58 protein-coding genes and 4 tRNA genes (1 of these 62 running past the window's edge) are annotated in these 55,280 nt (G+C 50.5%); 53 read left to right on the top strand and 9 right to left on the bottom strand.

All coding sequences use genetic code 11. The features are described 5' to 3' along the window. The 15 genes from tnpC to ACN0R1_RS05280 form a co-directional block, all read left to right on the top strand. Window positions 1–757 (top strand): IS66 family transposase (tnpC, locus tag ACN0R1_RS05210; protein ID WP_417580638.1); only part of this gene is annotated, 757 nt, incomplete at its 5' end. Then, the gene (locus ACN0R1_RS05215) at window positions 706–1,185 is read left to right on the top strand and encodes a TonB-dependent receptor domain-containing protein (RefSeq protein ID WP_417580640.1); all 480 of its coding nucleotides are present in this window, start codon (window positions 706–708) and stop codon (window positions 1,183–1,185) included. The genes tnpC and ACN0R1_RS05215, both read left to right, overlap by 52 nt. 278 nt (window positions 1,186–1,463) lie before the next feature. Beyond that, on the top strand, window positions 1,464–2,657 hold the full coding sequence (locus ACN0R1_RS05220; RefSeq protein WP_417580642.1) for an efflux RND transporter periplasmic adaptor subunit: 1,194 nt from the start codon (window positions 1,464–1,466) through the stop codon (window positions 2,655–2,657). Continuing rightward, window positions 2,654–4,600, top strand: a complete 1,947-nt coding sequence (locus ACN0R1_RS05225; RefSeq protein WP_417580644.1) for a MacB family efflux pump subunit — start codon at window positions 2,654–2,656, stop codon at window positions 4,598–4,600. The genes ACN0R1_RS05220 and ACN0R1_RS05225 overlap by 4 nt, the downstream gene beginning before the upstream one ends. Before the next feature lie 136 nt (window positions 4,601–4,736). Further along, window positions 4,737–5,240, top strand: coding sequence for a DUF2271 domain-containing protein (locus ACN0R1_RS05230; protein WP_417580646.1), 504 nt, complete (start codon window positions 4,737–4,739; stop codon window positions 5,238–5,240). Further along, complete coding sequence (locus ACN0R1_RS05235; RefSeq protein ID WP_417580648.1) at window positions 5,237–6,058, top strand: DUF4198 domain-containing protein; 822 nt, start codon at window positions 5,237–5,239, stop codon at window positions 6,056–6,058. The genes ACN0R1_RS05230 and ACN0R1_RS05235 overlap by 4 nt, the downstream gene beginning before the upstream one ends. 14 nt (window positions 6,059–6,072) lie before the next feature. Continuing rightward, entirely contained in the window at window positions 6,073–6,378 is a 306-nt protein-coding gene (locus ACN0R1_RS05240) for a hypothetical protein (RefSeq protein WP_151054987.1), read from the top strand. Continuing rightward, window positions 6,378–6,845: a hypothetical protein gene (locus tag ACN0R1_RS05245; RefSeq protein WP_417580650.1), complete on the top strand. Its 468-nt coding sequence runs from the start codon at window positions 6,378–6,380 to the stop codon at window positions 6,843–6,845. The genes ACN0R1_RS05240 and ACN0R1_RS05245 overlap by 1 nt, the downstream gene beginning before the upstream one ends. A gap of 4 nt (window positions 6,846–6,849) precedes the next feature. Beyond that, window positions 6,850–7,731 (top strand): metal ABC transporter solute-binding protein, Zn/Mn family, encoded by an 882-nt coding sequence (locus ACN0R1_RS05250; protein WP_151054993.1) that lies wholly within the window; start codon window positions 6,850–6,852, stop codon window positions 7,729–7,731. Next, the gene (locus ACN0R1_RS05255; RefSeq protein ID WP_151054995.1) at window positions 7,728–8,441 is read left to right on the top strand and encodes a metal ABC transporter ATP-binding protein; all 714 of its coding nucleotides are present in this window, start codon (window positions 7,728–7,730) and stop codon (window positions 8,439–8,441) included. Before ACN0R1_RS05250 ends, ACN0R1_RS05255 begins: the two co-directional genes overlap by 4 nt. Then, window positions 8,441–9,319 carry a metal ABC transporter permease gene (locus ACN0R1_RS05260; RefSeq protein ID WP_417580652.1) on the top strand — a complete coding sequence of 293 codons (879 nt, stop codon included), beginning with the start codon at window positions 8,441–8,443 and terminating at the stop codon, window positions 9,317–9,319. Before ACN0R1_RS05255 ends, ACN0R1_RS05260 begins: the two co-directional genes overlap by 1 nt. Further along, on the top strand, window positions 9,316–10,083 hold the full coding sequence (locus ACN0R1_RS05265) for a hypothetical protein (RefSeq protein WP_417580654.1): 768 nt from the start codon (window positions 9,316–9,318) through the stop codon (window positions 10,081–10,083). Before ACN0R1_RS05260 ends, ACN0R1_RS05265 begins: the two co-directional genes overlap by 4 nt. An 8-nt stretch (window positions 10,084–10,091) precedes the next feature. Continuing rightward, on the top strand, window positions 10,092–10,715 hold the full coding sequence (locus tag ACN0R1_RS05270; protein ID WP_191905988.1) for a PepSY-associated TM helix domain-containing protein: 624 nt from the start codon (window positions 10,092–10,094) through the stop codon (window positions 10,713–10,715). Between the two features lie 2 nt (window positions 10,716–10,717). After that, window positions 10,718–12,589, top strand: a complete 1,872-nt coding sequence (locus ACN0R1_RS05275; protein WP_417580656.1) for a flavodoxin domain-containing protein — start codon at window positions 10,718–10,720, stop codon at window positions 12,587–12,589. Window positions 12,590–13,197: 608 nt separating this feature from the next. Then, window positions 13,198–14,292: a CobW family GTP-binding protein gene (locus tag ACN0R1_RS05280; protein WP_417580658.1), complete on the top strand. Its 1,095-nt coding sequence runs from the start codon at window positions 13,198–13,200 to the stop codon at window positions 14,290–14,292. A gap of 59 nt (window positions 14,293–14,351) precedes the next feature. On the opposite strand, the gene ACN0R1_RS05285 is transcribed toward ACN0R1_RS05280, so the two are convergent. The 5 genes from ACN0R1_RS05285 to folD form a co-directional block, all read right to left on the bottom strand. Next, window positions 14,352–15,314: an energy transducer TonB gene (locus ACN0R1_RS05285; protein WP_417580660.1), complete on the bottom strand. Its 963-nt coding sequence runs from the start codon at window positions 15,312–15,314 to the stop codon at window positions 14,352–14,354. Continuing rightward, window positions 15,311–15,727 (bottom strand): ExbD/TolR family protein, encoded by a 417-nt coding sequence (locus ACN0R1_RS05290; protein ID WP_417580662.1) that lies wholly within the window; start codon window positions 15,725–15,727, stop codon window positions 15,311–15,313. The genes ACN0R1_RS05285 and ACN0R1_RS05290 overlap by 4 nt, the downstream gene beginning before the upstream one ends. 2 nt (window positions 15,728–15,729) lie before the next feature. Then, a complete protein-coding gene (locus tag ACN0R1_RS05295; RefSeq protein ID WP_417580664.1) occupies window positions 15,730–16,131 on the bottom strand; it encodes an ExbD/TolR family protein in 402 nt (133 codons plus the stop codon). After that, the gene (locus tag ACN0R1_RS05300) at window positions 16,121–16,993 is read right to left on the bottom strand and encodes a MotA/TolQ/ExbB proton channel family protein (protein WP_417580666.1); all 873 of its coding nucleotides are present in this window, start codon (window positions 16,991–16,993) and stop codon (window positions 16,121–16,123) included. Before ACN0R1_RS05300 ends, ACN0R1_RS05295 begins: the two co-directional genes overlap by 11 nt. Window positions 16,994–17,160: 167 nt before the next feature. Beyond that, window positions 17,161–18,015 carry a bifunctional methylenetetrahydrofolate dehydrogenase/methenyltetrahydrofolate cyclohydrolase FolD gene (gene folD, locus ACN0R1_RS05305; protein WP_417580668.1) on the bottom strand — a complete coding sequence of 285 codons (855 nt, stop codon included), beginning with the start codon at window positions 18,013–18,015 and terminating at the stop codon, window positions 17,161–17,163. A gap of 227 nt (window positions 18,016–18,242) precedes the next feature. Here folD and ACN0R1_RS05310 point away from each other — a divergent pair. The 18 genes from ACN0R1_RS05310 to ACN0R1_RS05395 all read left to right on the top strand — a co-directional run bounded on the left by ACN0R1_RS05310 (window position 18,243) and on the right by ACN0R1_RS05395 (window position 35,277). Beyond that, a tRNA-Arg gene (locus ACN0R1_RS05310) sits at window positions 18,243–18,319 on the top strand. Window positions 18,320–18,351: 32 nt separating this feature from the next. After that, window positions 18,352–18,427, top strand: a tRNA-His gene (locus tag ACN0R1_RS05315). A 16-nt stretch (window positions 18,428–18,443) separates the two neighbouring features. After that, window positions 18,444–18,528 (top strand) — tRNA-Leu (locus tag ACN0R1_RS05320). Between the two features lie 22 nt (window positions 18,529–18,550). Then, window positions 18,551–18,626, top strand: a tRNA-His gene (locus ACN0R1_RS05325). Between the two features lie 248 nt (window positions 18,627–18,874). Further along, the gene (gene tig, locus ACN0R1_RS05330; RefSeq protein WP_417580670.1) at window positions 18,875–20,197 is read left to right on the top strand and encodes a trigger factor; all 1,323 of its coding nucleotides are present in this window, start codon (window positions 18,875–18,877) and stop codon (window positions 20,195–20,197) included. A gap of 114 nt (window positions 20,198–20,311) precedes the next feature. After that, window positions 20,312–20,947, top strand: a complete 636-nt coding sequence (gene clpP, locus ACN0R1_RS05335; protein WP_417580672.1) for an ATP-dependent Clp endopeptidase proteolytic subunit ClpP — start codon at window positions 20,312–20,314, stop codon at window positions 20,945–20,947. 83 nt (window positions 20,948–21,030) lie between these two features. Beyond that, entirely contained in the window at window positions 21,031–22,305 is a 1,275-nt protein-coding gene (clpX, locus tag ACN0R1_RS05340) for an ATP-dependent Clp protease ATP-binding subunit ClpX (RefSeq protein WP_151055028.1), read from the top strand. Between the two features lie 119 nt (window positions 22,306–22,424). Next, on the top strand, window positions 22,425–24,251 hold the full coding sequence (gene ggt / locus ACN0R1_RS05345; protein ID WP_417580674.1) for a gamma-glutamyltransferase: 1,827 nt from the start codon (window positions 22,425–22,427) through the stop codon (window positions 24,249–24,251). 98 nt (window positions 24,252–24,349) lie between these two features. Beyond that, window positions 24,350–25,189, top strand: a complete 840-nt coding sequence (locus tag ACN0R1_RS05350; RefSeq protein ID WP_417580676.1) for a sulfurtransferase — start codon at window positions 24,350–24,352, stop codon at window positions 25,187–25,189. Window positions 25,190–25,276: 87 nt separating this feature from the next. Then, on the top strand, window positions 25,277–26,200 hold the full coding sequence (locus tag ACN0R1_RS05355) for a cobyrinic acid a,c-diamide synthase (RefSeq protein WP_417580678.1): 924 nt from the start codon (window positions 25,277–25,279) through the stop codon (window positions 26,198–26,200). Further along, window positions 26,197–27,288, top strand: coding sequence for a toxic anion resistance protein (locus ACN0R1_RS05360; protein WP_417580680.1), 1,092 nt, complete (start codon window positions 26,197–26,199; stop codon window positions 27,286–27,288). The genes ACN0R1_RS05355 and ACN0R1_RS05360 overlap by 4 nt, the downstream gene beginning before the upstream one ends. Beyond that, the gene (locus ACN0R1_RS05365) at window positions 27,285–27,980 is read left to right on the top strand and encodes an aspartate/glutamate racemase family protein (protein ID WP_417580682.1); all 696 of its coding nucleotides are present in this window, start codon (window positions 27,285–27,287) and stop codon (window positions 27,978–27,980) included. Before ACN0R1_RS05360 ends, ACN0R1_RS05365 begins: the two co-directional genes overlap by 4 nt. A gap of 83 nt (window positions 27,981–28,063) precedes the next feature. Continuing rightward, window positions 28,064–29,293: an FAD-dependent oxidoreductase gene (locus ACN0R1_RS05370; protein ID WP_417580684.1), complete on the top strand. Its 1,230-nt coding sequence runs from the start codon at window positions 28,064–28,066 to the stop codon at window positions 29,291–29,293. A gap of 27 nt (window positions 29,294–29,320) precedes the next feature. Next, window positions 29,321–30,394, top strand: a complete 1,074-nt coding sequence (locus tag ACN0R1_RS05375) for a hypothetical protein (RefSeq protein ID WP_417580686.1) — start codon at window positions 29,321–29,323, stop codon at window positions 30,392–30,394. 56 nt (window positions 30,395–30,450) lie between these two features. Next, the gene (locus tag ACN0R1_RS05380; RefSeq protein WP_417580688.1) at window positions 30,451–31,023 is read left to right on the top strand and encodes a PH domain-containing protein; all 573 of its coding nucleotides are present in this window, start codon (window positions 30,451–30,453) and stop codon (window positions 31,021–31,023) included. A 108-nt stretch (window positions 31,024–31,131) separates the two neighbouring features. Further along, window positions 31,132–32,229: a carboxynorspermidine decarboxylase gene (locus tag ACN0R1_RS05385; protein ID WP_417580690.1), complete on the top strand. Its 1,098-nt coding sequence runs from the start codon at window positions 31,132–31,134 to the stop codon at window positions 32,227–32,229. Between the two features lie 43 nt (window positions 32,230–32,272). Next, a complete protein-coding gene (locus tag ACN0R1_RS05390; protein WP_417580692.1) occupies window positions 32,273–33,511 on the top strand; it encodes a saccharopine dehydrogenase family protein in 1,239 nt (412 codons plus the stop codon). Between the two features lie 140 nt (window positions 33,512–33,651). Next, the gene (locus ACN0R1_RS05395; RefSeq protein ID WP_417580694.1) at window positions 33,652–35,277 is read left to right on the top strand and encodes a methyl-accepting chemotaxis protein; all 1,626 of its coding nucleotides are present in this window, start codon (window positions 33,652–33,654) and stop codon (window positions 35,275–35,277) included. 22 nt (window positions 35,278–35,299) lie between these two features. Here the strand turns inward: ACN0R1_RS05395 and ACN0R1_RS05400 are convergent, their stop codons facing one another. Next, window positions 35,300–36,427, bottom strand: a complete 1,128-nt coding sequence (locus tag ACN0R1_RS05400) for a hypothetical protein (protein WP_417580696.1) — start codon at window positions 36,425–36,427, stop codon at window positions 35,300–35,302. 227 nt (window positions 36,428–36,654) lie between these two features. On the opposite strand from ACN0R1_RS05400, the gene ACN0R1_RS05405 reads away from it, so the two are divergent. The 7 genes from ACN0R1_RS05405 to ACN0R1_RS05435 all read left to right on the top strand — a co-directional run bounded on the left by ACN0R1_RS05405 (window position 36,655) and on the right by ACN0R1_RS05435 (window position 43,678). Next, window positions 36,655–39,711 carry an FAD-binding and (Fe-S)-binding domain-containing protein gene (locus ACN0R1_RS05405; RefSeq protein WP_417580698.1) on the top strand — a complete coding sequence of 1,019 codons (3,057 nt, stop codon included), beginning with the start codon at window positions 36,655–36,657 and terminating at the stop codon, window positions 39,709–39,711. Between the two features lie 80 nt (window positions 39,712–39,791). Further along, window positions 39,792–40,283: a ribonuclease E activity regulator RraA gene (gene rraA, locus ACN0R1_RS05410; RefSeq protein WP_417580700.1), complete on the top strand. Its 492-nt coding sequence runs from the start codon at window positions 39,792–39,794 to the stop codon at window positions 40,281–40,283. 29 nt (window positions 40,284–40,312) lie between these two features. Further along, a complete protein-coding gene (locus tag ACN0R1_RS05415) occupies window positions 40,313–40,903 on the top strand; it encodes a DNA-J related domain-containing protein (protein WP_417580702.1) in 591 nt (196 codons plus the stop codon). A 44-nt stretch (window positions 40,904–40,947) separates the two neighbouring features. After that, entirely contained in the window at window positions 40,948–41,337 is a 390-nt protein-coding gene (locus ACN0R1_RS05420) for a hypothetical protein (RefSeq protein ID WP_417580704.1), read from the top strand. A gap of 184 nt (window positions 41,338–41,521) precedes the next feature. Further along, window positions 41,522–41,920: a nucleoside diphosphate kinase regulator gene (gene rnk, locus ACN0R1_RS05425; protein ID WP_417580706.1), complete on the top strand. Its 399-nt coding sequence runs from the start codon at window positions 41,522–41,524 to the stop codon at window positions 41,918–41,920. Window positions 41,921–41,930: 10 nt separating this feature from the next. Continuing rightward, window positions 41,931–42,587: an HAD-IIIA family hydrolase gene (locus ACN0R1_RS05430; RefSeq protein WP_417580708.1), complete on the top strand. Its 657-nt coding sequence runs from the start codon at window positions 41,931–41,933 to the stop codon at window positions 42,585–42,587. A gap of 23 nt (window positions 42,588–42,610) precedes the next feature. Beyond that, complete coding sequence (locus ACN0R1_RS05435) at window positions 42,611–43,678, top strand: S49 family peptidase (protein WP_417580710.1); 1,068 nt, start codon at window positions 42,611–42,613, stop codon at window positions 43,676–43,678. A 55-nt stretch (window positions 43,679–43,733) separates the two neighbouring features. Here the strand turns inward: ACN0R1_RS05435 and ACN0R1_RS05440 are convergent, their stop codons facing one another. Continuing rightward, window positions 43,734–44,315, bottom strand: a complete 582-nt coding sequence (locus ACN0R1_RS05440; RefSeq protein WP_417580712.1) for a Maf family protein — start codon at window positions 44,313–44,315, stop codon at window positions 43,734–43,736. Between the two features lie 117 nt (window positions 44,316–44,432). On the opposite strand from ACN0R1_RS05440, the gene ACN0R1_RS05445 reads away from it, so the two are divergent. The 13 genes from ACN0R1_RS05445 (at window position 44,433) to ACN0R1_RS05505 (ending at window position 54,489) form a co-directional block, all read left to right on the top strand. Continuing rightward, a complete protein-coding gene (locus ACN0R1_RS05445) occupies window positions 44,433–44,957 on the top strand; it encodes a YceD family protein (protein WP_417580714.1) in 525 nt (174 codons plus the stop codon). Window positions 44,958–44,974: 17 nt separating this feature from the next. Then, window positions 44,975–45,157: a 50S ribosomal protein L32 gene (gene rpmF, locus ACN0R1_RS05450; protein ID WP_036521416.1), complete on the top strand. Its 183-nt coding sequence runs from the start codon at window positions 44,975–44,977 to the stop codon at window positions 45,155–45,157. A 2-nt stretch (window positions 45,158–45,159) separates the two neighbouring features. Further along, window positions 45,160–46,188, top strand: coding sequence for a phosphate acyltransferase PlsX (gene plsX / locus ACN0R1_RS05455; protein WP_417580716.1), 1,029 nt, complete (start codon window positions 45,160–45,162; stop codon window positions 46,186–46,188). 95 nt (window positions 46,189–46,283) lie between these two features. Next, complete coding sequence (fabD, locus tag ACN0R1_RS05460; protein ID WP_417580718.1) at window positions 46,284–47,219, top strand: ACP S-malonyltransferase; 936 nt, start codon at window positions 46,284–46,286, stop codon at window positions 47,217–47,219. 21 nt (window positions 47,220–47,240) lie between these two features. After that, window positions 47,241–47,984 (top strand): 3-oxoacyl-ACP reductase FabG, encoded by a 744-nt coding sequence (gene fabG / locus ACN0R1_RS05465; protein ID WP_417580720.1) that lies wholly within the window; start codon window positions 47,241–47,243, stop codon window positions 47,982–47,984. Between the two features lie 167 nt (window positions 47,985–48,151). Beyond that, on the top strand, window positions 48,152–48,385 hold the full coding sequence (acpP, locus tag ACN0R1_RS05470; RefSeq protein WP_010323864.1) for an acyl carrier protein: 234 nt from the start codon (window positions 48,152–48,154) through the stop codon (window positions 48,383–48,385). 96 nt (window positions 48,386–48,481) lie between these two features. Next, window positions 48,482–49,720 (top strand): beta-ketoacyl-ACP synthase II, encoded by a 1,239-nt coding sequence (gene fabF / locus ACN0R1_RS05475; protein ID WP_417580722.1) that lies wholly within the window; start codon window positions 48,482–48,484, stop codon window positions 49,718–49,720. Window positions 49,721–49,817: 97 nt separating this feature from the next. Next, the gene (pabC, locus tag ACN0R1_RS05480) at window positions 49,818–50,645 is read left to right on the top strand and encodes an aminodeoxychorismate lyase (protein WP_417580724.1); all 828 of its coding nucleotides are present in this window, start codon (window positions 49,818–49,820) and stop codon (window positions 50,643–50,645) included. Beyond that, window positions 50,645–51,694: an endolytic transglycosylase MltG gene (gene mltG / locus ACN0R1_RS05485; RefSeq protein ID WP_417580726.1), complete on the top strand. Its 1,050-nt coding sequence runs from the start codon at window positions 50,645–50,647 to the stop codon at window positions 51,692–51,694. The genes pabC and mltG overlap by 1 nt, the downstream gene beginning before the upstream one ends. Further along, on the top strand, window positions 51,691–52,323 hold the full coding sequence (tmk, locus tag ACN0R1_RS05490; protein WP_417580728.1) for a dTMP kinase: 633 nt from the start codon (window positions 51,691–51,693) through the stop codon (window positions 52,321–52,323). The genes mltG and tmk overlap by 4 nt, the downstream gene beginning before the upstream one ends. Next, complete coding sequence (locus tag ACN0R1_RS05495; RefSeq protein WP_417580730.1) at window positions 52,320–53,315, top strand: DNA polymerase III subunit delta'; 996 nt, start codon at window positions 52,320–52,322, stop codon at window positions 53,313–53,315. The genes tmk and ACN0R1_RS05495 overlap by 4 nt, the downstream gene beginning before the upstream one ends. An 11-nt stretch (window positions 53,316–53,326) precedes the next feature. After that, the gene (locus ACN0R1_RS05500; protein WP_407670351.1) at window positions 53,327–53,683 is read left to right on the top strand and encodes a PilZ domain-containing protein; all 357 of its coding nucleotides are present in this window, start codon (window positions 53,327–53,329) and stop codon (window positions 53,681–53,683) included. A 26-nt stretch (window positions 53,684–53,709) separates the two neighbouring features. Further along, window positions 53,710–54,489, top strand: coding sequence for a TatD family hydrolase (locus ACN0R1_RS05505; RefSeq protein WP_417580732.1), 780 nt, complete (start codon window positions 53,710–53,712; stop codon window positions 54,487–54,489). Window positions 54,490–54,542: 53 nt separating this feature from the next. On the opposite strand, the gene ACN0R1_RS05510 is transcribed toward ACN0R1_RS05505, so the two are convergent. Then, complete coding sequence (locus ACN0R1_RS05510; protein ID WP_417580937.1) at window positions 54,543–55,073, bottom strand: chemotaxis protein CheW; 531 nt, start codon at window positions 55,071–55,073, stop codon at window positions 54,543–54,545. A 146-nt stretch (window positions 55,074–55,219) separates the two neighbouring features. Further along, on the bottom strand, window positions 55,220–55,280 hold the final stretch of the coding sequence (locus ACN0R1_RS05515) for a TusE/DsrC/DsvC family sulfur relay protein (protein WP_417580734.1). 263 nt of this gene lie beyond the right edge of the window; the window shows 61 of its 324 coding nt (coding positions 264–324); its start codon lies beyond the right edge, outside the window — the gene reads right to left on this strand; the stop codon is at window positions 55,220–55,222.

Genomic DNA, 55,280 nt, shown 5'->3' on the forward strand with positions numbered 1-55,280 from the left:
GGACCATCCCTCGGTTTTGTTCGAATACGATCCCTCTCGTGCTGGCAGTGTACCCGTACGTCTATTAGATGACTTTAGCGGCATCTTACAGGCTGATGGCTATTCCGGTTATGGCCGTGTCTGTACTGAAAACAACATCACCCGCATTGGTTGCTGGGATCATGCCCGCCGCAAGTTCGTCGAGGCATCAAAAGCCGCTAAGCCCAAAGGTAAGGCCAAACAGGCTAAGCTCTCAAAAGCTGACATGGCACTGAGTTATATCAACAAGCTCTATGTCATCGAACGAGAGATAAAAGACTTGAGTGTGGCTGAGCGTTACCGCATCCGTCAGGAGTTGAGCCTGGCAAAGCTGAATGAGCTTAAGGCCTGGTTGGAAGCCAACGTCACACGCGTGCTAAAAGACTCCCTGACTCGCAAGGCAATGGAGTATACGCTTAACCAGTGGCCAACCCTTGTGGGCTACTGTGAACGTGGCGATCTACAGATCAGTAATGTCTTGGCTGAAAACGCTATCCGTCCCTTCGCTTTAGGCCGAAAAGCCTGGTTGTTTGCCGATACCCCTCAAGGGGCACGTGCCAGTGCAACCTGTTACTCATTGATAGAAACGGCTAAGGCGAATCAGCTCGAACCTGCTGCTTATATCCAGCATGTCCTGGAACATATCGCTGAAGCTGAGACAGTAGAAGCGTTAGAGCAGCTGCTGCCATGGAATGTATCGATGGAGAAAATTCCGAAAAAAGTGGCGCAATACGATTAGAGTCAAGGTGCGGATTTAGCGGCGCTTACGACTCAGAGCAGAAGAGTGGCGATCAGGCTGGGCAGCCGTTAACAGGTACCGCCAGGCATATGCTGAATGCGACATTGGACTGGAAGGTTAACCCCGACCTGAATCTTTACTTGTCGATGGAAGCTCGTTCCAAACGTTACCGTAGTTGGGATGAGGATACGGATTCGGCTCTTTATTATAAAGATTATGAAATATTTCATTTGGGAGGCTCATACCGTGTTGGCAAAAACCTGACTATCCAGGCGCGTGTAAACAACTTAATGGATGAAGATTTCACCTCTTATCAAACCAGTTTTACCGATAATGGCGATGGAACTTATACGCCAACCTACAGGGATGATTATAACGTAAAGGCAAAATCAAGAAACTTCTGGTTGTCAGCTAATCTGAGTTTCTGATTAAGCACCTTAACGACGTCAACATACTAGATTTGAGCCACCCCAACCGGGGTGGTTTTTTTATGTACAGGACGTACGGGCAGAAAACTGCTCCTGCGTTTTCTGTATACACGCCATCCTTGGCGTTATATACCGCGGGCGCATTGGTGCGCAGGAGCGGCGCATGTACGGGACCTACTGACTTATAACTGTAAATTATTGTAAATATTATCATTACGCATTGCTGTACTGATGAGTTTTTCCGGATAATGCGTCTAGTGTCTCAAGGGAAGTAAACTATGTCTCAAGCTAAATCATCTTTATCTGTCTGGCGTTGGCTGTTGTTGGCGGCGGTAATTGCAGGCGGTGCTACAGGTTATTACCTGTTGTATCACACCTCGGCTGATACGCCGGTGGCTTATGCAACTGTGTCCAGCGGTACAATAGAAAATATCGTGACAGCTACAGGACGGTTACAACCTAGAGAATATGTCGATGTTGGGGCTCAGGTCTCAGGGCAATTGGTTGAAATTCATGTCAATGTCGGCGATCAGGTTGAGGAAGGCCAGTTGCTGGCCGAAATTGACTCCACAGTTTACCTGGCCAATGTTGAAGGAACGCGCGCTCAGTTGCGTAATTTACAAGCACAGATGATCGATAAGCGGGCGCAGCTGGAATTGGCGGATATACAGTTCCGTCGTCAGAAACGGTTGGTCGAGACACGCATGACCTCGGAAGAGTCTTTACAGATTGCTGAGGCTACCCAACGTTCAGCTGCTGCCCAGGTGCAGGCACTTACGGCGCAAATTGAGCAGACGGCCTCCTCATTACGGGCTGAAGAAGCGCGGTTAAACTACTCACAGATCTATGCACCTATGTCTGGCACCGTTGTTGAGGTGGTTGCACGCAAAGGACAAACGCTCAACGCGACGCAACAGACACCCACTATTTTACAGATTGCTGATCTTTCGGTGATGACTGTGCAGGCTCAGGTATCAGAAGCGGATGTAAACCGTCTCAAAAAGGGAATGGATGCTTACTTTACAACGCTCGGGGATCAAAACCGCCGTTGGTCCGGGCAACTGCGCCGTATTGAACCTACGCCTGAGGTTGAAAATAATGTGGTGCTCTATAACGCCTTGTTTGATGTTGAAAATGATCAAGGTGCCTTGTTCCCGCAAATGACAGCACAGGTTTTTTTCATTATTGATCGGGCTGAAGAGGTCAGGGTGCTGCCAGTTGGCGCACTGAATAACCGTCCTTCTATGCCTTCGCCAGGTTCTCGACAGGGTGATCGCCGTGCTGAGGTTATGCTGGTGACGGCTACAGGTGAAAGCCAGCGTCGCGAGGTAACCACCGGGCTATCCAATCGTGTACAGATTGAAATTGTTGAAGGGCTGGAGCTGGGGGACCGGGTTGAAATGCCAGGCGCTGTTATGGCTGCTACCAATCGTCCACGGCCTGCTGAGGGGCCGATGAGGATGCCCAGATGACAGCGCCAGTTACTCCTGTTATTGAACTGCGCGACATTTATCGCACCTTCCGTAATGGTGATGAGGATGTGGATGTCCTTAAAGGCGTGAGCCTCACTATTCTGCCGGGTGAGTTCGTGGCTATTGTGGGTGCATCCGGTTCCGGTAAATCGACGCTAATGAATTTGTTGGGGTGTCTGGATAGGCCAACCAAGGGGCAGTATCTTTTCAATGGTCAGGATGTGTTGGCACTTAGCAAGGATGAATTGGCCGCGTTACGACGCGATGCATTTGGGTTCGTGTTTCAGAGCTATAACCTTCTGCCAGGTGGAACGGCGCGCGAAAATGTTGAAGTGCCGGCGGTCTATGCCGGAGTCTCCAGGCTAGAGCGTCACCGGCGAGCCGAGGCGCTGTTGACACGCCTGGGGCTGGCAGACCGTTTGGGACATCAACCAGGACAGTTATCCGGTGGCCAGCAGCAACGCGTGTCGATTGCCCGCGCCTTGATGAATGGCGGACAGGTCATTCTGGCTGATGAACCGACCGGTGCGTTAGATAGCCATACCGGTGAAGAGGTTATGGCGCTGTTTGCGGAACTGGCCGCACAGGGGCATACACTAATTTTGATTACCCATGATGCCAAGGTGGCCGCACATGCCGATCGGGTAATCGAAATCAGTGATGGAGTGATTATGGCGGATCAAGGGCCATCACTTTCCCAGTATGAGCAACGAACACCGATTACGGCGACATCTTTGAACACCCGTCCTGGTAATTTTTTCACCAATCTGGGTGAAGCGCTACGTATGTCATTAAGTGCATTGACCGGGAATTTGTTTCGTACAGTGCTGACCCTGCTAGGCATCGTAATAGGTGTTGCCTCCGTTATCACAATGCTGGCGATTGGTGATGGCGCGCGCCAGTCCATTGTCGACCGGATCAGCTCGATGGGAAGTAACTTGTTACTGGTGCGTCCGGGGGCGCCCAATCAGCGCGGCTGGGGTACCACTACCCTGATTCCTGAAGATGCTTATGCTGTGAGCGAGCTGCCCGGTATTGTCGCTGCTATTCCGGAGCAAAGTGGTACGGTGACGCTGCGAGCAGGGGGGCGGGATCATAGCTCCGAAGTGATGGCAACTTCGTCGGCTTTTTCCGCTGTGCGAAGTTGGCCAGTGGAGTATGGCAGTTTTTTTACTCGTGAAGATGAACTGGATTTCGCCAGTGTGGCGGTGCTGGGACAAACGGCGGCTAAGGCAGTTTTTCCAGACCAGGATCCGCTTGGGCAGTATGTCATGGTCGACAATGTGTTGTTTCTGGTGATCGGTGTGATGAGTTCCCGAGGCGCTTCTCCCATGGGGCGTGATGAAGATGACGTGATCATCGTACCGTTTGAAAGCGGTGGCGTGAGGCTATTGGGCCGTCGTTATTTACGTACCATGACGGTTGCCGTTGCCAGTGATGCTGACATTTATGCCGCGCAGCAGGCGGTGCAAGACCTGTTGTTAAGGCGTCACGGCGTGGAAGATTTTCAGATACGTAATATGGAATCGATTATCGAGTCTGTCACAGAAACTCAGAATACCATGACCCTGTTGTTAGGCTCGATTGCCGCGATTTCGTTGTTGGTCGGCGGGATAGGGGTCATGAATATCATGTTGGTATCCGTCACCGAGCGTACGCGGGAAATCGGTGTGCGCATGGCTACGGGGGCCAGAACCGGCAATATTATGCAGCAGTTTTTGACTGAGGCGGTATTGGTGTCTGCGCTGGGTGGTGTGTTGGGTGTCTTGATCGGGCTATCAGTGACGCTGATGCTGGAAAAGCTGGGCACCGATGTTGCATTTAGCGCCATGCCGGTGATGTTGGCATTTGGCTGTGCATTTATGACTGGGTTAGTCTTTGGTTATCTTCCTGCGCGCAAGGCCGCGCATCTTGATCCGGTGGTTGCACTCGCATCCGAGTGATCTATAAGTCATTTTTACAAAACTTTACAGCAATTGAGTAATAACATTGTTGACAATAATTATCATTAACATTAAATTGTTGATTATTAATCGATATGTATTCAGCTGAATTTAGTTCTCAGGAGATGCTTCCCATATGAATAAACGCTGGTTGTTTGGCCTTGGCTTTTTATTAAGTTGCAGCCTTCCGGTAATAGCCGAAGAAAACGTAACAATTGCAGTTACGCTACCGGCAGTTGAAGGGCCGATGTACTACCGTCCTTATGTGGCTGTTTGGATTGAAAATGACCAGGGTGAAGCGATTAAAAACCTGGCGCTTTGGAGTAAAGAACCGGATTGGTTAAAGGATATGCGCCGCTGGTGGCGTAAAAGCGGTCGCTATGGCGGTAGTGACATCGATGCGGTTTCCGGTGCAACCAGACGCCCTGGTACCTACGAACTGACCTGGGATGGCAAGAATGCCGAAGGGAATGCCGTTCCCGCAGGACGTTACAGCGTTCATTTGGAAGCGGCACGTGAACATGGTAGTCGCAGTTGGGTGCATACAGAGATAGAGCTGGGTCAGGGGCAAAAAAATTACACTATTGAAGCCAGTGAAGAGTTAGGAACTATTCAGATCACCACAGGAGTTACGCAATGAAAGCGGTAAAAAAGATGGCCGGAGCGGCCGCAATTACATTGGCTTTGGCAAGTGCCGGTGCTGTAGCGCATCCGCTATGGATGCTACCGAGCGAATTTAACCTCTCAACTGATGAAGGGCATTGGATCACTGTTGATGCTACCGCGTCACATGGTGTTTTCAGCTTTGATAAGCCGGTCAGTTTGAATAATGTGACCATCTATCTTCCGAGTGGCGAGCGCCAGCGCATGGGTTCTTATTACAAGGGACAGCGTCGTAGCGTTTTTGATCTGCAGTTAAACGATCTAGGGACCTACAAGGTTGAGCTGCGTACACCTGAACGTTACATGACTCGTTACGTCGTAGGGGGTCGTGATACGCAACGCCGCATTATGGCCAATAAACAGCAAGCGGCTACTCAGTTACCTGATGATGCACGTGATGTAGTCACCATGGCAATGCAAAACGTTAGTGTGTTCTACGTGTCTCAGAAAGCCCCAACCCAGGAAGTGCTTGCCGTTACTGGCCAGGGGTTTGAAATGGATGCGATCACCCACCCAAGTGATATTGTTGTGGGAGAATCAGCCACTTTCCGTTTTACCTTTAATGGTGAACCTTTAGTCGACGCACCGGTTGAAGTCGTGCCTCACGGTACCGCTTATCGTTCTTCACGTCAGCAAATTGATCTTGTCACCGATGCCGAAGGGCGAGTTAGCTTTGCTCCCGAAATGGCGGGTCCACACCTGTTATCTGCCAATGTGCGTTTTGAAGGTGATGGTGTCCTTGCCGATGAAGTGGGGGTGAACTTCCTGTTTTCATTTGAAGCGATTCCGGAATGATACAGGGAGATCGAATGAACAAGTTAGCCTTGAGTTTGGGACTGCTTTTGCTGAGTTCACAGTCAGCATGGGCGCACTATCCTTATATGGACTGCGTCCGTGAAGGTGAAGGGATACGCTGTGATATTGGTTACAGCGATGGAAGTTTTGCCACAGGAAGCGATGTTGTTATCTATGACTATGATGAACAAGAGCTCGACAGGGTCACGTCCGATGAGCACTCCAGTGTCTATTTTGACTTGCCGGAAGGGGAGTTTTTTATTCAGTTTGATGCTGGGCATGAAGACCCAGCCGAATTTGATTATGTGGAACTGCAGTAATGTCTGATGTGTCCGTTGCTTCAGTTATAGAAACGGTGATGCCGGACGATGGAAAGCGTGAGTCCCTGTGGGTCTGGCTGTTGATATCGGCGATGTTACTACTTGGGGCGCTGGGGATTTGGTTGCGCCAGGAAGTCGTACCAGAGCGGACTCATGTGTCTCTAAACCCGGTACAGTCTCAACAGCTAATGGCCTTATCTATCGCCAGAGAGGAAATACTGTTTCTGGCTGAAAAACCCTGGCCTGCTCCGGAAAGTCTGGAGCAACTTGGTCTCGACCTGTTTGCATCATCTGCTAGCCAGGACTGGCATCAGCCTGGCGATGACTGTTACCAATGGATCTCCCGACAGCATGATGGTGACTTTTTGTTACGTATTTCGGACGGTGTGATTTTCTATCATCCTGGAGAGGCAGGGCTGCTATCAAGTTGTACTCCGGATGAGCACTGGACGTTAATGGAAAATTGATCTTATGAAAAAATCCCTTTTGTTGTGTGTTTTGCTGTTTATTTCTACGCTGGCGTCTGCTGAAAAATTAGTGGTGGGAGTCACTCTGCATCCTTATTACAGTTATGTCAGTAAAGTGGCGGGTGACCGAGCTGAGGTGATGCCGCTTATCGCCGGTGGTTTTAATCCGCACAGTTATGAATTGCAACCCGCTGACCTGACTAGGCTATTACGTATGGATGCGTTGGTGGTTAACGGTATAGGGCATGATGAGTTTGTTATGCATGCCTTGGAAGGTTTGGAGTTACCCAGGCTGACCGTGATTCAAGCCAACAAGGATTTGCCCTTGCTGTCTTCCGGTGGGGGAAGTAACAGTTACAACCCTCACACCTTTGTTTCCATTGATGCCGCCATACGCCAGATTTACACCATTGCCCGTGAACTTGGGAATCTGGATCCGGACAATGCTGATTACTTTCAGGCGAATGCGCTGAGTTATGCGCGCGAATTAAGGGCAATGAAAAACCGCTATCTAAGTGAAATTCTGGAACTGGATCTGACCGGGGTGCGTATCGCCAGCACCCACAATGCATATGGATACCTGTTGCAGGAATTTGGTATCGGTATTGATACCGTGATTGAGCCAGCGCATGGTGTCGAGCCCAATGCCACCCAGTTACAGGATACCATTGACCGGATTCGTACGGCCAATATCCGCGTGCTCTTCACCGAGCTGGATATGGAAAACCGTTATGTAACCGTGATTGAAGAAGTGACCGGTATCGGTATTTACCATTTCTCGCACATGACCTATGGCGACTATGATGTGGACATGGTATCCAGAGAGATGGAGCATAACCTGTCCACGCTGGCTAAGGCTCTGAAAATAGCTGTGTCCGCGCCATGAAAATCAAAGGACCCGCTGTTGAACTGATCAACCTGTCGCTGCAACTCAATCGGGTGATACTGCTTGAGCCACTTAGTGCACATTTCAAACCCGGTCGGATGCATGCAATAACCGGACCCAATGGAGCTGGCAAGTCGTCACTGATCAAGTGCCTGTTGGGGTTGATGCCACATTCAGGGCAGATTCGGCGACATTGGCCAGGTCGTCCCGGAAATATTGCCTATGTGCCCCAGCAAACGGCCTTTGAACCCTCATTACCGGTAACAATTGAAGAGTTTATGCTGACATCAGTGACGCGCTGGCCGATGTTTTTCAAGCGTAAAGTTGCTGAACAGCAGCGTATTAGCCGTCTATTGCAGCGGGTCGGTCTGGAAAACAAGCAGCATTTACGTCTCGGGCAGCTCTCGGGTGGTGAGCGTCAGCGGCTTTTGTTTGCGCAGGCCTTGGAGCGAGACAGTCATTTATGGTGTATCGATGAACCTATGACCGGCCTGGATCAGTCAGGTCAATCACTGATGACTGCTGAAATGATCAGGTTGCGTGATCAGGGCGCAACGCTTTTCGTGGTGCATCATGATATGGACTGGATCAAACGTCATGCTGATGAGCTATGGGTCATTGAAGACGGTCTTAAGCATCATGAGTTGCTGTGTCAGCCCAGCCGACTTCAGGCCGTTGAGTCGGCTGACATTGAAGAGGTGTTTGCCTAATGGAAGCACTGCGTCAATTGACTTTTACCCTGTATGAATCCGGCTATCTGCCGGAAATGTTCCAGTATAGCTTTCTGACCAATGCCTTGGTGGCGGCTTGTATCATGGGCCCATTGCTGGGAGCTCTAGGACCGCTGGTGGTGGTTAAACGCCTGGCGTTTTTTTCTGAAGCGGTAGGGCATGGTGCGCTGACAGGTGTCGCTATCGGCATTTTGCTGGGCGAGCCAGTTACTCAACCACTGGTGGCACTGTTTTGTTTTTGCACCCTGTTTGCCTTGCTGCTGCATTGGATTAAAAGCCGAACAGAGATTCCTTATGATGCCTTGGTGGGGGTGTTTCTGTCGTTTGCCATCGCACTCGGTGCCGCTTTACTGCTTTATGTAGCCAAGCGTGTGAACGTACATATTCTCGAAAATGTGTTGTTCGGCTCCATCCTGACGGTACGGGATATGGATATACTGGTACTGTTGGTCATCGCGGCGTTTTCTATCGGTTTGCTGTTGTATTCAGGTAACCGGGCGTTGCTCGCCAGTTTGTCACCTGATCTGGCGCGTACCCGTGGTGTGCCTGTCCGCCTCTATGATTATGCCTTTGTATTACTGATTGCCTTAGTTACCGTCGCCTCGGTCAAAGTTGTCGGCGCGATATTGGTAGGAGCGCTGTTACTCATACCGGCAACGGCTGCACGCCTGATCAGCCGTAATGGCCGAGAGTTTTTCTGGTATTCAGTCGTGTTTTCAACCTTCAGTTGCCTGCTGGGTATTTTGTTACCCATGGCAGGCACCTTGCCGATTCCTTCCGGTGCCGCAATCGTGATGATTGCCTCTGCCTGTTTTATTATTGCTTTGGGAATACGTCGATGGAGAAGTATACAATGAAATCTTTCTGGTCACTGATCACGCTGATAACCTTGGTGATACCTTTTTCTGTGCAAGCAGTCGAAGGTCGGGTGGTCAGTGTTGCACCGGTTGCACACTTGATTGCTGCTGAACTGTTGCAGGAAACCGGCATAGATACAGAGTTTCTGGCTCCCGCGCGTTTACCGATTAACCGCATTCCTGGCTGGCTTCGCCAGGTCGATGCTAGCGAACTGGAATCAGCCGATGTGGTACTGACGATTGAGTCGGTATGGCCGTCGTTGCAGCTTTACCCCTTAATGCGCTCTGTCTCTATTCAGGTCGTACCCATTGATCTGGCAACCGAGCTGGCTCCAGGGGGTGCGCGCGTGTTGATGCATCCGGATGCGGGGGAGAGTGAATATTTCTGGTTGGATTTAAATAACCTGACCCAAATGATTAATGTGGCAGCCAAGGATCTGGCGCGTGTCTGGCCGGAAGAGTCAGGTACTATTGAGCGTAACCGTTTTGACCTTCAGCGCGCTATTCAGCGCACCCAGATACGCATTGACGGCTACCTGCTAGCGCGTGAGTTTGAGACTCTCAGCCTGGCCGATGAACGATTGATGCCCTTGGCCCAGTCTCTGGGTATGCCTATCAGTGAGACTGGCAATAACCTGCGTTTGAGTATGGCTGCAGGCGAAGATCAGCATCCTGAATGGCTGATTGATCCACTGCATCGTGTGGGTGCTGATTCTATCAAGGATTGGCTGACCACGCTGGAAACAGGGCTTCAGGCTGACTAGAGATGAGGATGTCTGCTTCAACTTCTGTTTCAACGACCTTACCCAAGGTCAATCGCTGGGTACGCTGGCTGCATATATACAGTGCGGCACCGGTATTATTGTCGATGCTGTTTTTTGCCATTACCGGTTTTTTTCTGAATCATCCAGACTTGCCGCTGGGTGAAACGCGTACCAAGCAGCTCGAACTTGAAATACCTGCCGCCATCGCCGCGCAGGACTGGCAGGCTAACAAAACACTCTATAGCCTCAGCATTCTTGGCTGGCTGGATGAGTCGCACGCTATTCGAGGCGTCAAAATAGAGATCGAATGGGAAGAGTCAGATGATCTGTTGATGATCGTTTTGGAAGGTCCAAATGCCAGCCAAACGATTGAGGTATTTCCGGAAGAAGGCTTGGTGGATGTTTTCACACTGTCTTTGCCTGTGATGCATATGCTCAACAATCTGCATCGAGTAAAAAGTGTCAGCGAAAGCTGGCGTTTGTTTTCGGATATTTCTGCGATTCTTATGCTGATTTTCTGCCTGACGGGGCTCTGGCTGTTGTTTGTAAACAAACTTCAGCGTGTTGCCTCTGTGACCTGGGTGACGCTGGGTAGTGGTGTATTCATGACCATCATTTATTTAATGCATTAACGATGACGACGACTGCCGCGCTGATGCAAAAAACAGCCTTCTGGCTAGCCAGCCATCTGGCACGCCTACTTTGGCTGGTATTAGGAGTCGCAGTACTGCTGCTGGGTGTGCTATTGCAGCTCAGATTGGAAGGGCGGCTGAATCTTGAGGTAAACCCCACACTACAGGTAGAAACCTTCGGTGTCCTGGGTAGGCATTGGTTGGGGCACTTGCACACCCTGTCTATCGTCGGACTTGAGGGGCACATTACCCATCTGTTCACCGTCACGGAAATGCGGGTATTGAACATCCTGCAGCAACTGTTCCGCCTGGGTGTGGTGTTTTTGTCGCTGGTCTTACTGTTGCTGTGTATGGCTGATTATCGCCGCTATTGGCGCCATATACTGCTGATGGTGGTGTTTCTGATCGTCATGCAGACCACCCAGCTGTTTTTTCTGCTGGGCTCAGGTACCACAACACCGGTGATGGATGTCACTAAATTATCACTCGTGCTGTTGCTCAGTCTTTGGGCTCGGCCTTATCTGCAGTTACATGATTCGGCCAGCAAGCCATTCCTGATTGCCTATGCCAGCCAGACCGGCAGTGCCAAGCAACTGGCAACTCAATTGCATCAATCTATATGCAGTCAGGCCGACCTGCGCTGCTTGTCAAAACTGACGCCTCAGTGTCTGAGTCAATATGATGCGATAGGCTTTGTGGTCAGCACCTGTGGCAAAGGTGAAGCGCCGGATTCAGCGATTTCCTTTATGCATTCAATGCAGCCGCTGTCACCTCACACTCGGCTAGCCGATTTCAGTGTGCTGGCCTTGGGGGATCGGCACTATGCTGATTTTTGCGCATTCGGCTACCGGCTAGAGCAACTTCTGACGGAAAAAGGAATGCGCTGCATTGCCCCCTTGGTTGCAGTGGATCAAATGGACCTGACGGCAGTAAATAGCTGGTGGGAAAGCATTTCCGCCTATCTGGGTCAGGAATCCCAGTCAATAGAGATAGATTATGAACAGTTTGATGTGCTGCAGAATCACTGCTTGAATCCGTCGCAGTCACATCGCCACGTACACCATCTGCGCTTGGCTAAACAAGATCTGGCGTATCAGCCAGGTGACGTATTGGCAGTAAAGCCACGCATACAACAAGCGACATTGCTATCACGCCTGTCGAAACAAGGCTGGGCCGCAGATACACAGGTGATTTATCAGGGAGAACCAGTGTTATTGCTGGATCTTTTACAACGACTCGACTGGACCGACCAGGTGGCTGAAGACCCGCAGCAGTTGATCGATCAACTCAAACCGATACATGAACGCCTCTACTCCATAGCCTCCTGTGAGCCGGGGCAAGTTGATCTGTTGGTGCGCCAGCATATCAGGGCTGACGCCAGTGTTGGCAATGCATCTGGCTATCTCTGTAGCTTAGCGACAGGGGGCCAGGTAGAAGCCAGTGTTCGGGCACATCCTGGGTTTCGTTTACCCGGCGATGTACCTTTGATTTTGATTGGTGCCGGCACCGGGATTGCCCCGTTTATCGGCTTTCTGGCACAAAAGCAGCAATGGCAGTCCAAAACGGGTAATTGGCTGTTTTTTGGCGAGCAGTTCTCCCAGCAGGATGCCTATTTTGCCGATGAACTGACCCGCTTCCAGGAAGCACGAATACTGACACGCCTTGATTGCGCCTGGTCACGCGAAGCAGGGGAGTATGTACAGGACAGGTTGCGTCTGCATCATCTTGCCTTGCATGAATGGGTGGTACAAAAAGGCGCGCATGTGTTTGTCTGTGGTAGTCAATCAGGTTTTGGTGAGTCGGTTTTGCAAGTGTTAGAGGAGATTTTTCCGGATGAGAAGCTGGCGGGGCGGTTGCATACAGATTTGTACTGATTCAAGCCAGTGAGCTTATGCTAGTTATGCTAGTTTTGGGTAGTGGTGTCGCTTTGGTGCCTTGCTGTGGCGGTGCCTTGCTGGGGCGGGGTATTGCTTTGGTCTGACCCGTTGGGCTGGGTTTGTGCCTTGCTGGGCTGGTGATATCGCTTTGGTGTGACCCGCTTTTCGTCATCCCTGACCGCTCGGCTGGCGCTATCCGTGGCGCCAGACGGTCACTCCAAAGCGATATCACCACCCCGCCCAAAATCCTGTGCCAGTCCAAATAAATGACAAGCTACGTGCTCGTAGAATAGTGCGCGGCATCCATATTTGGGGCAAAATTCTTCAGAAAATACCGATATCAAGCGACTTTACGTTGGCACCCAAGTTTGGGAGGGCTGATGGGATCGGATTTGGCTGACCCTGTGCGCCATGGATGGCGCGCTGGAGCCCCCAGGGATGGGTTCACGGCGTGTCAGCCAGATCCGATCCCATTAGCCCATTAGCCCTCGACCCCTCGACCCTAGGCACATCATGTTAGGTGAAAGGTGATTTGTTATAGTGTAACATTCGCCGTATTCCCTGATGTTCTGATGAACCGACACGCTTTTTAACCGAGACATCTTATGACTGCCAGCCCCCAAAAAACACTTATACCTGTAACCCTGCTGACCGGCTTTCTCGGCAGTGGCAAAACCACCTTACTAAACCAACTGGTGCAGCAGCCTGAGTTTTCCGATGCGTTGATCATCATTAACGAGTTTGGCGAGATGTCGCTGGATCATATGCTGGTAGCACATTCCACTGAGAATGTAATCATGGAAATGGGTAACGGCTGTCTCTGCTGTACCATTCGTGGTGATCTGGTGAAGACACTGCGAGATATTACCTGGCGTTTTTCGCGTGGAGGAGAGCGTCATTTCAGTCGTGTGTTAATTGAAACTACCGGATTGGCAGATCCAGCACCTATTTTGCATACCTTGATGACCCATCCGCAAATTGCGTCACGTTACCGCCTGGATGGTGTCGTGACCTTGGTGGATGCCTGCGCCGGGCAACATACACTCGATCAGCACCCTGAAGCCGTTAAGCAAGCGGCTGTGGCTGATGTGTTGCTGCTGTCAAAGCAGGACCTGGTTACGGATCAGGACTATCAGTTACTGCAACAACGTCTGCGTAAAATCAATCCCGCTGCACCTCAGTGGTCGGTGAGTCAGGGTGAGGCAACGGCTGAAAAATTACTGGATCTGGGGCTTTTCTCATCCTCTGGAAAAACAGCTGATGTCGAGCGTTGGTTGCGCGAAGAGGCGTTTGCTGATGCACCTCACGCTGATAAAGCACCTTCCCACGGTGTCCACCATCACGATAACCACGACCACGACCACGACCATCATCATGATGTGAACCGCCATGATGATCATATCCGTGCGTTTTGCTTTGCTATTGAGACCCCGTTAACCGAAGAGCAATTGACTACCTGGCTAGAGGTGCTGATGAGCTTTATGGGTGAAAACATCCTGCGGGTTAAAGGCATACTGAATATCAAGGATCAGGACAGGCCGCTGGTTATTCATGGCGTACAACATATTTTTCATCCACCTGTTCCGCTTCCAGCCTGGCCAAGTGAGGATCGTCGTTCCCGGTTGGTGTTTATTACCCGGGATATAGGGCGTGAGACAGTGGAAGGGGCATTGAAGGCCTTGACGGGTATTGAGGGCTGAAGTTTTTAACTAGATGTCTGAAAGGTGAAAGGGCCAGATGAATGCATCTGGCCCGTCGTTTATCGGCGATCACTCAAACTGAAGCTGACAGGTAGGGTGATTACCAATTGATTGGCATTTATGCTGGATGGAAAGGCTGGCATAGGGGAAGCCCGTTCCAGCATCTCCATAACTTCGCGATCCAGTATGTCATGACCGCTAGTATTGACTAGGCGTGCACTCAGCACCTCTCCGCTTCGATTCAGCGTAAACTCTACTTCTGCAATACCTTCGCGGCGCTGACGGCGTGCAGCCATGGGGTAGCGTTTATGTTGTCCGAGGTAATGACTTAACTGGACAAAATAATTCGCTTCTGCGGCCGGATCGCCACCTGTATCTATGACTTCATCACTACCTTGTGTATGCGCACCGGCTGTGCTCGCCTGGCTGGTGTTTTCGTCAGTCTCCTTGTCACTATCACCTGACTGGTCCGATGCAACCTCTGCAACTCTATCGGCCTGTACCGGGTTGGGTTGTGGTGCCGGTTGAGGTCTGGGCTGTGGCACAGGTTCTGGCTTTGGCTCAGGAACTGGTTCTGGCTCAGGTTCTGGCTTTGGCTCAGGTACTGGCTCAGGTTCAGGCTCGGGAATAGGCTCAGGTTCTGGTTCTGGTTCAGGAATGGGTTCCGGCTCAGGTTCTGGAATGGGTTCTGGCTCCGGTATAGGTTCTGGCTCGGGTTCAGGAATGGGTTCAGGTTCCGGAATAGGCTCGGGCTCGGGTTCAACCGGTGTGTCAGCTTGGGGATCTGGGGTTTCCAACGGCTCTTCAAGCTCTTCAGTGGTGGCCGCTGATGCAGCTTCTGATTCGGCGGCATCCATAAGGTCACCGGCGGCGGCAAGGCTGACACTCACGCCAGCCAACCCAGGCTGTATGGCGTTGTCAGCAGGAGGCTCGCGGTTGAGTATCCAGGCCAATACCAGGCTCAAATGCAGGAGTAGCGCAATTATAAACGCAATAATGCCGTGGCGTTTTGTCAAAGTCATGAGGCTGTGCTTGTCTGGCGGGTATAGAGGGTAATCTGTTTCATGCCGGTTTCAGTCAGCAATTGCAGTAAGGGTTTAAGACGCGAGGCGGTAGCCTGTGCATCAATTTTCAGAGCCAACTGAACCTGAGTGCTTTCCTCAGCAAGAGAGCTAAGCTCCTCTCTGAGCGCTTCAGGGGTAATCAACTGATTATTGAGCGCAAGGGCACCATCCGCATCCATCAGCAATTCATATTCGAGCGTTACGGTGGGGGCCTGCACTTCTGAACTGGGAGGCATGACCTGAAGAGCATCCGTTGCCGTAATCTGACCGGCAAGCATAAAAAAAATCAGCATCAGAAACACAATGTTAATCAGCGGAATGACATTATCTTCATTACCGCTACTAGACGGCTTTGCAGGGAACAGCTTCATCACTAACGGTCCGTATTCAGTGAGACGCCCTCGGCACCCAGGCGCTTGAGACGGTCAAGGGTTGAAACTATCTGTTGCACGTCGGCCTCATCGGCAGTGAACAGAATGACAGCGGCATCGGTGTGATCAGCCAGAAGCTGTTTGAGCGATGCATCTTCATCTGCAGTAAATGTCTGTTGCAGTGCACTCAGCTCTCCTTCTGCAGTCAATTTGATCAGTAGGGGCGGCGTATCATTACTGCGGCTGCTGGACTGTGACGGGGCTGAAACAGCCAGTTCCATGTTGTGCCATTTAATAAAGCTGGATGTCAGCATAAAAAATAGCAGCAGAATGAAAACCACATCGATCAAGGGGGTCAGGCTCAAGGGTTTGCGCCGTTTCCCCGATTGAAGATTAAGCTGCATTAACGGCTCCATCTGCGGTTTCCCAGTCTTCGCCGGATTTCTGTGACTGTTGAGTCGTGCTGGGAATGTACGGATCTAAGCAGTTGCGAGTGAAAACACTGGTAATCAGAATTTCCATATCATGTGCAATACGTTCTGTTTTGCGCTCCAATGTGCTGTGAGCCAGAAACACAGGAATGGCTACAATAAGGCCAGCAGCCGTGGTCAGCAGTGCTTGCCAGATACCACCAGATAGCACGCTGGGATCGACCTGGTTGCCTGCCAGTTCCATTTGCTGAAACGCTACGATCATACCCAATACCGTTCCCAGAAGACCTAGCAGTGGGCTCAGGTTGGCAATGACTTCGAGCGGGCGCAGAAATGAACGCAGGTTTTCCATCTCTATAGAAGCTAATCGACTAAGTTCTTCGCGTAGCTGTGGTGTATCACCTTTTTGATGTACCCCGCGCATGGCTGTACCGATCAGGCGAGGAAGTGCCTGGCGGCTGGAATTCAACTGCTCAATAGCTAAGGATTGTTTCCCCTGGTTCCAGCTCGTTAGTGCATTGAGTGTTTTTCGCTTGCCACCTGCGCCAGTGACTGACAGTTGCCAGAATTTCAATAATATCAGTGTCAGTGCGAATACAGAGAAGACACAGAGTATCCAGACAACGGGTCCGCCTACATCTAGAAGATTAACGAGTGTATCCAGCTGACTGGGTGCGGGTTCAGCCACAGAGGGGAGCAGAGTGCTATCCAGCAGCTCTGGAGCACTCAATAGATCCGGTGTTGTCAGGGGATCGATGATTTGCGTTGTCAAAGGATCCATGTCCGGGGTTGCCAGAGTCTCAGATGTTTCCAGTGGTAATTCTGTTGTTTCCATAGTCACTCGCAATCTTGGTCATTAGTGTCATACGAATGATAAACGTTACCATTTCAATTTTCAAACCCAGAGTGAGGGTATTTATGCATAACAGGAAATATGAGCGGGGATGAAGTAGGGCCGATAGAGCTATAGGAAGCTATCGGCCAAGAGAATATGAAAGGAAATTAAGGGTTAAGTTGAGTAGCAGCTTCCAGCGTATTTTCCATCAAGCTTGCAACCGTCATGGGACCGACACCACCAGGAACAGGAGTGATCCATGCCGCATGCTCAGCCGCCGGGGCATATTCAACATCGCCAACGACACTGCCGTCTTCCAATCTGTTAATACCCACATCGATGACGATTGCGCCTGGCTTAATCCAGTCACCCTTGACGATGCCGGGTTTGCCAACACCAACCACGACTATGTCAGCACGTCTTACGTGGGCTTCCAGGTCGCGGGTAAAGCGATGTGTAGTAGTGGTGGTGCAACCTGCCAGTAGTAACTCAAGTGTCATGGGGCGCCCGACAATATTGGAGGCGCCTACAATAACGGCTTCCTGCCCATACAGGTCAACGCCAGTGGATTTCAGTAGCGTCATGATGCCTTTAGGAGTGCAGGGGCGTAGTGCCGGGATGCGCTGTGCCAACCGACCCAGGTTGAAAGCATGAAAGCCATCAACGTCTTTATCCGGGCGAATACGTTCAATGATGGCGGTAGTGTCCAGCTGTTCAGGCAGGGGGAGTTGTACCAGAATACCATCGGTATCAGGGTCGGCGTTTAACGTGTCAATCAGCTCGATCAGTGCGTGTTGGGTGATATCTGAGGATAACTCGTAGGCCGTTGACTCAATGCCTACATCTTTACAGGCCTGTTTCTTATGCTTGACGTAGATGTGTGAGGCGGGGTCTGCTCCTACCAGTACTACAGCAAGGCAGGGCGGACGTTTGCCTTCGGCATTGCGTTTGTCTATATCCGCTTTGACCTGGTGACGTACTTGTTGTGCAATTTGTTTACCATCGATAATTTGCGCGCTCATTGTCGGAAAAGGGCCCCAGAGTTGAATCATAAAATAGAGGATAGTTTCTCATAAAAGCGGCACGGCATAAATACGAACTCTACTTATGTGTAAACGACACACTGACTAGTAACGCTTTTTACGCTAAATTTAAATTTAGTCTTGACGAGTTCTAATCTCTAACTTAGGATACGCACCTCTTCTGAAACGGGTTACTCGCCTTGGGCAGAAGTGGTCAGGCTTAAAATGCGCCCGTAGCTCAATCGGATAGAGCAACGGCCTTCTAAGCCGTAGGTTGCAGGTTCGAGTCCTGCCGGGCGCGCCAGTAACCTGACCGAGCAAAAAAGAGATGTTATGGTGGGCGTAGCTCAGTTGGCAGAGCTCCGGATTGTGATTCCGGCGGTCGTGGGTTCAAGCCCCATCGTCCACCCCAATCTCTCTTGTTATCAGCGGACGTGGTGGAATTGGTAGACACGCCAGATTTAGGTTCTGGTGCCGTAAGGTGTGAGAGTTCGAGTCTCTCCGTCCGCACCATTCAAAAAAATGTGATGTTATGGTGGGCGTAGCTCAGTTGGCAGAGCTCCGGATTGTGATTCCGGCGGTCGTGGGTTCAAGCCCCATCGTCCACCCCATTTCATCTAGCATTTCATTAATATCCCTTTCTATTTGCTTTTTGTTGATTATGTTCCTATATCTATAACGATTTGTTGTTGGTCTAATTACCGTATTGACTTGACTATCTGCTGGAGTTCGCGGAAAATTTCGCGCTTTAGAATTCGGGTTTGGCGTACAGCCTTCCGGTCAGCATATAGGTTTGCAGACGGGTAGATTATACTGGCAGACCATCTTTTTTTGCGGCAATGTATTTGTGAGGAATTCCATGCAAGTTTCTGTTGAAACGACTTCAGGCCTTGAGCGTCAGGTTACCATTACTGTTCCGGCTGCACGTATTGATCAGGATGTTAATAAGCAAGTTCAGCAGCAGGCGCGCAGCCGTCGTCTGGATGGCTTCCGTCCGGGCAAAGTACCAACATCTGTTATCAAGCGCATGTTTGGTAAGTCCATCCGCTCCGACGTCCTCAGCCAGGTTGTTCAGGAAACTTTTTATCAGGCCGTTGATCAGGAAAAGCTGATGCCGGCTGGTACACCTGATATTCAGTTCAACAAAGACGTTGAAGGTGAAGATCTGCAATATGTTGCAACCTTTGAGGTGTATCCAGAAATCGCACTGGCTGATTTCTCTGGCGCTGAAATTGAAAAGCTGTCAGCAGATATCACCGACGCCGATCTGGATGAGATGATCAACACCCTGCGTAAGCAGCAGGGCGACTGGGAAGCCGTTGAACGTGCTGCCGCTGATGGCGATCGCCTGAATATCGATTTTGAAGGCTTCATCGATGGTGAAGCGTTTGACGGTGGCAAAGCTGAAGCTATGGATCTTGTGCTGGGTTCAGGCAGCATGATTCCAGGTTTTGAAACCGGTCTGGTGGGTGTTTCCAGCGGTGATGAAGCTGAGCTTAACGTCACTTTCCCAGAAGATTACCATGCTGAAAATCTGAAAGGTAAAGCCACTGTCTTCAAAGTGAAGGTAAACAGTGTTTCTGCACAGAAACTGCCTGAACTGAATGAAGAATTCTTTGCTCGCTTCGGTATTGAAGAAACGAGCGTTGATGGTTTCCGCAGTGAAGTGAAGAAAAATATGGCACGCGAACTGAAGCATGCCCTTAAGACCAAGCTGAAAGATCAGGTTTTTTCTCAGCTGACTGAACTGAATCAGATTGATATTCCCGCTGCGTTGATTGATCGTGAAATTGATGTGTTGCGTCGTCAGGCTGTACAGCAGTTTGGCGGTCCAGATGCTAAGATCGATCCTAACATGCTGCCTAAAGACATGTTTACAGACCAGGCTAAGCGCCGCGTTTCTGTGGGTCTTCTGATGCAAGAACTCATCAAAGTCAATAAGATAGAGCCTTCTGATGATAAAGTACGTGCAACTGTTGAAGAAATGGCAGAAACCTACCAGGATCCTCAGGAAGTTATTGATTACTACTATGGTAATCAAGAAATACTGAACCAGATTAAAGGATTGGTTCTGGAAGAGCAGGTTGTTGAACATCTGCTTGAAACTGCTAAAGTGATCGAAAAGCAGGTTAGCTACGAAGAAGCTATCAAGCCAGCGCAGCGTGGTGAAACAGCAGAGTAAACACCGCTTGCGGCGGATGTGAAATTGCTCTGGAAAACGACAGCTGGTTGCCAGCTGTCGTTTTTTCACTTTATATAGGCTATATTTTTGCACTGGTTATCAGGAGATTATTACATGTCAGAGATTTTCACCGGACGCAGTGAAATCAGTAATGCCGGCGGCTTGGTGCCAATGGTTGTCGAACAGAGTGCACGCGGCGAGCGGGCCTACGATATTTATTCCCGTCTTCTGAAAGAGCGCGTTATTTTTCTGGTGGGGCAGGTTGAAGACCATATGGCCAACCTGATCGTCGCGCAGTTGTTGTTTCTGGAAGCTGAAAACCCTGAAAAAGATATTCACCTTTATATCAATTCCCCGGGTGGTTCGGTTTCAGCGGGTATGGCGATTTACGACACCATGAATTTTATTCAGCCGAATGTCAGTACCATGTGTATCGGTCAGGCCGCCAGCATGGGGGCTTTTCTGTTAGCAGGTGGTGCTCCGGGTAAGCGCTTTGCCCTGCCAAATGCCCGCGTTATGATTCATCAGCCCTTGGGCGGCTATCAAGGGCAGGCTTCGGATATTGAAATTCATACCCGTGAAATTCTGAAAATACGTGAAAAGCTGAACCGTCACTTGGCACTTCATACTGGTCAGGACATAGAAACCATTGCGAGCGATACTGAGCGTGATAATTTTATGGACCCAGAGACGGCCAAGGCTTATGGTTTAATAGACCAGGTACTGGAAAAGCGTGTAGTGACGGCCTAAGTTACAGTCTAAGTCGCTGCCTGAGTTGCAAAGCGCACTGGTTCAAGGCCGGTGCTGTAATCGAATAGTTTTGAGGTATCACAATGTCGGATGAGACAAGCGGAAAAGGTGAAAGCAGCAAGCTGTTTTGTTCCTTCTGCGGTAAAAGTCAGGACGAAGTACGCAAGCTGATAGCTGGACCTTCTGTCTTTATCTGTGATGAGTGCGTAGATCTGTGTAACGACATCATTCGTGAAGAAATACAGGATACAGTCGAAGGTGAGGTGTCTGAAAAGCTGCCGTTGCCAGCCGAGCTTAAACACGCTCTGGACGAGTATGTGATTGGGCAGGAGCGCGCTAAGAAAGTATTGGCTGTTGCTGTATACAACCACTATAAGCGCCTGAAGCTGAAAGAGAAAAAACCGGAAATCGAGCTTAACAAAAGTAATATTCTGCTGATCGGTCCAACCGGTAGTGGTAAAACGCTGCTGGCTCAGACTCTGGCACGTTTGCTCAATGTACCCTTTACCATTGCTGATGCGACCACGCTGACTGAAGCCGGTTATGTCGGTGAAGATGTCGAAAACATCATCCAGAAGCTGCTGCAGAAGTGTGATTATGATGTTGAACGGGCGCAGATAGGTATTGTATATATTGATGAAATCGACAAGATTTCGCGCAAATCAGACAATCCGTCCATCACCCGTGATGTTTCTGGTGAAGGCGTTCAGCAAGCGCTGCTGAAGCTGATCGAAGGTACGGTTGCATCTGTACCCCCTCAGGGTGGACGTAAGCATCCACAGCAAGAGTTTTTGCAGGTAGATACCTCCAACATCCTCTTTATTGTCGGTGGTGCATTTGCCGGGCTGGAAAAAATCATTCGTGATCGCAGTGAGCGCAGTTCTATTGGCTTCAATGCTATCGTGAAAAGTAAGGATGAGAAAAACCTTACCGAAGTACTGCATAACGTTGAGTCGGAAGATCTGGTCAAGTTTGGTTTGATTCCTGAGTTTGTCGGTCGTCTGCCGATGATTGCCACGCTGTCTGAGTTGGATGAGGAAGCACTTATTTCGATTCTGACTGAGCCTAAAAACAGCTTAACCAAGCAGTATGCTGCTCTGTTTGAGATGGAAGGTGCCGAGATAGACTTCCGTAAAGAAGCCTTGCGTTCAGTGGCCAAAAAAGCCCTGGAACGTCGTACCGGTGCCCGTGGCCTGCGCTCCATTCTGGAAGCCACGCTGCTGGATATCATGTATCAACTGCCAGCGATGAAAAACGTATCTAAGGTAGTTATTGATGAAGGCGTGATTGAAGGCACTTCAGAGCCAATCCTGATTTACGAAAACCAGGAGCATGCCAAGGTGTCACCGGATAATTGATCCTGACGCCAGTTCTCTGACAAACCCGGCCAAGTTGCCGGGTTTGTTTTATCTGCAGATTACCCATCAACCCATAGGTCAGTTACACTGGATGCAAGCTTTTTAACGAGGGCATGTCCATGTGGTTGTCTATTTCTTGTAAAGAGCGTCCCTTGCAGTGGCTGGGTACGGCTTTGATCATGTTGAGTTTCAGTGTTTCTGCGGCCTCCGGTGTGCCAGTGCAGGATACGGCGGCTATCGCACCGGAAAGCGCTAGTGGCTTTACCACTAAATCTCCAGTTGAAACCCGGCATTTTGCTGTTGCCGCAGCCAACCCGCTGGCGACTGAAGCGGGTTATCAGATAATACAGTCAGGTGGGTCGGCGATAGATGCGGCTGTAGCCATACAGGCCGTGCTCACGCTGGTAGAACCCCAATCCAGTGGTATAGGCGGTGGCGCATTTCTGATGTATGCCGACGGTCAGCAGGTGTTTGCCTATGACGGTCGTGAAACAGCACCGGCGGCTGTTGATGAAGCCCTGTTTCTGGATGCTCAGGGCAACCCGCTGGAGTTTATGGATGCCGTAGCCAGTGGGTTGTCCGTCGGTGTGCCAGGTGTGTTGAAAATGCTGGAGCAGGCTCACAGTGAGCAAGGTCAGCTTGACTGGGAAGTGTTATTTCAGCCAGCTATTCGTTTAGCGGAGCAAGGGTTTGCTGTTAGCCCGAGACTGCATCAGTTGCTTAGCAGTGAACAGCATTTGCAACAGGATCCGCTGGCGGCTGCTTTTTACTATGATGACCAGGGTGAGCCCCACCCAGTAGGCTATTTGCTAAGGAACCCGGCACTTGCCAGTATCCTGAAACGTATAGCGAGCGAGGGCAGTGAAGCTTTTTACCAGGGTGATGTTGCCGCTGATCTGGTTGCGCGCGTGCGCCAGCATTCGAGGCACCCTGGGAGGCTGAGTGAAGAAGACCTGGCCGCCTATTTACCCTTGCGTCGAGAGCCTATCTGCACCCTCTGGCAGCGCTACCGAATCTGCGGTTTTCCGCCACCGTCTTCCGGGCATCTGACGCTCATGCAGATTCTGGGGATTCTCGAGCATTTGCCTCAGCAGCCAGGTCTGGATGACACGGGATTGCCATCAGAGGCCTGGTTGCATCAGTTTCTGGAGGCCTCACGGCTGAGCTTCGCCGATCGGGCGATGTATATTGCCGATCCCGATTTTGTCACGGCACCGGGTGGTAGTTGGCAGCACCTGTTGCAGCCAAGCTACCTCGCATCTCGTGCCGACCTGATCGGCCATTCAAGCATGGGAAGCGGGGGTGCTAAAGCGGGCGAGCCTTATGTCATGACCACCGCCTATGCTCCGCAGCCGGAGCAGCCTGAATATGGCACCAGTCATATCAGTATTGTCGATACAGAAGGGCGAGCGCTGGCGATGACGACGACGATTGAGTCAGCATTTGGTGCACGTATTCTGGCTGATGGCGGTACCGGTCTGCCTGGAGGCTACTTGCTTAACAACGAACTAACCGATTTTTCCTTTCAGCCTCAGGATGCACAGGGGCGTCCAATTGCTAATCGGGTAGAAGCTGGCAAGCGCCCACGTTCCAGTATGAGCCCGACACTGGTATTTGATGCTGAGTCGGGTGAGCTGATCGCCAGTCTGGGCTCGCCAGGGGGCGCGGCGATTATTCACTATACGGCGAAAACCCTGGTTGCTATGCTGGATTGGCGGTTAGATGCGCAGGCCGCCATCAGTTTGCCTCATGCTATTACCCTGGGTGGCCCCGTTTATCTTGAGCAGGGACGCTTTCCTGCCGCCTTGTTGGAAGCCTTGCAGTCACGTGGTCATGATGTCAGTGAACGTGAATTGACCAGTGGTTTACAGGTGATTAAGGCAACATCCACAGGTTTCAGTGGTGGGGCTGACCCTCGCCGAGAAGGCGTGGTACTTGGCGATTGATTGCACTCTATGGATAACAGATTTTATAATTTTAGAGTATAAAGGGATTGATCGGAATGGATGTCCGTTGTTTGGCTGTGCAGCCATAGGAGACAAGTATGCATTCTGATTCACCCCTGGTATCTGTTGAATGGCTAGTCCAAAATCTGGATAACCCAAAACTACTGTTGCTGGATGCCAGTATGAACCAGGTTGTAGGCACGGCGCCGCTGGTGTACGAGCAGTTCTGTTGTATTCCTGGGGCACGCCAATGCGACCTGGAAAATCGATTCATTGACAAAGACAGTCCACTCCCACATACCTTGCCGTCAGAAACGGTATTTACCCAACAGGCACAGAGGTTGGGTATTAATGCTGACAGTATTATCGTGATTTATGATAACCAGGGGATTTATGCCGCACCGCGGGCCTGGTGGATGTTTCGTATTATGGGGCATGAGCAGGTCTATGTTGTTGATGGTGGCTTGCCGGAGTGGCAGCGTCAGGGGCATGCGACAGAGTCGGAGTTTGCTCAGGCTTCCAGGCCGGGCGATATTCAAGGGGTTTTTCAGGCGCAGCGGGTCTGTTCCTGTGCCCAGCTATTGAGTTCACTGGGAGCCCCCTCTACCGGAATTGTTGATGCTCGTTCTGAAGCGCGTTTTTATGGCCAGGCTCCCGAACCTCGACCAGGTCTGCGAGGTGGTCATATACCTGGGTCAGTCAATTTGCCGTTTGTTGAATTGATGCAGGGTTTTAAGTTTGCATCGCGATCAATACTTGCCGAAAGGTTTGCGGCTACCGGCATTAAGTCTGAGGATCGACTGATTTTTTCATGTGGTTCAGGTATTACGGCGTGTATTGTGCTTTTGGCTGCCGCCGTGGTCGGGTATCAGTCGCTGGCGTTATATGATGCTTCGTGGAGTGAGTGGGGTGCCGGTCATCAACTTCCGATAGACTGAACAGGTACACGGGGTTGATGGCAATTGAGTTGATATTTCGGGGTTGTCGCTATCCAGCCCCTGTTCTTAAATAAACAAGGAAGCGCAATGCTGTCATTTCTACAGGGTTTTTCAATTGGTCTGGTGCTGATGTGTGGCCCTTGGCTATTGACTGGTTTACTGAACCCGGCCTTGGTGTTGCCCGGTGGCCGGGCTGAGCGTATTCGAGTGATCAAGCGTTATGCCTTCGTGTTGCCATTTTTGTGTTTTCTGCTTGGGCTTACTTCCCTGTGGGGGGGCTTTGGTCCAAGTCTCGCGGGCTGGTTATCAGGGTTGGGTATTTTGTTTGTCTGGGTGCCGGTAGAGCGTGGTATAAGAGGTTATATTGAAAGATTTAAGCAGCGGCAACATGCAAAGCGGGTAAAAGCTGAGCAGAAAGTCTGGCAGCAGGAGCGTGCAACAACCAGTCTGGATTTGGATGCGGCTGCAGCCCAGGCCGATCCTCTTGTGGCTAAGCTTCAGGCTATGAAGCGGAAACTCAAGCAGGTGCAGTTGGATGCATCACAGCCCGATCGTTTCTACACCCGTTACATCAAACTGCAGAGCTTGCTTGAACAGCGTTTTGAACCGGGCGAGCTAGCGATACAGCGGGCTCAATCCCTGATTCAGGATGTCTATCAAAGTGTCATTCGTCGGCTGCAACATCAAGCTGATTTGCAGCAGCAGTGCTTGTCGCTGGATCCTGAATTCATCCGTCGTAAGCTTGATAATCCGGCAACAGCCCCGTCGGAACGTGATGCTCTGCAAGCACGCTGGGTGTTGGTGGATAACATCTATCAGCAGCAATCACAGTTGCAGGCAGAAAATGAGAAGACCCTAACAGCTCTGGATACAACCAGTATGGCGTTAATGCAATTGCAAACCCAGGATCCAGGTGTCAGTGACGCAGATAAAGTCATGCAAGCACTTGAACTGTTCAATCAGCGTGTGTCTCGATATGAATATACGCCTAACTCACGGAAATCATCATGACTGAAAAGCCCTTGTCACTTGCTTCACCGGAACAGTTAGCTCAGGAATTGGATCAGTCGTCTGTGCAGCGCAATACAGATGACCTCAAAACTGAAGCACAGGGTTTTGTTAGTACTCTGCTTGATGAGGCTATTGATAGGCAGCGTGAACAGATTGATCATCTGGGTCTGGACGTTCAGATAGAAGCCTCTCGACTGACTCATCTGTTAAATACCCCACTGGAACAGCTCGGTGCACAGGGAGCAGGGAGTGAGGTTGTCGTTGCGTCACTTGACCAATTGCGTAGGTTAATGCAGGAATTGAAGCCTGACCCTAAAGCGCTTGAAACGACGGCGATGAGTCGATTTCTCAGCCGAATCTCGGTGCTGCAGTCACCGGTAAAGCGTTACTTCAAGCGCTTTGAAACCGCACAGGATACCTTGAATTCGCTGATTCAGGGTCTGGAGGCAGGTCGGGATAGATTGCATCGGGATAATGTTACTCTGAGTCATGATCAGCAGGATATGCGTACTGCTCTGGAATCACTGACACGCTTTGCTTTGCTCGGCCAACTGGTAGATGATGAGCTTAATAATCAACTGCAGAACAATGAGTTAAATAATAATGATAAGGTGTTTATTGAAGAGGAGTTGTTGTTTCCACTTCGCCAACGCATCCTGGATTTACAGCAACAACAGGCCGTTTGTCAGCAGGGGATATTGGCTGTAGAAGTGGTTATTCGCAATAACCGCGAGCTGATTCGTGGAGTTGATCGTGGGTTAAATGTTACGCTGTCTGCATTACGGGTTGCCGTTACCGTGGCACTGGCGCTGTCAAATCAGAAATTGGTGCTTGATCATATCGATGCGCTTAATGACACCACCAATGAAATGATTGCGGGTACGGCACAGGCATTACGTCAACAAGGCGTTGCTATTCAGCAACGTGCTGCCTCTGCTCAACTGGATATGCAGGTGTTGGAGCAGGCTTTTGAAGAGATGCAGGGCGCATTAGATGATCTGTCTAACTTCCGTCAACAAGCGCTGCCAGTCATGCAGGAACAAATCCAGCGGATGCAGGCGCTGAATACTAAAGGGCGATCAATATGAAAATGATTGGCATGCTCGGTGGTATGAGTTGGGAATCAACTCAGACTTATTACCGGGCTGTTAATGAGGGCATGAAGCAGGCTTTGGGTGGTTTACATTCCGCCAGAGTGCTTCTGTATAGCGTCGATTTTGCCGAAATTGAAGCGCTGCAACAGCAGGGTGACTGGGATCGACTGGCTGAAATATTGACGGAGGCCGCCCGTTGCCTGGAAGCGGGTGGTGCAGATTTTCTGGTGATTTGTACCAATACGATGCATAAGGTTGCACCTCGAGTGGCGCAGGATGTTGGCATTCCAATTTTGCACCTTGCTGATGCAACTGCCGCCACCCTGAAAGCTGACGGTGTAACCCGTGTGGGTCTATTGGGAACTAGATTTACCATGGAAGAGTCATTCTATAGAGAGCGCCTGGAAGCGCAGGGTATCAGTGTGGTTGTGCCAGGAACGGCAGATCGTCAACGTGTTCACGATATTATCTATGCGGAACTTTGTCGTGGGGTGATTAAGTCGGCATCACGTGAGGCCTATCTGGGCATCATTAATCGTCTTACCGGGGAAGGGGCTGAAGCGGTCATTTTGGGTTGTACTGAAATCGGGATGCTGGTACGCCAAGCCGATACCCTCACACCCTTGTATGACACCACGCTGATACATGCACAACAGGCGGTGGCCTGGGCGCTTAATCGAGTCTGATGCGTATTGATAACGCCGTTCAGATCTATCCTTATCACCAGGATTAATCGGGCAGCGACTAGAGTGTTTAGCAAGGATTTGTAATGACCTATCGTATCGCAGTGATTGGCAGTGGCATGGCAGGGCTTGCAGCCGCTTACGGTTGCAAAAAGCACGGGCATGATGTGACTGTGTTTGAAGCGGAGAAGAGCTTCGGTATGGCCGCTCACACTCTGGAGTTTGAGCAGGGTGTGATCGATGTGCCCTTGCGTGTCATGAGTCCGGAGGCCTGGCCTAGTGCCATCAAGCTGGCTAAAGCGGTTGGTGTCGATTGCTTTCCGGTAGAAACTTTCACCTCCTGTAGCTGGCTCGATCAGAGCACCTGGTTTCGCAGTGGTAAGATACCGGTGTTAAACCGCGCGTTTATCGGTTCCTGGCGTTACTTGAATTTAAATGCCCTGCAGATAGGTCTGGGGTTGCGGCAACTTGCACAACTGACACGTCGGCTGGAGAAAGAAAAATCAACATCGACTCTCGGGGAAGTGCTTGAGCAGCAATCTTTCTCGCCGAAGTTTTGGCGTGGGCTGGTATTACCGATGCTCACAACTATTTGTACCTGTGATGAAAAACACCTGCTTGCTTGGCCTGCTTTACAGTTATTGCAGTTGTTGGATCATATCCTGCGTAATGACAGTCTTTACCGTCTTAAAGGTGGCTCAACCGCGTTAGTCAAGGCCTTGTCTGACGGTGTTGAGCTGCATGCCGGAAGTTCGGTAACTTCGGTGACTTATTCGGATGATAAGGTGCACATAGAGACTCAATGCGGCGAGGGGGGCTTGTATGATCGTGTAATCGTTGCTACTCAGGCAAATCATACCCATTTTCTTGATCCACATGCTTTTGCTGCCGAACTGGAAATACTGCAGACAATACGTTTTGATTCCGGGGTGCTTTGGGTGCATCAGGACCAGCGTTTTATGCCAGAGCGGCGTAGTGACTGGACGGCGCTGAATTTTCAAATGGATTACCAATTACGCAAACCTATGTTTACCGTCTGGGTAAATGCAATTGAACCCACATTAGTCGATGCTTCCCCAGTGTTCCAAACATGGAATCCGTTATATAATCCGGAACCCAAGACCGTATTGGCACAAATTCCACTGCAGCGTGCTGTAGTCCATGCCGGTACCGAATTGGCTCAGAAAAAATTGCAACAACTGCATCAGCAACCGGACCGCCGAGTATTTTTCTGTGGTTCATGGGCGCATGAAGGCGTTCCTTTACTTGAGTCAGCCGTCAGCTCTGCTCGCGCCGTTGTTGCTTTCTGCCATTAAGGCTTTGCTGATCTTTAAGGATAAATTATGAGCAAGTTAAGTTCCCCCCTCGTTTTAGCAAGTTTAGGCAGCCTAGCCGTAGGTGTATTTATTGGCTGGCAAGTCAACTCATCAACTCCGGCTCCGGCCCCTGTAATTGAGGAAGAAACACCTGTTGTCGTTATACCAACCTTGCAGTTAGGTGAACCCTTGCGCGGTGAGTTGACCACGCAGAGCGCCCTTAACCGCAAGGATGGTAGCCGTTTCAGTGACTACCTTCTGCCGCTTGCAACCGACAAGCTGGTTGAAGTAGAACTGCGAGGCAGCCTTAATGGTGTATTGTCCTTGTATGATGACCGGGATGAGTTGCTCGCCAGTGCACCTCTGTTGCGCTATCGTGTAGAACAGCCTGGAGACTATACGCTGGTTGTCAGTGGCCAGGATGCAAACAGCTATGGCCCGTTTGATGTGATTACGCGTGAAGTGGAGCTAAGTGACACAGATCAGTTGACTGTGCCTGCTGATATCAGCAGTTGGCTGCAAAAAAATAATGCCAATCACTACGTGTTGACCATCGAAGAAGGTGGTTTTTATCAGATCGACATGCAGTCTGATGATATGGATGCATTTCTGGTATTGCGAGGACCCGCCGGTTTTCACACAGAAGATGATGACGGTGGTGATAACCTCAACGCCCGTATCCGTGAATACCTTGAACCTGGCGAATATCAGTTAACGGCAAGCTCGTACAGTGATGAATCAGGTCTTTTTACCCTGGCCGTCATTTCTCGTGATGCAGCGGATATGGAGCGTCAGATTCAGGCCGGTGCTTTGGAAGTTGATCAGCCAGTGAGTGCTTGGTTGACGGCTGATAAAGAAGATGTCTATCAGGTAACACTTGCAGAAGCGGGTACCTACCAGATTGATATGATCTCCAACGATGTAGACACTTATCTTGAGCTTGAAGGTAATGGTGTTTACTTAAGCGATGATGATGGTGGTGACGATCTGAATGCACGCATCTACTCCTATCTGGAGGCAGGTGAGTACCGTGTTATTGCACGTAGCTTTGATGACGATGTTGAAGGTGGCTATCAGCTAACTCTGACACCCGTAAACTGAGCGACTTAATACAAAATTAAGTGTTATAGATCACGTAACAGGAAATAAGAGATCCGATGTTAACGAATGAAAACCTGGTATTGAGAATCGGCCGTAATCCACTTTATCTCCTCAGGGGGAGTGTGGATCTGGTGATTGCGTTGTGGCTGTATACGCTGTATCGCAGTGCTACATCGGCGGTTCCTTTTTGGGATGAGTGGCAACTGGTGGAACTCTACCGTTCGATGATGAACGAGTTTTTTGATCAGGTGTTTGCTGTGCCTGCACAGTGGACCGGCTATTTGCTGCTGTTGATCGGACTCTATTTCCTGTTTCATGGTGTCAGGCGCTATATGCTTCAGTTAAGCACCCGCTACTTGCTGACGAATGTGCGCATCATGAGCAAATCCGGTGTGCTGGGGTTGTCAACTCACGAGCTACTGTTGCGTTCAGCTGATGGTGTGTCTTTACAGCAGTCTCTACTTGGACGGTTGCTGGGCTACGGAACACTGAAAATTGCCGGCCGGGGTAGTCATGAGTTGGTGATGCACTCTGTCAGCCGGGTGATTGAAGTGAAAGAAATGATTGAAAAGCGCCTGTTAGCTCAATCCAGTCAAATACCTACACTGGAAAACAGTGTGGATTCATGAAATTTTCATGTTATTTTCCTCGAACCCCCGCTTTGATTAAATTATAATCGCGCCTTTTAATTTATACCGAGCAAAGCTACGGCTTTGCGAAGGCGGGGATAGCTACACATGATCCAAACACCCTATTACCTGATTGATAGAAGTAAACTGTTGCGCAACATGGAGAAAATTGCCTATGTGCGCGAGCAATCAGGTGCGAAAGCCTTGCTGGCACTGAAATGCTTTGCAACCTGGTCGGTGTTTGATCTGATGAGCCGCTACATGGATGGCACCACATCCTCGTCATTGAATGAAGTTAAACTGGGGAAACTGAAGTTTCCAGGTGAAACTCACGCCTACAGTGTGGCCTATGCGGATCATGAAATCGATGAGGTCCTGGCTCACTCTGACAAAATAATATTTAATTCTATTAGTCAGTTAGAACGTTTTTCTGCGGCTTCATCTAATGCTGTAAGAGGTCTTAGAGTTAACCCGCGTGTCAGCAGTTCTGACTTTATTATTGCGGATCCGGCACGCCCTTACAGTCGCCTGGGTGAGTGGGATCCTATCCGTATTGAAGCTGTGATCGATAGCATCTCCGGCTTTATGTTTCACAACAACTGTGAGAACAGTGACTTTGGCCTGTTTGATCAGATGTTAACCCGTATAGAAACTGACTTTGGCCATCTATTGCATCAGGTGGACTGGGTCAGTCTTGGCGGTGGTATTCATTTTACCGGTGAGGGCTATCCGATAGACGCTTTCTGCGCCCGTCTGAAGCACTTTGCTGACACCTTTGCGGTACAGGTCTACCTGGAGCCGGGTGAGGCTGCAATTACTGATACAGCGACGCTGGAAGTCACCGTGCTGGATACCCTGTTTAACGGCAAGCACTTGGCCGTGGTGGACAGCTCCATCGAAGCACACATGCTGGATCTGCTAATCTATCAGCAAAGTGCGCGCATGCTACCGAATGAGGGGCCGCACAGTTACATGATTTGTGGAAAGTCATGCCTTGCTGGAGATATCTTTGGTGAATTTAATTTTGATCATGAACTGAAAGCCGGTGATCGCCTGTCAATTCAGGATGTTGCCGGTTATACCATGGTAAAGAAAAATTGGTTTAATGGTGTGCAAATGCCTGCCATTGCAGTGCGCCATGAGGATGGCCGTGTCGAACTGGTGAAGGAATTTAGCTTCGACGATTTTGTCCATAGCCTCTCTTGAGGTTTGTGTTCGGCCCATGTGAAAAGTGGAGTTGAGGAAAAAAATGAAGAAAAACGTTCTGATAATCGGTGCTGGAGGTGTGGCCCAGGTAGTGGCTCATAAATGTGCGCAACATAATGACATACTCGGTGATATTGCAATTGCATCCCGAAATGTTGCTAAGTGCGAACAGATCCTTGCCAGTGTCAAACAAAAAAACAGTCTGAAAGTCCCAGGTAAACTGAGCGCTTTTACACTGAATGCACTGGATGTAGAAGCCACCAAGGCCTTGATCAGAGAAACCGACTCTCAGATCGTCATCAATGTAGGCTCAGCCTTCATCAATATGTCCGTACTCAGTGCCTGCATCGATACCGGTGTAGCCTACCTGGATACGGCGATTCATGAGGATCCAGACAAAATCTGTGAAACGCCACCCTGGTATAACAATTACGAGTGGAAGCGTCGTGAATTGTGTAAGGAAAAAGGGGTTACCGCTATTCTGGGTGTGGGCTTTGACCCGGGTGTTGTTAATGCTTATGCGGCACTGGCCGTATCAGAGTACTTTGACTCCATCGACTCGATCGATATTCTTGATGTGAATGCGGGTAGTCATGGTCGTTACTTTGCCACCAACTTTGATCCGGAAATCAACTTTCGTGAATTCACCGGACAGGTCTGGTCCTGGCAAAACAGCCAATGGACCAGTAACAAAATGTTCGAGGTCAAGCGCACCGATGATCTGCCGGTAGTGGGTGAGCAAACCACCTACATGACGGGTCATGATGAAGTGCACTCACTGTCGCAAAATCTAAATGTGCCGAATGTGCGTTTTTGGATGGGCTTTGGCGAACACTACATTAATGTATTCACGGTGCTGAATAATCTCGGACTGTTGTCGGAGCAACCGGTGATAACAGCTGAAGGTCAGGAAGTGGTTCCGCTTAAAGTGGTCAAAGCGGTATTGCCTGATCCGTCCTCACTGGCACCGGGCTATGCAGGTAAAACCTGTATAGGTGATGTGGTCAAAGGGAAAAAAGACGGTAAGGACAAAGAGGTGTTTATCTACAATGTGGCGGATCATAAAGACGCTTACAATGAAGTGGGCAGCCAGGGCATCTCTTACACCGCCGGTGTACCACCTGTTGCAGCCGCGCTGTTGATTGCCAGGGGTGATTGGGATGTCGGATCCATGGTCAACGTGGAGCAGCTCCCGCCTCAGCCTTTCCTTGGGCTGCTGAACGAAATGGGACTGCCCAGTCGCATTCGGGACGAGCAGGGTGATAGACCCCTGGTATTTTGAGTAGCGTTTGAAATAGATGTGCCTTTCCCTTAATCACCCGGCGTTTGCCGGGTGATTTGTCTCTAGTATATGTATTAATTCAATCGTGTAGGGTAAAATCCTTATATCCCTTCTGAAACTTTCTGGCCTACAGATATACTATGTTTAAATACAATGAACAAACGCGCTCCTTTCGCTACCGTATGGGTAAGTTGATTGAAAATATTCTCTCAGTCTTGGGAATGCGCACGCTGGACTCTCAGTTTCTGTTTTCTTATATCGTTATGTTTTCATTCACGGGTTTTAGTATTCTGTGTGTCTATCTTGCCCTGCAGGATCCGTCCCAGGTTCACTGGTTGAAAGCCTCTATAATCTCTTCCTCGCTAGTGTTAGTCATGGTGATCTTTGGTCGTATGTTTGGCTTGACCGTGATGATGCGCCAGGTTAAAAATCTGCGCGACCATCTACGTATTCTGGCTGATGGCAACTTCGCTGTTCCGATTGAAGTAGACAACTCCCGCAATGAAATAGGCCAGAATTACAACGCCTATAACGAAATCATTCTGGGGATTGGTGAGCTATTGCATAAGGTGACACAAACTTCCAGTCGTGTCAGCACGGGGGCGGATCAGGTGTCGACCACTTTGTATGACACCAGTCGCGGTACCAGTGTGCAGTTGCAGGAAATCGAACAACTGGCCGCTGCGATTACTGAGATGGCCGCCACAGTTCAGGAAGTTGCTCAGAGTGCCTCGCTCGCTGCCCAGTCAGCTGATCAGGCCGATAAGTCTGCTGGGCGTGGTCAAACCCTGTTAAATCAGACTGTTGAAAGCATCCGCCTGGTTGCTGATCGGGTCACTGAATCAGGCGAGGTGATTGCTGAGCTTGCAGCGGGGAGCCAGAAAGTTAGCCAAATCCTGGATGTAATCAAGGGAATTGCCGAGCAGACTAATTTACTTGCCTTGAATGCAGCTATCGAAGCGGCGCGCGCCGGTGATCAGGGACGCGGTTTTGCCGTAGTCGCTGATGAAGTTCGTACGCTGGCCTTACGTACCCAAGAGTCCACCCAAAGCATCGCGGTAATTATTGATCAACTGCAGAAACAATCCGAATCCGCGGTGAAAGTGATACAGCGCAGTCATGATGAAGTCGCCAATTGCGTCGGTAATGCCGACAATGCCGGTAAAGCACTGGCTGAGATCGTTGATTCGGTCAGTGTAATATCTGATATGAACACGCAGATTGCCACGGCTGCCGAAGAGCAGAGTCAGGTTGCCCAGGATATGGACCACAATATCAATCTGGTGGCTGGGCAAGCACGTCGTACCAACAGTTTTGCCGACCAGACAGTCTCAGCCACCAGTCAGATCAGTAAGCATGTTCAGCAGCTCAATGATGAGCTGGGGCGCTTTAAAACCTTAGTGAAAGGGGTTGATCTCAGTGCTGCCAAATCAGCCCATCTATCCTGGAAAACCCGTCTGCGTTCTTTCCTGGATGGTAAGGCCACACTGACTTTGAAAGAAGCCGTCTCTCATCATGATTGTGCTTTCGGCAAGTGGTATTACTCCGCCGGACTGGAAAAATACGGTCATCTGTCAGAATTAAAAGCCATCGAAAAACCCCATGAGCAGTTACATGCGCAGGTGCGCGAGGCGATTAACTTCAAAAATGCAGGAGACTTTGCATCTGCCGAGCACTGTTACGATCAAGTGTCTGAAATATCAGCCGGTATCGTTGATCTGCTTAACCAGCTGGAAGACAACATAGCGGCCAGTACAAAGTCTTAATCTGACGATATTTTCCAATAACCTATTGTTTTTTCAGCAGCAACCAGGCATCGGCATAGTCACTAATATGCCGGTTGGCCTGATAGTAATCATCCCAGTCCCGGTAGTAGCCACTTAACCAGTCCAGCTGATACAGGTTGTCATGAAAGGCGCCACCAGTATCAGCCAGTACCGTTAAGCGAAATACCGGCTGACCCTGCTCCTCTGTTCTGAGCAGAATTAAGCGGCCCAGGCCCAGTTGGAATATATCCCCAGCTACAGTGACTTTAGGGCGAATAGGGATCTTGTAGTCTGCATCTTTACCATAGCCCAGAACTCCCGGAACCTCTTTGAAGTACCAGTAGCGTTCTTGTTGTTCCGGGCGCTGGGTGCGGTCATAGGCAATGCCATTATTTCGATGAACATTGAAGTAGCGGCGATCCCCGCTTGGCTCATCGACCACGGCCGTTCCTTGCAGTAATGCACCTTCTAGATCGTCTCTACTCAACCAGATAAGCGGTGGAGCAAGATTTCTCATGTAAGTCGCTTGATCATTTGAACTTTCTTTGGTCACAATTGCTTGTTTGCCGTAGCGGTAGCGAGTGATTTGATCCCGGTTAGTATCGGCTTCATCCAGGCTTAATTGCGCTTCATCAAAGGGTAAGCCATACAGAGCGTGGGGTGTTTCAGGCGTTTGTTGGGCTTGTCCATCTGTCAGACGAACATAGTATTTAGTCAATAAAAGACGATCGGCTGGCAAGCGTTGCAGCAAGGGTTTGTCATCACTGAGCTGGCTGGCCCGTTGCTGATCTGGTGACCAGCGCAATAACTCGAAATGCTGGGTAATAAAGTCTGGATCGGTTAAGCGTGAAGCACGTCCCATCTGTTGGTCTTCGCTAACGACCTCACAAATGTAGGTGAGTGTTTCCTGTATACGTTCAGCCGGTGTGTTCAGCCAGGCTGTGGTGCCGCCATGAATCGCAGCCGGGTCATAGGCGCTGCCTTGGGCAAGATAGTTATGCGTTTGCCGGGCTACGTCACACAGGTCTTCACTTAAATCGACCCATTTACCCGCAGGTAGTTGAGTGGCGGGCGAAAAAGTTGGGCTGGCCAGTACACTGCCGCTGAGTAACAAGGAGAGGGTGAGTGCCAGGTGTTTGGAAGTAGCCATTTGCAGGTGGTGTCTCAGAGGTTAAATTGTATAGCTAGTGTAGCAAACGGATGATGAATGCCAAATTACTGGATTCAGCCCATTACTCCAAACAACAATCCATAAAACCTCATGAGATATATAAAATCTATTCAAACACATCCTTTTTTGATTTGAACCTTGAGCTCCAATGCAGGATCATAGCGTACCAGTATGATGAGCTATAGTTTTTAACGGGGCACTGCTACATGATTCCACGCTTAGCTGAACTCAATCCAGTCCAGACGCTGTATATGGATTTTATCGATACACTGCGTCATCAGGGTTTTGAGGGCGATCTTAATCCGGATTATGCCAACCGAGTAGTTTTGGCAACGGATAACAGCATTTATCAGATTCTGCCTCAAGGCGTGCTTTATCCAAAGAAAGTCACCGATCTGGAGAAAATTGCCCGGTTGGCAGATCAGGCCCGCTTTCACTCGATAGTGCTGAGTGCTCGTGGTGGTGGTACTGGAACCAATGGACAATCGTTGACCGATGGTTTGATTGTTGATTGTTCAAAATACATGAACCGCATTCTGGAAATTAATCCACATGAACGTTGGGTGCGGGTCCAGGCTGGTGTGGTTAAGGACCAGCTCAATGCCGCACTAAAGCCCTATGGGCTCTTCTTCGCTCCGGAACTCTCTACCAGCAACCGCGCCACGATCGGTGGCATGATCAATACCGATGCCAGTGGTCAGGGATCGGTGTTATATGGCAAAACCCGTGATCACGTGCTGGAGCTGGACAGCATCTGGCTGGGTGGTGAACGTTGGCTTTCTGGGGCTTTGAGCGAAGAACGACTGGCTGAAATCAAGCAGCAGCCTGATCGAATTGGTGAAATACACCGTGAACTGGACGATCTGTTTCAGCAGAACCAGGCGCTGATAGCGTCCAGCTTTCCCAAACTCAACCGTTGCTTGACTGGTTATGATCTGGCGCACATTCGTGATGAGTCAGGGCGTTTTAATCTCAACTCCATCCTCTGTGGCGCTGAAGGCTCGCTCGCTTTTATCGCCGAAGCTAAACTGAATGTATTGCCGATCCCCAAATACGCTGCACTGGTGAATGTAAAATACACCAGCTTTGAATCCTCGCTGCGCGATGCCAAGTCGCTGATGGACTGGCAGCCGACCTCGATTGAAACCATTGATTCAAAAGTCCTGAACCTGGCGATGGGCGATATCGTCTGGGATACCGTGCGGGCTTACTTTCCGCAACGTGATGATGAACCCGCTATCCGTGGTATTAACCTGATCGAGTACACCGGCGATGATGAAGCCGAGCTAAAACAAAAAGTCGATGCCTTGTGTCAGCACCTGGCCAGTGTCAGTGGCGAAGCAGGCAAAAGCTTTGGTTACTCGGTGGTTTACGGTGCAACCGAAATCAACAAGGTTTGGGCGATGCGTAAAAAGGCCGTTGGTTTACTGGGCAATGCCGAAGGGCCAAAGCGTCCGGTGCCTTTTGTTGAAGATACGGCCGTGCCACCCGAAAATCTGGCTGACTTCATTATGGATTTTCGCCGCGTGCTGGATGAGCACGAGCTGGAATATGGCATGTTCGGTCATGTTGATGCTGGCGTGTTGCATGTACGCCCGGCCCTGGATATGAAAGACCCTGAGCAGGAAGTCATGATTCGTCGCATTACTGATGAAGTGGTGCGCCTGACTCAGCAGTATAAGGGTTTGCTCTGGGGTGAGCATGGTAAAGGCATCAGGTCTGAATATGCGCCGGAGTTTTTCGGCGCGCTTTACCCGGAGCTGCAGCGGATTAAAGCCCTGTTCGATCCTCGCAATCAGATGAATCCAGGTAAAATCGCCACGCCCTCCACCCAGCCGGGCGCTGAGTTGCTGAAGATTGATGCGGTCCCAACGCGTGGACAGCAAGACCGGCAAATCCCGGTTGAAGTCCGTGATACTTATGAATCAGCGATGAACTGCAATGGCAATGGCGCCTGCTATAACTATGATCCCAATGATGCCATGTGCCCATCCTGGAAGGGCACTCGTCAGCGTATCCATTCACCCAAAGGGCGCTCGTCCCTGATCAGGGAGTGGTTGCGTTTGCTGAGTCAGCAGGGCAGTGATCTCAATCAGGAAGCTGACAGGATTCGTAGTGCCTCGGTTTTTTCCGGTTTAACCACGCGGGTCAGAAACACCTTTCGGCGTAATCGCGGCGAATATGATTTTTCCAATGAAGTACATGAAGCGATGATGGGGTGTCTGGCGTGCAAGTCTTGCGTCGCGCAATGCCCGATCAAAGTGAATGTGCCGGATTTCAGAGCGCGTTTTTTAGAAGTCTATTACGGTCGTTATCTGCGTCCGATGAAGGATTACCTGGTGGGGAGTCTGGAATTTATGATTCCGACCCTGTCACGCTTTCCGGCGCCCTATAACTGGGCGATGCGTAACACATTTATGCGCGCGGTTATGAAAAGCCTGGTCGGTATGGTCGATAGCCCGGTGATTTGCCGCCATGGTTTGCGTCAAGGCTTACGTGAGCGCTCTATCGATTGGGCCACTGAAGCCTCTATCCTGGCGCTGACGCCTGCGCAGCGTGACCGTAGTGTGGTGATCGTTCAGGATGCCTTTACCAGCTATTTTGAAACCCAGTTGGTTCTGGATCTGGTCGATTTGCTCAGCCTGTTGGGATTTAACGTGCTGGTCGCTCCGTTTATGCCCAATGGCAAACCCTTGCATGTGCATGGCTTTATGCAGGCATTCAATAAAGCGGCTGAGAAAAATCTCACTCTGCTGCGTACCTTGGATGCAACGGGGCTGCCACTGGTAGGTATCGATCCATCAATGACCCTGACTTATCGTTCGGAGTACAAGGATGTCAGTGATGACCTGCCCAATGTCATGCTGATTCAGGAATGGCTGGTGGAGGCGATTCAGCAGCGCCCTCTGACGGGTAGTGTGCCACAGCACAGCTTTAAACTGCTGGCGCACTGTACCGAGAAAACTTCAGCAGCGCCGTCCATTCGTCAATGGCAAACCCTGTTCGGTTATCTGGGTCAGGAGTTGGAAGTGCTTTCAACCGGCTGCTGTGGCATGTCCGGAACTTTCGGCCATGAAGCACAAAATTACAAACTATCCAAAGAGATCTATGCTCTGAGTTGGAGTGAGATCGTTAACAGTCCGGCGTATAAGGGGCAGTTACTGGCAACAGGTTACTCCTGTAGATCACAGGTAAAACGCTTGGATAACCAAGCGTTACTGCATCCGGTACAAGCGTTATTAAGTGTTGTGCAAAAGTTGTAATGCATCTGTAGGCTAAATCAGCGAGACTTTGAACAAGCCTGTATGTAACTATTTATTCAAAACTACAAGGGAGATAAACCGTGGACGATTTATTGCCAGAGTTATGTGATCAGTTTCCAGAGTTAGTCCAGGTTGTAGAGCCGATGTTTGCCAACTTTGGTGGACGTGAAGCTTTTGGTGGTGAAATTGTCACCATTAAAGCCTATGAAGATAATTCGCTGGTGCGTGAGCAGGTTGCACAGCCAGGACAGGGTAAAGTACTGGTCGTTGATGGTGGGGCGTCTATGCGTCGTGCCATGCTGGGTGACATGTTGGCTGAAAAAGCGGAAAAAAATGGTTGGGAAGGTATCATCATTTACGGCTGTATTCGTGATGTGAACGCGATAGGTCAGTTGGATCTGGGGGTTCAGGCACTGGGATCTCACCCGATGAAAACCGATAAACGTGGCCTGGGTGATCTGAATGTACCCCTGACCTTTGGTGGTGTGACCTTTACCCCAGGGCAGTATGTCTATGCCGATAACAATGGTGTACTGGTATCACCGGAGAAGCTTGAATTAACGGATGCATGATTTAATCTCCATTACCCATGGCCTTGCTGATGAGTCAAACTGAACACTGGCTCAATTCAGAGTGTTTGCTGGCACTGCTCAAAGGAAGGCCAGAGGGTATCAGCGAATATGCGCTGTTAAAGCTATTGCACCAGGAAGGGCATATCAATCTGGAGGCGGATAGCTTTCATGATCTGGTGAAGCTGTTCCGCATGCATTTTTTGCTGTTTCATCGTCTGTACCACTTACGCGATGAATTGCATGCTGAAGCGCGTGGATCACTGAGCATACGGGCCTTATCGATACGTCTGCTACCCTATGCTGCAAGTCAGCATGGGTTAGTAGCAGACGACCCGTTACATCGTTATTACCTGGATTTGCAGAATCTCGAAAACGACGCCAGTGAAGCGATGTTGGAATCCATGCTGTCCGGATTCTGGTCAGCGCTGAAAATCCCCGCAGACGCTAGTGCACAGCAGCAGGCCTTGCAGTTGCTGGAATTGGATGCCAGCGCATCCGACAAGCAAATCAAGCAGGCCTGGCGGCGACTGGCAATGCGCCATCATCCGGATCGCGGGGGTGATGAAGAAACCATCAAACAGCTGAATCAGGCGGTATCACTGCTCTTGCCGGGGCGCTGATTAGCATCGCTACAAATAAACCACTCAACACAACAGGAAAACGCATGCCAAAACTGGTCAAATTCATTATTACACTGGTGTCCCTCGGTCTGATTGGCTGGGTGATGTGGACCTTTCTGGGAGTAAAACCTATTTCCAAGGACTTGAGCGTTATTGGTCAGGGCAGTCCTGTGGTGGTGCTGGTGTATGAAAGTTATGCCCCGGCCGGTATGGATGCGATGGAGCGATTGAATCAGGTGCGTTCGGACTACGAGCCCAACATCAAATTTCGTGTAGCCCATCTGGGTACCCCCGAAGGAGATGTGTTTGTGCGTCGGCATGAGGCGTTCGATGGTGTGATAGTATTATTTGATGCAGCGGGAGAGGTGATTAGAGTGACCACAGTGCCGTCGCAGATCGATCAATTGCGCCGCGAGTTAGAGCGCTTGCGCTAAGCAGCGCATGAGGTAGTTGCTGAACCCGCTGAGATGGATCATAATCAACAGCAATTGTAGTTGTATTCTGCTTGGGGTCCAAGACTAGACCATCTTACTCGACTCAAGCTTGTTTCTATTATGTAAATATATACCAGCATGGCCATCCGAAGAGGGTGGCCTTGTTTTTTTAGCGGAGATAAAAATGTCAGAACTGCCCCCGATCAAAGTAACCGAGCTGGATATTGACAGGCTGGAGGGGATGCTTGATAAAACACCCTATCGGGGTGATGCCCGCTATGACAGCTTGCGTGAAGAGCTGGCCAGGGCCATCGTGGTTAAGGCGGATGAGATGCCTGATGACGTGGTGCGGATGAATTCGACGGTCACCTTTGAAGTGGAGGAGAGTGGTCGCCAGTTTCACCTGACGCTCTGTTATCCGCATGAGATAAAAGGCCAGCCTGAAACCCTGTCAATCTTTGCACCTATCGGTAGTGCGTTGCTGGGCTTGTCTGTTGGTCAGCGTATCGACTGGGAGTTGCCGGATACCAAGCACCGCCATGTTAAAATTATTAAGGTAGAAAACCCGCAACCGAGCAATTGAGGGCACCGGCGTGTACGACTTACTGATCTTTGACTGGGACGGTACCATTATCGATTCTGAGGCCAGTATTATTGGCAGTATGCAGTCGGCCGCGCTGGATCTGAGTATCGACATACCCGATGATGCGGCGGTAAGAAACATCATCGGGCTGGGTTTGCCTGAAGCGATCCGTATGTTGTTTCCTGACCAGGACGATGCCTTTGTGCTGACAATGCGTGAACGTTACGTACAACACTTTTTGTCAGCCGATCCAACCCGGTCGAGCTTGTTTCCGGGTGTCAGGGATACGCTTGAAAACCTGCATCGCGAAGGGTTTCGTCTGGCTGTTGCCACCGGAAAAAGTCGTCGGGGGCTGGATCGAGTGCTATCCGACACTGGATTGGCGCCGCTATTCGAGATCACCAAATGTGCTGATGAAACTGCATCCAAGCCTGATCCCTATATGCTTGAAGAGATCCTCTTGGTCACGGATATCGATCCTCGACGCGCGTTGATGATCGGCGATACCGAGTATGATCTTGAAATGGGGCAGCGTGCCGGTATTGATACAGTGGCTGTCAGTTACGGTGCACACCATATCGATCGTTTGACGCGTTGGAATCCGGTACTGGAAGTGCATCAGTTTGCGGAACTTGGAAGCTGGTTGTTACGTCATAAAGCCAACTGATTAATCGTTTTAAGGAGTGATACGTGAGCAATAATCATTGGGATGATCCGGAACGCAAAGACGCTCCCCCTGAGTGGCTGTCTGATGAGCCCAGGGCGGATGCCAAGGTTAAGCAGGCGCTGGATAAAGCATCTGCACAGACTGAGAAGAGTAAAGAGTGGCGATTGATTGAAAAGATCGTCTCCAGTCTGAATGTAGAGCAGCGCCGTTCAAGACGCTGGGGTATTTTCTTCAAGTCATTAACCTTTATTTACCTGTTTGCACTGTTGGCATTATTTTTTATGGGCCGCGATCTTAGCGGTGCCAAAGAGGCGGTTGATCGGCAGCCGCATGTTGCTCTTATTGAGTTACGGGGTGTCATTGCCGATGGCGCGGATGCCAGTGCGGATAATATTATTACCGCGCTTCGCCGAGCCTTTTCATCAAATCAGAGCCGGGCCGTGATTCTTCGCATCAACAGTCCGGGAGGCAGCCCGGTTCAGGCTGGCTATATCAATGATGAAATCAATCGGTTAAAGGTGCTGCACCCAAGTAAAAAAGTCTATGCGGTGATTACTGATATAGGTGCGTCCGGTGGTTATTACGTGGCCGTTGCGGCGGATGAGATTTATGCAGATAAGGCCAGCCTGGTCGGCTCCATCGGGGTGACTGCATCCGGTTTCGGTTTTGTTGATCTGATTGAAAAAATGGGTATTGAGCGTCGCATTATGACCTCGGGAGAGAATAAAGCTTTCCTGGATCCGTTCAGTCCTCAGCGAGACGATGAAACCGAGTTTTGGGGATCTGTACTGGAAACAACGCACCAGCAGTTTATCAGCGAAGTTAAGCAGGGTCGTGGAGAGCGTTTGTCTGATGAGGCGCGTTTGTTTACTGGGCTGGTCTGGAGCGGCGAACAAGCGCTGGAGCTGGGATTGATTGATGGGTTGGGTAGCTCCAGTTATGTTGCCCGCGAGCTGGTTCAAATCGATCGTCTGGTAGATTACACCTATCAGCCATCCTCCTTTGACCGGCTGGTTGATCGCCTGGGTGTGTCCTTTGCCAAGCACCTTTCTACGCAAATGGGAGAGTACTGGTCACCGCGCTTGCAGTGACCGGTTAGTGCTTTCGTTAGTGCTTTCGTTAGTACTATCGGTACTACTATCGGTACTACAGGACCTCAATACCTTCCTGTTCCAGCATACGTACCAGGCGTATCAGTGGCAGGCCAATCAGGGTATTGGGGTCATCACCTTCAAGTTTGTCAAACAACACAATGCCTAACGCCTCTGACTTGAAACTGCCCGCACAATTGAAAGGCTGTTCGCGTTCAAGGTAGCGATCTATGATGCTGTCGCTGAGCTGGCGAAAGTACACCTTATAAGGAACAACCTCCGTCTGTACCTGCTGGGTTTCGGTATTGTACAGGCTCAATCCTGTCAGGAAGGTGACGCAGCGACCCGAGGCGTGTTGTAACTGCTCCATCGCTTTGGCTTTAGTGCCGGGTTTGCCGATAATCAGGCCGTCGAGCACGGCAACCTGATCTGAGCCTATAATCAGTGCATTGTGAAAGTGATCTGCCAGAGAGCGGGCTTTGCTTTCAGCCAGTCGTGCGACCAGTGCTTCGGGCGATTCAGTGGGCAGGGGTGTTTCATCGACATCGGGTTTTTTGCTGCGATAAGCAAAACCGAGCTTATCCAGGATTTCGCGACGGTAGGGGGAACTGGATGCTAAAATGAGGGTTTTGTCCATTTTTTGGCCTTTTACAGAGGGTATTCAGGGTTCTGGCTATAGTATCGACATTTTTCTTGAATGAAACCCCTGAATCCCTTTGACAGACGGCATCGCAATGCCTAGAATTGCGCGCTTATGTCGAACGGTCCATTACCGAAAAAAGCTGATCCGCGCAAACTTGCTGAGCGGGAAGCGCAGATTACTGGCATCGCTGAAATTTCAGCGATGCCTCGCCTTGCTTCTTTTTTATGTAGCGAGCAGGGCACAGTAAACGTAACGTTGAGTTTTGCAGTAGATGAACAACATCTGCGCACTGTATCAGGCAAAGCCAGAGGTCAGGTATTGATGACCTGTCAGCGTTGCCTTGAGCCAGTGAGCATTGATGTCAGGGCCGATGTAAATCTGGCCGTGGTTCTCAATGATGAGCAGGCCAGAAACCTGCCGCGGTACTACGACCCGCTACTCGTTGAAGACGACGATGTGGAGTTGTTGCCGATCGTAGAGGATGAATTGATTCTGAGCTTGCCCTCCGTGCCTATGCACGAGGACTGTTCAGTCAAAACATCCTGGGGCGATAGTGGAACAGTTCGTCTTCAGCAAGAAAAACCTAACCCTTTCAGTGTGCTGGCCTCGCTAAAAGACAAGACCAGCAAGCGTTAAACCAGGAGCTATATACCATGGCAGTACAGCAGAACAAAAAATCCCGCTCAAGACGTGATATGCGTCGTTCACACGATGCGCTGAGCGGTCCAACTCTGGCAGTTGATGCAACTACCGGTGAAACACACCGTCGTCACCACGTGACTGAAGATGGTTTCTACCGTGGCCGTCAGGTTATCAACAAGCAAGACGAAGAGTAAGCTTGTCTGAACACCTTTGCATTGCCGTAGATGCAATGGGCGGGGACTTCGGTCCCCGCGTTACTGTTCCTGCCTGTGTTAATCTGTTAAAACAGCAACCCCAGCTCACTATCTTGCTGGTGGGCGATAAAGCTCAGATAGAGCCGTTATTGTTACGCTGCCCGGCTTATCTCGCCAGTCGTATTACCCTTATTCATACCACTTCCGTCATTACCATGAATGACAAGCCTTCCTATGCCTTACGCCACCTTCGGGACTCGTCTATGTACCTGGCGCTGGAGTTGGTGCGTGATGGCAAGGCCTCGGCTTGTGTCAGTGCGGGCAATACCGGTGCCTTGATGATGCTGGGCTGTACGCTGTTGCGCACGCTTCCGGGTATTGACCGTCCAGCCATCATCAGTGCCATTCCTACCCAGCAGGATCATTGTTATCTGCTGGATCTGGGGGCGAATGTGAATTGCAGTGCTGAGCACCTGTTGCAGTTTGCGCTGATGGGGTCAGCCATGGTCGCCGCGGTTGAGGGTAAGCCCGCTCCACGCGTCGGTTTGTTGAATATTGGCAGTGAAGAAATTAAGGGTAACGAGCAGGTCAAGCTGGCTTCGCGTCTGATTCAGGAGCATGGCAGCCTGAACTATATTGGTTTTATCGAAGGTGACGAAGTCTTCAGTGATCGTGCCGATGTGATCGTGTGTGATGGCTTTACCGGCAATATCGCCCTTAAAAGCAGTGAAGGTCTGGCGCGCCTGATTGCGGGTAAGTTACGTAAGAGCTTCACCCGGAATTTATATTGGCGACTGCTCGGTGTGCTGGCACAACCGGTACTGAAAGAGTTGCAGCAGCAGATAGACCCGGGTCGTCGCAATGGTGCAAGTTTGCTCGGTCTTCAGGGTGTGGTTGTTAAGAGCCATGGTGGTGCTGGTCGGCGTCACTTTGAAGCCGCACTGTCACAGGCTGTAACCGATGCTCGGTTGAATGTACCCTCGCGAATTGTTGAGCAACTGGAGCAACAGTTGCAGCAACAGCCTACCTGAACGTTTAACTCGGCTCACAATGTTGTACACTATGTCTTTTTAAAGCCGGAGCTATAATCGGCTGTTCATCTCTGATCTGTTGTTACGAGGATTCTATGTCGCAAGCACTGGCTTTTGTGTTTCCCGGGCAAGGCTCTCAACAGGTAGGTATGTTGTCTGAACTGGCAGCCGCTCACCCTGTTATAGAAGAGACTTTTGCAGAGGCTTCAACGGCGTTGGGCTATGATTTGTGGGAGTTGGTTCAGTCTGGACCAGAAGAGCAACTTAATTCTACCGAAATAACCCAGCCTGCGCTGTTAACCGCCAGTGTTGCGCTTTGGCGTCTCTGGGTGCAGCAGGGTGGTGCTACGCCAGCCGTGATGGCTGGACATAGCCTGGGTGAATACTCGGCACTGGTTTGTGCCGGCGCTATGTCACTTGAGGCCGGCGTAAAGCTGGTTAAGCTACGTGGTGAATTGATGCAGCAGGCTGTTCCATTCGGCACAGGTGCCATGGCGGCGATACTGGGGTTGGATGATGCCTCGGTCAAAGCAGCTTGTGAGCTGGCGGCTGAAGGTGATGTGGTCGCACCGGTTAACTACAATTGCCCTGGGCAGGTCGTTATCGCGGGTGAAAAATTAGCTGTGGAGCGTGCGATGATGGCCTGTAAATCCGCGGGTGCCAAACGCGCTATTGCCCTGCCGGTCAGTGTGCCTTCCCATTGCAGCCTGATGAAACCAGTGGCTGAAGATATGGCCGCGGCTTTGTCATCGGTCGAACTGGTTTTGCCAGCCGTGCCGGTAGTGCAGAATGTGACAGCGCAGTTGGTCAGTTCGGTTGAAAGTCTGCGTCAGAATCTTGTTGAGCAGCTGTACAGTCCGGTGTTGTGGACCGACTCGGTAACAGCGATGGCTGACCAAGGGGTGCAGATTACCATTGAGTGCGGTCCTGGTAAGGTGCTGTCCGGACTGAATAAGAAGATTAATAAATCACTTGAGGTCGTCTCTTTGGCTGATGTAGTGAGTTTTGAGAAAGCATTGAGCCTAATCTAAACAATGGATTCAGGGAGTCTTATGAGTATTGAAGGTAAAGTGGCGCTGGTGACTGGCGCAACACGTGGAATTGGCAAGGCCATTGCTGAAAACCTGGCGGCACAGGGGGCTGTGGTAGTTGGTACTGCAACCAGTGAGAACGGCGCTGCCGCAATCAGCAGTTACCTGTTGGCCGTTGAGAATCCAGGCTGTGGCCTGGTGTTGGACGTGGCCAGTCCAGAGTCCATTGATGCCGTATTAAAAGAGGTCACCACTCGCTTCGGTGCTGTGGAAATCCTGGTCAACAATGCTGGTATCACCCGCGACAATCTTATGATGCGGATGAAAGATGATGAGTGGGATGCCGTTATCAATACTAACTTGAGTGCTAACTTCCGTTTGGCAAAAAGCTGCCTGCGCGGGATGACTAAAGCGCGCTGGGGACGTATCATTAGCATCAGCTCAGTGGTAGCCTCAATGGGTAATGCTGGTCAGGCTAATTATGCGGCAGCGAAAGCTGGGCTTGAAGGTTTTTCGCGGGCTTTGGCGCGTGAGATTGCAACCCGCAATATTACTGTAAATTGTGTTGCTCCTGGTTTTATCGATACTGATATGACCTCTGGCCTGGCTGAAGAGCACAAGACTGTTTTGCAGGGGCAGATTCCAATGGCGCGCCTGGGCGAGCCTGAAGAAGTTGCCGCTGTTGTCGGCTTCCTCGCCAGTGAGGGTGGAAGCTACGTAACAGGTGAAACTATCCATGTCAATGGTGGCATGTATATGGCCTGAATCAGTAAATTGGCAACAAAGAATTGTTTTTTGTGCTGATATGTTGATAATTGTCCGTCAGCAATAACTAAATCGGTCGACATGCTTGCTAGTGTGTCATTGGTTCTAATAAAATTGCGTCTCGCATCCTGGGATGTGATGGTGTCTACAAGTATATAGGAAGAGATATGAGTAATATTGAAGAGCGCGTTAAGAAAATCATCGCTGAGCAGCTGGGTGTTAAAGAAGAAGAGGTGGTCAACAGTGCCTCCTTCGTTGAAGACCTGGGTGCAGACTCGCTCGACACCGTTGAGCTGGTGATGGCACTGGAAGAAGAATTCGAAACTGAAATCCCCGACGAGGAAGCTGAAAAAATCACTACCGTTCAGCTGGCGATCGATTACATCAACGCACACCAGTAATCAGTCAGTCTCTGAGGTTTAGTTGAAAAGCCGCACCTATATAATCCTTATATAGTGCGGCTTTTCTATTAATGGCCTGAATTTCTGGAGGAACAGATGTCTCGCAAAAAAGTGGTTGTAACCGGCTTGGGTCTGTTAACACCGGTTGGTAACACTGTAAAAGAGGCGTGGGACAGTATTCTAGCCGGTAAAAGTGGAGCTCGAAATATCGAGCATTTTGATGCGTCTGCGTTTGCTACTCGCTTCTCTGCACCTATTCAAGCGTTTGATCTGGAACCCTATATGAGCGTCAAGGAAGCACGCAAAATGGATCTGTTCATTCAATATGGCATGGTAGCAGCTATCCAGGCGGTGCAAGATGCCGGGCTGGAAGTCACTGAAGAGAATGCGCCCCGTATCGGTTGTGCTATCGGCTCAGGTATTGGCGGTTTGCCAATGATTGAAAATACGCACAATATTTTGAATGCATCGGGGCCACGTAAAGTATCACCATTTTTTGTGCCTGGCAGCATCATCAACATGATTGCTGGCAACCTGGCCATCAAGTATGGTTTTCGGGGGCCGAATATAGCGATTACTACCGCCTGTACCTCAGGCACGCATAATATTGGCCATGCCATGCGTATGATTCAATACGGTGACGCCGATATCATGATTGCCGGTGGTGCTGAAATGGCCACGACGCCTTTGGGGATTGCTGGCTTTTCGGCGGCGCGTGCGTTATCAACGCGTAATGATGATCCTCAGGCCGCGAGTCGTCCCTGGGATAAAGAGCGCGATGGTTTTGTGCTAGGTGAAGGTGCCGGTATTCTGGTGCTGGAATCCTACGAGAGCGCCAAGGCGCGCGGTGCGCATATTTATTGTGAGATATCCGGTTTCGGTATGAGCGATGACGCATTTCACATGACCGCGCCACCAGAAAATGGTGCCGGTGCGGCCTTGTCGATGACTAATGCGATGCGTGATGCCGGTATGAATCCGGAGGAGCTGCACTACATTAATGCTCATGGCACATCGACTCCGGCAGGTGATATAGCTGAATCCAATGCCGCTAAACTGGTGTTAGGTAACGCCGCCAAGCAGGTACGCATGAGTTCCACCAAGTCGATGATCGGACATCTGCTCGGTGCAGCCGGTGCCGTGGAAGCGGCTTTCTGTGTGTTAGCGATCCGGGATCAGGTGGCTCCGCCAACGATCAATCTGGATAATCCGTCTGAGGGATGCGACCTGAATTATGTCGCACATCAAGCGCAAACATGCAAAATTGATGCAGCCATGTCTAACTCGTTTGGTTTTGGTGGCACCAACGGTACACTGATTTTCAGTCGACTCTGAAAATTAATCCGAGCGGGGGCAGCGCCATCCTTGGCGCTATATGCCGCGAGCGCATGGACGCGCAAGCGGCGCAAGGACTTAAGCAGCGCAGATACCTATGGCAGAAAATAATACCGCTTTGGTTAATGGCAAGCCCGCTGTAACGCTATCCTTTCTGGATCGAGGGCTCAGCTATGGCCAGGGGCTTTTCGAGACCTTACGCATTGCCGGTGGCAAACCCTTGTTGTGGGAAGCGCACCTGCAACGACTGTTGCGTGGCTGCCAGCGCCTGCATATACCTACGGAGGGGCTGCAAACCGCCCTGCAGGACGATCTTGAGCAATTGCTGCCCGTAGATCAGGCCGTTCTGAAAATCCTTGTCACCGCTGGCTGTGGCGGCCGAGGCTACACCTTGCCAGGTGATATCCAGCCCACTCGAATCCTTCAACAACTACCACTCCCAGACTATAGCGACAATCCGGCCTTGCAGGGTATTCAGGCACGCTGGTGCAGCTTGCAACTGGCCTGTGCTCCGACACTTGCTGGTATCAAACACCTGAACCGTCTCGAGCAAGTGCTCGCCCGTGCTGAGTGGAGTGATCCGGCGGTGCGGGAGGGTATTGTCTGTGGTGCTGATGGCTACCTGGCTGAGGGAACCATGAGTAACCTGTTTTTGGTGTATGATGGCCGCTTGCTGACGCCGGATCTTTCTCAGTATGGTATTGCCGGTATTATGCGTAATTATCTGATTGAATTGGCTGCCAGTGTGGGAATCAAAGCTGAAACGGGCCAGTATAGCCGCACAGAACTCCTGGCTGCCGATGAGGTGTTTTTTTGTAACAGCTTAATCGGCATCTGGCCTCTGGCACAGTTAGATGATCAGACTTTTATACCTGGACCGGTTACCCGAAGGCTCCAGGGTTTGCTGAAAGAGAATTATTGTTAATGTTAAAAAAACTCTTGTTGTTTGTATTTGTGTCGATAGCGTTGGTGCTTGCCGCCGCTTGGTACGTTTATGATGATTTTGAAAAGAGCCTGCATCAGCCATTACCCCTGGAAGCCGATCAGGTGATCACTGTGCCGTCTGGTAGCAGCTTTCAGCAGCTGATGCGCCGTTTTGAGACGGCTGGATGGATCAGGAACGCGGATCTGATGCGTCTTTATACCCGCATACATCCAGACATCACTGCTATCCGTGCGGGCGAGTATGCCATAGCACCCGGAAGCAGCCTGCTGGATGTTATCGATCAAATAAACCGTGGTGACGTTATACGCTATTATTTCACCTTGATCGAAGGGAGTACCTTCAAACAGATCCGTGCGGGCCTGGCAGCGGATGAGCGGATTGAATCAACTCTGTCTGACCGCAGTGAAGCGGAGATCATGGCGATGCTGGGTGCTGAGGCTGATCAGCCAGCTGAAGGGCTGTTTCTGGCTGAAACCTATCAGTTTCAGCGTGGCGCCAAAGACATAGATATACTGCGTCGGGCATACAATGACCTGAACGGATTTCTTGAGCAGCAATGGCAGGCGCGTGATGAATCGCTGCCCTATGATAATGCCTATGAAGCTCTGATCATGGCATCGATTATTGAAAAGGAAACCGGGGTGCCGGATGAGCGTAGCCGTATTGCCGGTGTGTTTGTTCGTCGGCTTAATATCGGCATGCGTTTGCAGACAGACCCAACCGTTATTTACGGTATGGGGGATCGTTATGAGGGTCGTATTCGTCGCTCAGACCTGCAGCAGCCCACTCCCTGGAATACCTACACTATTGATGGCTTACCGCCTACGCCCATTGCGATGGTAGGGCGTGAAGCGATAGTGGCGGCCTTCAACCCGTTGGAGGGTAATGAGCTGTACTTTGTCGCACGTGGTGATGGTACACATCATTTTTCAGCGACACTGCGTGAGCATAATAATGCCGTTAACCGTTATCAGCGTAATCGCCGCAGTGATTACCGTTCATCACCAGCCGTTGAGAGTGAACAATGAAAGGTTGTTTCATTACCCTGGAAGGCGTTGAAGGAGTGGGTAAAACCACCAACCTGGACTATATCCATCAGCGCCTGCTGGCCGCCGGAAAAACTGTTGTGGTCACGCGCGAGCCAGGTGGTACCGCCATGGCTGAAGAGATCCGTGAATTGCTGTTGCGACAGCGCAGCGAGTCAGTATCGGAAATGGCTGAGCTGTTGTTAATGTTTGCTGCGCGTGCCCAGCACTTGCATGCGCTGATCACGCCCGCGCTAGAGCAAGGCCATTGGGTGCTGTGTGACCGGTTTACCGATGCGACCTATGCCTATCAAGGCGGCGGTCGAGGTGTTTCGCTGTCGCTGATCAGTACACTGGAAACCATGGTGCAAGCTTCTCTTCGCCCGGATCTTACTCTGTTGCTGGATCTGCCGGTTGAGCTAGGACTGCAGCGTGCTCGCAATCGCAGCACACCGGATCGTTTTGAAGCCGAAAAACAGCGGTTCTTTGAAGCGGTCAGACAGGTTTATCTGGACCGGGCGATGGCAGAACCTGAGCGCTTTGCCGTTATAGATGCATCGCTGGATCTTGAACAGGTGCAGCAGCAGATACGTGTGCAACTCAAGCAGCGCCTGGGAGTCAATCCGGTATGACCCACACGCCACTCGTTGTCCCCTGGGCTGATCCGTTGTGGAATAAGTTGGCCAGGCAGCACGCCGAATCCCGCTTGCCGCATGCGCTGCTTCTAACGGGACATACCGGTATAGGCAAGAGTGAGTTTGCCCAGGCGTTTGCGCACTTGTTGCTGTGCCATCAGCCGCTCAATCATCAACCCTGTGGCTACTGCCGAAGTTGTGAGTTGCTGAGCAGTGGTAATCACCCGGATCTGGTCTATCTGCACCCGGCTGAGGCAGGTAAGGCGATCAAGGTTGATCAGGTGCGTGAGTTGTTGCAGTTTCTGCATAATACTGCACAACAGGGTGGCTACCGTGTGGTGGTGATGGAGCCGGCCGAAAACATGAATATCAATGCGGCCAATGCCTTGCTCAAGTCACTCGAAGAGCCAGGCAATAACACCCTGCTGTTACTGGTATCGCATCAGCCGGGGCAGCTTATGCCGACTATCCGCAGTCGCTGTCAGCAGGTTGGTTTTCCCATGCCGAGTACCGAACAGTCTACGCCCTGGCTGACGCAGCAGTTGGGCATAGAGGCTGAACGGGCCGGGCAGTTGTTACGCATTACGCAGGGCGCGCCACTTAAAGCGCGCCAGCTTTACCAGACAGATCAGGTCAGCTTTAGGGCAAGCTTTGTGACCGGACTGGCTGATCTGCTCAAAGCCCGTACAACCGCAGTGACGCAGGCAGAAAAGCTATACAAGGAAGATTTGTTGCAACTTCTGGAGTGGATGCACAGTCTATTGGTAGACATTGCCCGCTTACAAGCCGATAGTGAAACCCAGAAAATCAGCAACGCCGACATGTTTAAAATGCTGAATGCCGTTGCTAAAAAGACTACAGCCGTTAAACTTTATTCATTAATTGATCAGTTACAAGCGGAACGGGTCAGTTTAATGGAACGTCACAACCCAAACCGTCAGTTGTTGCTTGAAACGCTGCTGCTTGGATGGGTTGGACTGGTTCGATAATGTAAAGGAATCTGAAAATGTCGATCGTACCCAGAATCAGTCACGGTATTCTTTCTCTGGCCATAGAGAATAAAGAAGATCTGTACAAATCGTTTATGCCGTTCGTCACGCACAGTGGTTTGTTCATACCCACCTCACGCTCGTATCAGTTGGGTGAAGAAGTATTTATGCTGCTGACTGTGATGGAAGAGCAGGAAAAGATCCCGGTTACCGGAAAGGTAATCTGGGTAACGCCCAAGGCAGCACAAGGCGGCCGAGTACCTGGTATCGGCATACAATTGACCGCCGATGATGCGCCACTGGTGCGTAAGATTGAAAACTACCTTGCCGGTGCGCTTAATAGCTCACGGCGTACTTACACTATTTAAACCTGACAGGATTAGAAACTGCCGTTATGTATGTGGACTCGCACTGCCATCTGGATCGAATCAATATAGAAAAGTTGAATACTTCACTGGCCGGGCTGGTTGATGCCGCGGTGGAGCGGGGCGTGCACAAAATGCTCTGTGTTTCTATCGATCTGGAGCAGTTTGAGCAGATGGCAACCTCAGTCGCGCCATTTTCGCAGGTTTACCTGTCGGCCGGTGTGCACCCTTTGCATGTCGATGAGCAGCCCTATGATGAACAGCGTTTACGTCAGGCAGTCAGCCGCAACAGAGTGGTGGCTATAGGCGAAACCGGGCTGGATTATTATTACTCCAAAGATCATATTGAAGCGCAACACGAGAGCTTTGCCGGACACCTGCGCCTGGCGGGTGAGCTGGGCCTGCCGGTTATAGTGCACACCCGTGATGCCCGCGAAGATACGCTGAAGCTGATCGATCAATATGGTAACCCCGAATCTGCCGGGGTATTGCACTGCTTCACTGAGTCGAAGGAGATGGCAATGGCCGCGCTGGAAATGAATTACATGATTTCCTTCTCTGGCATTATCACTTTCAAAAATGCGGAAGAGCTGCGAGAGGTTGTCCGTGCTGTACCCCTGGATAAGCTGCTGATCGAAACGGATTCACCTTACCTGGCTCCTGTACCTTATCGCGGCAAGCAGAACCAGCCAGCCTACGTGGTCGAAGTTGCTCAGTGTGTAGCGGATTTGAAGGGTGTGTCTGTAGAAGAGGTGGCAGAAGTGACACAGAATAACTTCAACCGCTTATTTTCACGGGCGCAGGGGTAAAGCCTAAGTTTGTTGCTGGGTGTCAGGCTTGCCCGGTCCTTGGGCAAGAAACCTCAGTAACCCATGTCATCATCGGTCATTGGAGTGATGCTCAACAGCATTTTGGTCAGATCCAACAGGATGATCAAAATGTTATTGTGGTAGCACACGCCCTGTACAAAGCGTTTCGCGGATTCATCACCACTCAGATTCGGCGCACGATCCACGCGGTTGGTAGGCAGATTGATAACTTCATCAACACTGTCAACCACCAGGCCGATTACTTCCTTATCATTCAGTTCCACCACGATGATTCGCGTATCATCATCATAGGGGACATCTGACATGTGGAACAGACGGCGAGTGTCTATCACTGTGACCACGTTACCACGCACATTAATGATGCCCAGTACGGAATAGTCAGCCCCTGGCACCGGGGTGATTTCGACGTAGCGTAGCACTTCCTTAACCTGCATCACATCGATGCCATACAGCTCCTGATTAACGCGAAAGGTAGCCCACTGGTGGTAGACAACTTCTTCCTCATTGGCGCGACGTGCGGCCTCATTCCGCTGCTTGTTATTCTTGGTACTTTCCTGAAGCATTTTTATTTGCTCGGCGGCGGCTTCTAAACTCATGATTAAGGATCCTTTCAGCTACCTGTTAATGGCTGTCGATTCAGAATGTGATTATCAAGGATTATAGCTTCAATAACGGCACGTAGCCATGCCAAAAATCGGGCATCCTTGTTTTATAGGCAGTTGTCCGGTTTTGGCAAGCCAGCCAGACACGCGGCCAGCTTGGCAGGACTG

Source organism: Nitrincola sp. (genome assembly GCF_048264025.1).
In the GTDB taxonomy this organism is placed as follows: Bacteria; Pseudomonadota; Gammaproteobacteria; order Pseudomonadales; family Balneatricaceae; genus Nitrincola.

Excerpts from the sequence above, each read along its gene's own strand:
- ACN0R1_RS05295 (WP_417580664.1), bottom strand. The coding sequence starts at position 16,131 with ATGCAGCTTAATCTTCAATCGGGGAAACGGCGCAAACCCTTGAGCCTG.
- ACN0R1_RS05275 (WP_417580656.1), top strand. The coding sequence starts at position 10,718 with ATGACGACGACTGCCGCGCTGATGCAAAAAACAGCCTTCTGGCTAGCC.
- rnk (WP_417580706.1), top strand. The coding sequence starts at position 41,522 with ATGTCAGAACTGCCCCCGATCAAAGTAACCGAGCTGGATATTGACAGG.
- ACN0R1_RS05260 (WP_417580652.1), top strand. The coding sequence starts at position 8,441 with ATGGAAGCACTGCGTCAATTGACTTTTACCCTGTATGAATCCGGCTAT.
- ggt (WP_417580674.1), top strand. The coding sequence starts at position 22,425 with ATGTGGTTGTCTATTTCTTGTAAAGAGCGTCCCTTGCAGTGGCTGGGT.
- ACN0R1_RS05255 (WP_151054995.1), top strand. The coding sequence starts at position 7,728 with ATGAAAATCAAAGGACCCGCTGTTGAACTGATCAACCTGTCGCTGCAA.
- ACN0R1_RS05280 (WP_417580658.1), top strand. The coding sequence starts at position 13,198 with ATGACTGCCAGCCCCCAAAAAACACTTATACCTGTAACCCTGCTGACC.
- ACN0R1_RS05375 (WP_417580686.1), top strand. The coding sequence starts at position 29,321 with ATGAGCAAGTTAAGTTCCCCCCTCGTTTTAGCAAGTTTAGGCAGCCTA.
- tmk (WP_417580728.1), top strand. The coding sequence starts at position 51,691 with ATGAAAGGTTGTTTCATTACCCTGGAAGGCGTTGAAGGAGTGGGTAAA.
- ACN0R1_RS05215 (WP_417580640.1), top strand. The coding sequence starts at position 706 with ATGGAATGTATCGATGGAGAAAATTCCGAAAAAAGTGGCGCAATACGA.
- folD (WP_417580668.1), bottom strand. The coding sequence starts at position 18,015 with ATGAGCGCGCAAATTATCGATGGTAAACAAATTGCACAACAAGTACGT.
- mltG (WP_417580726.1), top strand. The coding sequence starts at position 50,645 with ATGTTAAAAAAACTCTTGTTGTTTGTATTTGTGTCGATAGCGTTGGTG.
- ACN0R1_RS05240 (WP_151054987.1), top strand. The coding sequence starts at position 6,073 with ATGAACAAGTTAGCCTTGAGTTTGGGACTGCTTTTGCTGAGTTCACAG.
- ACN0R1_RS05235 (WP_417580648.1), top strand. The coding sequence starts at position 5,237 with ATGAAAGCGGTAAAAAAGATGGCCGGAGCGGCCGCAATTACATTGGCT.
- ACN0R1_RS05400 (WP_417580696.1), bottom strand. The coding sequence starts at position 36,427 with ATGGCTACTTCCAAACACCTGGCACTCACCCTCTCCTTGTTACTCAGC.
- ACN0R1_RS05230 (WP_417580646.1), top strand. The coding sequence starts at position 4,737 with ATGAATAAACGCTGGTTGTTTGGCCTTGGCTTTTTATTAAGTTGCAGC.
- ACN0R1_RS05265 (WP_417580654.1), top strand. The coding sequence starts at position 9,316 with ATGAAATCTTTCTGGTCACTGATCACGCTGATAACCTTGGTGATACCT.
- rpmF (WP_036521416.1), top strand. The coding sequence starts at position 44,975 with ATGGCAGTACAGCAGAACAAAAAATCCCGCTCAAGACGTGATATGCGT.
- ACN0R1_RS05360 (WP_417580680.1), top strand. The coding sequence starts at position 26,197 with ATGACTGAAAAGCCCTTGTCACTTGCTTCACCGGAACAGTTAGCTCAG.
- clpX (WP_151055028.1), top strand. The coding sequence starts at position 21,031 with ATGTCGGATGAGACAAGCGGAAAAGGTGAAAGCAGCAAGCTGTTTTGT.
- ACN0R1_RS05250 (WP_151054993.1), top strand. The coding sequence starts at position 6,850 with ATGAAAAAATCCCTTTTGTTGTGTGTTTTGCTGTTTATTTCTACGCTG.
- fabF (WP_417580722.1), top strand. The coding sequence starts at position 48,482 with ATGTCTCGCAAAAAAGTGGTTGTAACCGGCTTGGGTCTGTTAACACCG.
- ACN0R1_RS05390 (WP_417580692.1), top strand. The coding sequence starts at position 32,273 with ATGAAGAAAAACGTTCTGATAATCGGTGCTGGAGGTGTGGCCCAGGTA.
- ACN0R1_RS05440 (WP_417580712.1), bottom strand. The coding sequence starts at position 44,315 with ATGGACAAAACCCTCATTTTAGCATCCAGTTCCCCCTACCGTCGCGAA.
- pabC (WP_417580724.1), top strand. The coding sequence starts at position 49,818 with ATGGCAGAAAATAATACCGCTTTGGTTAATGGCAAGCCCGCTGTAACG.
- fabD (WP_417580718.1), top strand. The coding sequence starts at position 46,284 with ATGTCGCAAGCACTGGCTTTTGTGTTTCCCGGGCAAGGCTCTCAACAG.
- ACN0R1_RS05245 (WP_417580650.1), top strand. The coding sequence starts at position 6,378 with ATGTCTGATGTGTCCGTTGCTTCAGTTATAGAAACGGTGATGCCGGAC.
- ACN0R1_RS05285 (WP_417580660.1), bottom strand. The coding sequence starts at position 15,314 with ATGACTTTGACAAAACGCCACGGCATTATTGCGTTTATAATTGCGCTA.
- ACN0R1_RS05350 (WP_417580676.1), top strand. The coding sequence starts at position 24,350 with ATGCATTCTGATTCACCCCTGGTATCTGTTGAATGGCTAGTCCAAAAT.
- ACN0R1_RS05495 (WP_417580730.1), top strand. The coding sequence starts at position 52,320 with ATGACCCACACGCCACTCGTTGTCCCCTGGGCTGATCCGTTGTGGAAT.
- ACN0R1_RS05420 (WP_417580704.1), top strand. The coding sequence starts at position 40,948 with ATGCCAAAACTGGTCAAATTCATTATTACACTGGTGTCCCTCGGTCTG.
- ACN0R1_RS05395 (WP_417580694.1), top strand. The coding sequence starts at position 33,652 with ATGTTTAAATACAATGAACAAACGCGCTCCTTTCGCTACCGTATGGGT.
- ACN0R1_RS05405 (WP_417580698.1), top strand. The coding sequence starts at position 36,655 with ATGATTCCACGCTTAGCTGAACTCAATCCAGTCCAGACGCTGTATATG.
- ACN0R1_RS05505 (WP_417580732.1), top strand. The coding sequence starts at position 53,710 with ATGTATGTGGACTCGCACTGCCATCTGGATCGAATCAATATAGAAAAG.
- acpP (WP_010323864.1), top strand. The coding sequence starts at position 48,152 with ATGAGTAATATTGAAGAGCGCGTTAAGAAAATCATCGCTGAGCAGCTG.
- ACN0R1_RS05290 (WP_417580662.1), bottom strand. The coding sequence starts at position 15,727 with ATGAAGCTGTTCCCTGCAAAGCCGTCTAGTAGCGGTAATGAAGATAAT.
- ACN0R1_RS05370 (WP_417580684.1), top strand. The coding sequence starts at position 28,064 with ATGACCTATCGTATCGCAGTGATTGGCAGTGGCATGGCAGGGCTTGCA.
- ACN0R1_RS05220 (WP_417580642.1), top strand. The coding sequence starts at position 1,464 with ATGTCTCAAGCTAAATCATCTTTATCTGTCTGGCGTTGGCTGTTGTTG.
- ACN0R1_RS05300 (WP_417580666.1), bottom strand. The coding sequence starts at position 16,993 with ATGGAAACAACAGAATTACCACTGGAAACATCTGAGACTCTGGCAACC.
- tig (WP_417580670.1), top strand. The coding sequence starts at position 18,875 with ATGCAAGTTTCTGTTGAAACGACTTCAGGCCTTGAGCGTCAGGTTACC.
- ACN0R1_RS05365 (WP_417580682.1), top strand. The coding sequence starts at position 27,285 with ATGAAAATGATTGGCATGCTCGGTGGTATGAGTTGGGAATCAACTCAG.
- fabG (WP_417580720.1), top strand. The coding sequence starts at position 47,241 with ATGAGTATTGAAGGTAAAGTGGCGCTGGTGACTGGCGCAACACGTGGA.
- ACN0R1_RS05225 (WP_417580644.1), top strand. The coding sequence starts at position 2,654 with ATGACAGCGCCAGTTACTCCTGTTATTGAACTGCGCGACATTTATCGC.
- ACN0R1_RS05355 (WP_417580678.1), top strand. The coding sequence starts at position 25,277 with ATGCTGTCATTTCTACAGGGTTTTTCAATTGGTCTGGTGCTGATGTGT.
- ACN0R1_RS05445 (WP_417580714.1), top strand. The coding sequence starts at position 44,433 with ATGTCGAACGGTCCATTACCGAAAAAAGCTGATCCGCGCAAACTTGCT.
- ACN0R1_RS05415 (WP_417580702.1), top strand. The coding sequence starts at position 40,313 with ATGAGTCAAACTGAACACTGGCTCAATTCAGAGTGTTTGCTGGCACTG.
- ACN0R1_RS05385 (WP_417580690.1), top strand. The coding sequence starts at position 31,132 with ATGATCCAAACACCCTATTACCTGATTGATAGAAGTAAACTGTTGCGC.
- ACN0R1_RS05270 (WP_191905988.1), top strand. The coding sequence starts at position 10,092 with ATGTCTGCTTCAACTTCTGTTTCAACGACCTTACCCAAGGTCAATCGC.
- ACN0R1_RS05510 (WP_417580937.1), bottom strand. The coding sequence starts at position 55,073 with ATGCTTCAGGAAAGTACCAAGAATAACAAGCAGCGGAATGAGGCCGCA.
- clpP (WP_417580672.1), top strand. The coding sequence starts at position 20,312 with ATGTCAGAGATTTTCACCGGACGCAGTGAAATCAGTAATGCCGGCGGC.
- ACN0R1_RS05380 (WP_417580688.1), top strand. The coding sequence starts at position 30,451 with ATGTTAACGAATGAAAACCTGGTATTGAGAATCGGCCGTAATCCACTT.